The 57,553-nt window shown below is 64.3% G+C and carries 54 protein-coding genes (2 of these 54 running past the window's edge); 32 read left to right on the plus strand and 22 right to left on the minus strand.

Annotated features, from left to right (window positions below):
- Window positions 1–1,127, plus strand: the 3' portion of a protein-coding gene (gene coaE / locus B0G38_RS10670) for a dephospho-CoA kinase (RefSeq protein WP_264669432.1). Its footprint begins 85 nt before the window's first position; 1,127 of the gene's 1,212 nt are visible here — the last part of the coding sequence; the start codon falls outside the window, past its left edge; its stop codon occupies window positions 1,125–1,127.
- A 32-nt stretch (window positions 1,128–1,159) separates the two neighbouring features.
- Here the strand turns inward: coaE and B0G38_RS10675 are convergent, their stop codons facing one another.
- The gene (locus B0G38_RS10675; protein WP_264669501.1) at window positions 1,160–2,518 is read right to left on the minus strand and encodes an MFS transporter; all 1,359 of its coding nucleotides are present in this window, start codon (window positions 2,516–2,518) and stop codon (window positions 1,160–1,162) included.
- A gap of 325 nt (window positions 2,519–2,843) precedes the next feature.
- Between B0G38_RS10675 and uvrB the strand changes: the two genes are divergently transcribed.
- The 3 genes from uvrB to B0G38_RS10690 all read left to right on the plus strand — a co-directional run bounded on the left by uvrB (window position 2,844) and on the right by B0G38_RS10690 (window position 7,594).
- Window positions 2,844–4,940, plus strand: a complete 2,097-nt coding sequence (gene uvrB, locus B0G38_RS10680; RefSeq protein ID WP_264669433.1) for an excinuclease ABC subunit UvrB — start codon at window positions 2,844–2,846, stop codon at window positions 4,938–4,940.
- A 167-nt stretch (window positions 4,941–5,107) separates the two neighbouring features.
- Window positions 5,108–6,163 (plus strand): TerC family protein, encoded by a 1,056-nt coding sequence (locus B0G38_RS10685; RefSeq protein WP_264669434.1) that lies wholly within the window; start codon window positions 5,108–5,110, stop codon window positions 6,161–6,163.
- Between the two features lie 51 nt (window positions 6,164–6,214).
- Entirely contained in the window at window positions 6,215–7,594 is a 1,380-nt protein-coding gene (locus B0G38_RS10690; RefSeq protein ID WP_264669435.1) for an MFS transporter, read from the plus strand.
- A gap of 43 nt (window positions 7,595–7,637) precedes the next feature.
- Here B0G38_RS10690 and B0G38_RS10695 read toward each other — a convergent pair whose 3' ends face one another.
- From B0G38_RS10695 to B0G38_RS10705, 3 genes are read right to left on the minus strand one after another with little or no spacing between them, the layout of a single operon-like run.
- Window positions 7,638–8,963, minus strand: a complete 1,326-nt coding sequence (locus tag B0G38_RS10695; RefSeq protein WP_264669436.1) for an alpha/beta hydrolase — start codon at window positions 8,961–8,963, stop codon at window positions 7,638–7,640.
- Entirely contained in the window at window positions 8,963–9,457 is a 495-nt protein-coding gene (locus B0G38_RS10700; RefSeq protein WP_264669437.1) for a GNAT family N-acetyltransferase, read from the minus strand. Before B0G38_RS10700 ends, B0G38_RS10695 begins: the two co-directional genes overlap by 1 nt.
- A gap of 14 nt (window positions 9,458–9,471) precedes the next feature.
- A complete protein-coding gene (locus tag B0G38_RS10705; protein ID WP_264669438.1) occupies window positions 9,472–12,012 on the minus strand; it encodes a DEAD/DEAH box helicase in 2,541 nt (846 codons plus the stop codon).
- A gap of 68 nt (window positions 12,013–12,080) precedes the next feature.
- Between B0G38_RS10705 and B0G38_RS10710 the strand changes: the two genes are divergently transcribed.
- Window positions 12,081–12,854 (plus strand): trans-aconitate 2-methyltransferase, encoded by a 774-nt coding sequence (locus B0G38_RS10710; protein ID WP_264669439.1) that lies wholly within the window; start codon window positions 12,081–12,083, stop codon window positions 12,852–12,854.
- On the opposite strand, the gene B0G38_RS10715 is transcribed toward B0G38_RS10710, so the two are convergent.
- Complete coding sequence (locus B0G38_RS10715) at window positions 12,855–13,493, minus strand: MBL fold metallo-hydrolase (protein ID WP_264669440.1); 639 nt, start codon at window positions 13,491–13,493, stop codon at window positions 12,855–12,857. It abuts the gene before it with no gap.
- A 140-nt stretch (window positions 13,494–13,633) separates the two neighbouring features.
- Here B0G38_RS10715 and B0G38_RS10720 point away from each other — a divergent pair, with 140 nt between their 5' ends.
- The 14 genes from B0G38_RS10720 (at window position 13,634) to B0G38_RS10785 (ending at window position 28,405) form a co-directional block, all read left to right on the plus strand.
- Window positions 13,634–14,005 (plus strand): GntR family transcriptional regulator, encoded by a 372-nt coding sequence (locus tag B0G38_RS10720; RefSeq protein ID WP_264669441.1) that lies wholly within the window; start codon window positions 13,634–13,636, stop codon window positions 14,003–14,005.
- A gap of 133 nt (window positions 14,006–14,138) precedes the next feature.
- Window positions 14,139–17,042 (plus strand): excinuclease ABC subunit UvrA, encoded by a 2,904-nt coding sequence (gene uvrA / locus B0G38_RS10725; protein ID WP_264669502.1) that lies wholly within the window; start codon window positions 14,139–14,141, stop codon window positions 17,040–17,042.
- Window positions 17,043–17,114: 72 nt separating this feature from the next.
- Window positions 17,115–17,819, plus strand: a complete 705-nt coding sequence (locus B0G38_RS10730; protein WP_264669442.1) for an HAD hydrolase-like protein — start codon at window positions 17,115–17,117, stop codon at window positions 17,817–17,819.
- Window positions 17,820–17,823: 4 nt separating this feature from the next.
- Window positions 17,824–18,492 carry a lysophospholipid acyltransferase family protein gene (locus B0G38_RS10735; RefSeq protein WP_264669443.1) on the plus strand — a complete coding sequence of 223 codons (669 nt, stop codon included), beginning with the start codon at window positions 17,824–17,826 and terminating at the stop codon, window positions 18,490–18,492.
- Entirely contained in the window at window positions 18,492–20,534 is a 2,043-nt protein-coding gene (gene uvrC / locus B0G38_RS10740) for an excinuclease ABC subunit UvrC (RefSeq protein WP_264669444.1), read from the plus strand. The genes B0G38_RS10735 and uvrC overlap by 1 nt, the downstream gene beginning before the upstream one ends.
- 56 nt (window positions 20,535–20,590) lie before the next feature.
- Window positions 20,591–21,490 carry an RNase adapter RapZ gene (rapZ, locus tag B0G38_RS10745; protein WP_074702466.1) on the plus strand — a complete coding sequence of 300 codons (900 nt, stop codon included), beginning with the start codon at window positions 20,591–20,593 and terminating at the stop codon, window positions 21,488–21,490.
- Complete coding sequence (locus tag B0G38_RS10750) at window positions 21,490–22,524, plus strand: gluconeogenesis factor YvcK family protein (RefSeq protein ID WP_264669445.1); 1,035 nt, start codon at window positions 21,490–21,492, stop codon at window positions 22,522–22,524. The genes rapZ and B0G38_RS10750 overlap by 1 nt, the downstream gene beginning before the upstream one ends.
- A 22-nt stretch (window positions 22,525–22,546) precedes the next feature.
- Window positions 22,547–23,527: a DNA-binding protein WhiA gene (gene whiA / locus B0G38_RS10755; protein ID WP_074702464.1), complete on the plus strand. Its 981-nt coding sequence runs from the start codon at window positions 22,547–22,549 to the stop codon at window positions 23,525–23,527.
- A gap of 141 nt (window positions 23,528–23,668) precedes the next feature.
- Window positions 23,669–24,298 (plus strand): superoxide dismutase, encoded by a 630-nt coding sequence (locus B0G38_RS10760; protein ID WP_264669446.1) that lies wholly within the window; start codon window positions 23,669–23,671, stop codon window positions 24,296–24,298.
- A 205-nt stretch (window positions 24,299–24,503) separates the two neighbouring features.
- Entirely contained in the window at window positions 24,504–25,514 is a 1,011-nt protein-coding gene (gap, locus tag B0G38_RS10765; protein ID WP_264669447.1) for a type I glyceraldehyde-3-phosphate dehydrogenase, read from the plus strand.
- 24 nt (window positions 25,515–25,538) lie between these two features.
- Entirely contained in the window at window positions 25,539–26,777 is a 1,239-nt protein-coding gene (locus B0G38_RS10770; RefSeq protein WP_264669448.1) for a phosphoglycerate kinase, read from the plus strand.
- 92 nt (window positions 26,778–26,869) lie between these two features.
- The gene (tpiA, locus tag B0G38_RS10775) at window positions 26,870–27,685 is read left to right on the plus strand and encodes a triose-phosphate isomerase (protein ID WP_264669449.1); all 816 of its coding nucleotides are present in this window, start codon (window positions 26,870–26,872) and stop codon (window positions 27,683–27,685) included.
- Window positions 27,686–27,699: 14 nt separating this feature from the next.
- A complete protein-coding gene (gene secG, locus B0G38_RS10780; RefSeq protein WP_074702459.1) occupies window positions 27,700–27,951 on the plus strand; it encodes a preprotein translocase subunit SecG in 252 nt (83 codons plus the stop codon).
- A 76-nt stretch (window positions 27,952–28,027) separates the two neighbouring features.
- Complete coding sequence (locus B0G38_RS10785) at window positions 28,028–28,405, plus strand: RNA polymerase-binding protein RbpA (protein ID WP_264669450.1); 378 nt, start codon at window positions 28,028–28,030, stop codon at window positions 28,403–28,405.
- Window positions 28,406–28,457: 52 nt separating this feature from the next.
- Here the strand turns inward: B0G38_RS10785 and pgl are convergent, their stop codons facing one another.
- From pgl to tkt, 6 genes are read right to left on the minus strand one after another with little or no spacing between them, the layout of a single operon-like run.
- Window positions 28,458–29,252, minus strand: a complete 795-nt coding sequence (gene pgl, locus B0G38_RS10790) for a 6-phosphogluconolactonase (protein ID WP_264669451.1) — start codon at window positions 29,250–29,252, stop codon at window positions 28,458–28,460.
- Window positions 29,242–30,183, minus strand: coding sequence for a glucose-6-phosphate dehydrogenase assembly protein OpcA (locus tag B0G38_RS10795; RefSeq protein ID WP_264669452.1), 942 nt, complete (start codon window positions 30,181–30,183; stop codon window positions 29,242–29,244). Before B0G38_RS10795 ends, pgl begins: the two co-directional genes overlap by 11 nt.
- A complete protein-coding gene (gene zwf, locus B0G38_RS10800) occupies window positions 30,180–31,724 on the minus strand; it encodes a glucose-6-phosphate dehydrogenase (protein ID WP_264669453.1) in 1,545 nt (514 codons plus the stop codon). Before zwf ends, B0G38_RS10795 begins: the two co-directional genes overlap by 4 nt.
- The gene (locus tag B0G38_RS10805) at window positions 31,724–33,346 is read right to left on the minus strand and encodes a glucose-6-phosphate isomerase (RefSeq protein WP_264669454.1); all 1,623 of its coding nucleotides are present in this window, start codon (window positions 33,344–33,346) and stop codon (window positions 31,724–31,726) included. Before B0G38_RS10805 ends, zwf begins: the two co-directional genes overlap by 1 nt.
- Window positions 33,347–33,350: 4 nt before the next feature.
- Window positions 33,351–34,466, minus strand: a complete 1,116-nt coding sequence (gene tal, locus B0G38_RS10810) for a transaldolase (protein WP_264669455.1) — start codon at window positions 34,464–34,466, stop codon at window positions 33,351–33,353.
- Window positions 34,467–34,475: 9 nt separating this feature from the next.
- Window positions 34,476–36,584, minus strand: coding sequence for a transketolase (gene tkt, locus B0G38_RS10815; RefSeq protein WP_264669456.1), 2,109 nt, complete (start codon window positions 36,582–36,584; stop codon window positions 34,476–34,478).
- A gap of 418 nt (window positions 36,585–37,002) precedes the next feature.
- Between tkt and B0G38_RS10820 the strand changes: the two genes are divergently transcribed.
- Both B0G38_RS10820 and B0G38_RS10825 read left to right on the plus strand, forming a co-directional pair.
- Window positions 37,003–37,968: a heme o synthase gene (locus tag B0G38_RS10820; protein ID WP_169994832.1), complete on the plus strand. Its 966-nt coding sequence runs from the start codon at window positions 37,003–37,005 to the stop codon at window positions 37,966–37,968.
- Window positions 37,969–38,007: 39 nt separating this feature from the next.
- Window positions 38,008–38,916, plus strand: coding sequence for a dihydrodipicolinate synthase family protein (locus tag B0G38_RS10825; RefSeq protein ID WP_264669457.1), 909 nt, complete (start codon window positions 38,008–38,010; stop codon window positions 38,914–38,916).
- On the opposite strand, the gene B0G38_RS10830 is transcribed toward B0G38_RS10825, so the two are convergent.
- The 3 genes from B0G38_RS10830 to B0G38_RS10840 are packed head-to-tail and all read right to left on the minus strand — an operon-like array spanning window position 38,913 to window position 41,574.
- Window positions 38,913–39,878 (minus strand): COX15/CtaA family protein, encoded by a 966-nt coding sequence (locus tag B0G38_RS10830; protein WP_264669458.1) that lies wholly within the window; start codon window positions 39,876–39,878, stop codon window positions 38,913–38,915. The two genes, B0G38_RS10825 and B0G38_RS10830, sit on opposite strands and share 4 nt — an antisense overlap.
- Before the next feature lie 5 nt (window positions 39,879–39,883).
- Window positions 39,884–40,627 carry an ABC transporter permease gene (locus B0G38_RS10835; protein WP_264669459.1) on the minus strand — a complete coding sequence of 248 codons (744 nt, stop codon included), beginning with the start codon at window positions 40,625–40,627 and terminating at the stop codon, window positions 39,884–39,886.
- Window positions 40,624–41,574: an ABC transporter ATP-binding protein gene (locus B0G38_RS10840; RefSeq protein ID WP_264669460.1), complete on the minus strand. Its 951-nt coding sequence runs from the start codon at window positions 41,572–41,574 to the stop codon at window positions 40,624–40,626. The genes B0G38_RS10835 and B0G38_RS10840 overlap by 4 nt, the downstream gene beginning before the upstream one ends.
- A 132-nt stretch (window positions 41,575–41,706) precedes the next feature.
- On the opposite strand from B0G38_RS10840, the gene B0G38_RS10845 reads away from it, so the two are divergent.
- The 7 genes from B0G38_RS10845 to B0G38_RS10875 all read left to right on the plus strand — a co-directional run bounded on the left by B0G38_RS10845 (window position 41,707) and on the right by B0G38_RS10875 (window position 47,676).
- Entirely contained in the window at window positions 41,707–42,477 is a 771-nt protein-coding gene (locus B0G38_RS10845) for a helix-turn-helix transcriptional regulator (protein ID WP_264669461.1), read from the plus strand.
- Window positions 42,477–43,961: a Fe-S cluster assembly protein SufB gene (sufB, locus tag B0G38_RS10850; RefSeq protein WP_169994900.1), complete on the plus strand. Its 1,485-nt coding sequence runs from the start codon at window positions 42,477–42,479 to the stop codon at window positions 43,959–43,961. Before B0G38_RS10845 ends, sufB begins: the two co-directional genes overlap by 1 nt.
- Window positions 43,961–45,244, plus strand: coding sequence for a Fe-S cluster assembly protein SufD (gene sufD, locus B0G38_RS10855; RefSeq protein ID WP_264669462.1), 1,284 nt, complete (start codon window positions 43,961–43,963; stop codon window positions 45,242–45,244). Before sufB ends, sufD begins: the two co-directional genes overlap by 1 nt.
- Window positions 45,244–45,603, plus strand: a complete 360-nt coding sequence (locus B0G38_RS10860) for a non-heme iron oxygenase ferredoxin subunit (RefSeq protein ID WP_169994840.1) — start codon at window positions 45,244–45,246, stop codon at window positions 45,601–45,603. The genes sufD and B0G38_RS10860 overlap by 1 nt, the downstream gene beginning before the upstream one ends.
- 61 nt (window positions 45,604–45,664) lie before the next feature.
- Window positions 45,665–46,429: a Fe-S cluster assembly ATPase SufC gene (gene sufC / locus B0G38_RS10865; protein WP_264669463.1), complete on the plus strand. Its 765-nt coding sequence runs from the start codon at window positions 45,665–45,667 to the stop codon at window positions 46,427–46,429.
- A gap of 2 nt (window positions 46,430–46,431) precedes the next feature.
- Entirely contained in the window at window positions 46,432–46,761 is a 330-nt protein-coding gene (locus B0G38_RS10870; protein WP_074702443.1) for a metal-sulfur cluster assembly factor, read from the plus strand.
- Window positions 46,762–46,893: 132 nt separating this feature from the next.
- Entirely contained in the window at window positions 46,894–47,676 is a 783-nt protein-coding gene (locus B0G38_RS10875) for a Pr6Pr family membrane protein (RefSeq protein WP_264669464.1), read from the plus strand.
- A gap of 5 nt (window positions 47,677–47,681) precedes the next feature.
- On the opposite strand, the gene ypfJ is transcribed toward B0G38_RS10875, so the two are convergent.
- From ypfJ to B0G38_RS10895, 4 genes are read right to left on the minus strand one after another with little or no spacing between them, the layout of a single operon-like run.
- Window positions 47,682–48,587: a KPN_02809 family neutral zinc metallopeptidase gene (gene ypfJ / locus B0G38_RS10880; protein WP_264669465.1), complete on the minus strand. Its 906-nt coding sequence runs from the start codon at window positions 48,585–48,587 to the stop codon at window positions 47,682–47,684.
- 37 nt (window positions 48,588–48,624) lie between these two features.
- Complete coding sequence (locus tag B0G38_RS10885) at window positions 48,625–49,248, minus strand: CbiQ family ECF transporter T component (RefSeq protein ID WP_264669466.1); 624 nt, start codon at window positions 49,246–49,248, stop codon at window positions 48,625–48,627.
- Window positions 49,245–49,952 (minus strand): energy-coupling factor ABC transporter ATP-binding protein, encoded by a 708-nt coding sequence (locus B0G38_RS10890; protein ID WP_264669467.1) that lies wholly within the window; start codon window positions 49,950–49,952, stop codon window positions 49,245–49,247. Before B0G38_RS10890 ends, B0G38_RS10885 begins: the two co-directional genes overlap by 4 nt.
- A gap of 1 nt (window position 49,953) precedes the next feature.
- Window positions 49,954–50,616 (minus strand): biotin transporter BioY, encoded by a 663-nt coding sequence (locus B0G38_RS10895; RefSeq protein ID WP_264669468.1) that lies wholly within the window; start codon window positions 50,614–50,616, stop codon window positions 49,954–49,956.
- Between the two features lie 183 nt (window positions 50,617–50,799).
- Between B0G38_RS10895 and B0G38_RS10900 the strand changes: the two genes are divergently transcribed.
- The gene (locus B0G38_RS10900; RefSeq protein ID WP_264669469.1) at window positions 50,800–52,398 is read left to right on the plus strand and encodes an ABC-F family ATP-binding cassette domain-containing protein; all 1,599 of its coding nucleotides are present in this window, start codon (window positions 50,800–50,802) and stop codon (window positions 52,396–52,398) included.
- Between the two features lie 27 nt (window positions 52,399–52,425).
- Here the strand turns inward: B0G38_RS10900 and B0G38_RS10905 are convergent, their stop codons facing one another.
- Genes B0G38_RS10905 through B0G38_RS10915 form a run of 3 tightly spaced genes read right to left on the minus strand, consistent with a single transcriptional unit; the run spans window position 52,426 to window position 54,104 of the window.
- Window positions 52,426–53,319, minus strand: coding sequence for an SURF1 family cytochrome oxidase biogenesis protein (locus B0G38_RS10905; RefSeq protein ID WP_264669470.1), 894 nt, complete (start codon window positions 53,317–53,319; stop codon window positions 52,426–52,428).
- Window positions 53,320–53,322: 3 nt separating this feature from the next.
- On the minus strand, window positions 53,323–53,571 hold the full coding sequence (locus B0G38_RS10910) for a hypothetical protein (protein WP_264669471.1): 249 nt from the start codon (window positions 53,569–53,571) through the stop codon (window positions 53,323–53,325).
- A complete protein-coding gene (locus tag B0G38_RS10915) occupies window positions 53,568–54,104 on the minus strand; it encodes a DUF3099 domain-containing protein (RefSeq protein ID WP_264669472.1) in 537 nt (178 codons plus the stop codon). The genes B0G38_RS10910 and B0G38_RS10915 overlap by 4 nt, the downstream gene beginning before the upstream one ends.
- A gap of 154 nt (window positions 54,105–54,258) precedes the next feature.
- Between B0G38_RS10915 and fabG the strand changes: the two genes are divergently transcribed.
- Complete coding sequence (gene fabG, locus B0G38_RS10920; RefSeq protein WP_139003589.1) at window positions 54,259–54,981, plus strand: beta-ketoacyl-ACP reductase; 723 nt, start codon at window positions 54,259–54,261, stop codon at window positions 54,979–54,981.
- A 152-nt stretch (window positions 54,982–55,133) separates the two neighbouring features.
- Entirely contained in the window at window positions 55,134–55,886 is a 753-nt protein-coding gene (locus B0G38_RS10925) for an SDR family oxidoreductase (RefSeq protein WP_264669473.1), read from the plus strand.
- Between the two features lie 119 nt (window positions 55,887–56,005).
- Here B0G38_RS10925 and serB read toward each other — a convergent pair whose 3' ends face one another.
- On the minus strand, window positions 56,006–56,899 hold the full coding sequence (gene serB, locus B0G38_RS10930; protein ID WP_264669474.1) for a phosphoserine phosphatase SerB: 894 nt from the start codon (window positions 56,897–56,899) through the stop codon (window positions 56,006–56,008).
- A gap of 129 nt (window positions 56,900–57,028) precedes the next feature.
- On the opposite strand from serB, the gene B0G38_RS10935 reads away from it, so the two are divergent.
- Window positions 57,029–57,553 carry the 5' portion of an ABC transporter ATP-binding protein gene (locus tag B0G38_RS10935; RefSeq protein WP_264669475.1) on the plus strand. The gene runs 264 nt beyond the window's last position, so 525 of the gene's 789 nt are visible here — the first part of the coding sequence; its start codon is at window positions 57,029–57,031; its stop codon lies beyond the right edge, outside the window.

Below are 57,553 nucleotides of genomic sequence, written 5' to 3' on the forward strand. Positions count from 1 at the left end.
TCGATGCCGACGTGCTCGCTCGCGAAGTCGTCGAACCGGGGACTCCCGGACTGCAGGCTGTGGTGGCGGCGTTCGGGGAAAAGATTCTGACCGACGACGGCGGACTGGACCGTCCGGCGCTCGGCGCTGCGGTTTTCGGTGATCATGCGAAACGGGAACAGCTCAACGCCATCATCCACCCGCTGGTCCGCGCACGTTCGGCTCAGCTGGTTGCAGAGGCCGAGCCGGAGCGGATCATCGCTCAGGACATCCCGCTGCTGGTGGAAACCGGGCAAGGGTCGCGGTTCCATCTGGTCGTTGTGGTGGATGCCCCCGAGGAAGTCCGGATCCGGCGCATGGTCTCTGACCGCGGCATGGCTGAGGCCGACGCCCGGGCACGCATTGCCGTGCAGGCGACACATGCCGAACGGCTGGCAGCGGCTGACGTCGTCCTGGAAAACGTGGAATCCCCGGAAGCCCTCCTGGCACGGGTAGACCGCTTGTGGGATGAGCGGCTCGAACCTTTCGCGGCGAACCTTGCGGCGGCGCGGGTGGCCGCCCATAGCGGCGGGCCTGTCCTGGCCGAACCGCGGCGGGACTGGCCGCAGCAGGCGAAGCGGTTGGCGGACCGGATCCAGGCGGCGGATGAGCGGATTCTGGCGGTGGACCACATCGGCTCGACGGCTGTGCCAGGGCTGCCGGCGAAGGACGTCATCGATCTGCAGGTCAGCGTGCGTTCGTTGGCTGAAGCCGACGCGGTTGCAGACAGCCTGGCATCGGCTGGCTTCCCCCGTCGTCGGGGATTGTGGCGGGATATCCCCAAGCCATCGCACCCGGACCCCGCCGACTGGGAGAAGCGGCTGCACGGGAATGCAGACCCGGGGCGGAGCGCAAACGTCCATGTCCGGGTGGCCGGATCCCCTGGCTGGCGGTTTGCGCTGGGCTTCCGGGACTGGCTGCGCGCCAACCCGCTGATGGTGCAGGAGTACTTGGCGGAAAAGAAACGGCTTGCCGACCTGCACGCAACGGACAGCTCAATCGGCCGCTACGCGAAAGATAAGGAACGCTGGTTCACGGAGGTAGCCGAACCCGGGATGCAGGACTGGATGCGCCGTGTCGGATGGCGGCCGGACAGCGCGGTGGGGTAGTGGCGGCCGGCGCGCTACCCCACCGTGGCCCGTCAGCGGGCCGCTTCTGCCCGGTCCCGTTCGATGCTGGGGATTTCCGTCCCGCGGATGGAGCAACCAGCGGTTTCCGGGATGAACTTCAGCGCAATGGCGCCGACGACACACGCCACCATCATGTAGTAGGCGGGAACCAGCGTGTCACCGGTAACTTGAATCAGCAGATCGTTCACCAGCGGCGCCGTCCCGCCGAAGAGCGCCGTTGACACGTTGTAGGTGATGGCGAAACCGGCATACCGCACCTGCGTGGGGAACATGGCCGGGAACGTCGCGGAGATTGTCGCCAGCTGAAGCACGTACAACAGGCCCAGCACCGCGAAGCCGATCAGGGCCGTGCCGAAGTTAATCCGCATGAGCAGGTACATGGGTATGGCGGCCACAAAGAGGCCCAGCAACGAGGCCCACCACATGGGTTTTCGGCCGATCCTGTCCGAGAGCTTGCCGGCAAACGGGATGACAATCATCATGGCCAGCTGGCCCAGCAGCAGCAGCGTCAGAGCATTGTTGGCGGGCAGATTGATTTCCGTCTGCAGGTAGGTGGGCATGTAGCTCAGCAGGGTGTAGTTCGTGACATTCAGCGCTACGACCAGTCCGCCCATGGTCAGCAGCGGCTTCCAATATTTCACCACCAGATCGCGCAGCTCGGTCTTCGCGTTGGGCTCTTCCAGATGGTGGTCCTCGAGATCGCGGAAGACCGGCGTATCTTCGAGCTTGGTACGCAGATAGAGACCGATCAGACCCATGGGACCCGCCACCAGGAACGGCAGGCGCCAGCCCCACTCGGTCATTGCCTGCTCACCCAGCACGATCTGGAAGAACAGCACCAGCGCCGTGCCGAGGATGAAACCGAACAGGGTGCCGAATTCCAGGAAGCTGCCGAAGAAACCGCGCTTCTTATCCGGCGAGTACTCGGCCATGAAGGTCGCCGCGCCGCCGTATTCGCCGCCGGTGGAGAACCCCTGCACCATGCGGAGCAGAATCAGCAGGATGGGGGCCCAAACGCCGATCATTTCATAAGTGGGCAGCAGGCCGATGGCAAAAGTAGCGCCCGCCATCAAGATGATGGTCAAAGCCAGAATGGCCTTGCGGCCAAGCCGGTCGCCGAGCGGACCCCAGACCAGCCCGCCCAACGGACGGACGAGGAATGAGATGGCGAAGGTGGCCAGCGCGAGGGCGGTGCCAAGGCCGCCTTCCGTGGGGAAGAAGTTGGCGGTGATGTACGTGATGGCTACCGCATAAATGCCGTAGTCGAACCACTCCGTGGCGTTGCCCATCGCCGACGCGCCGATGGCGTTCCGGATGGTTTTCCTGCCTTCAGGGGTATCGGTGGTCGGGGCCGCGTATTTTTCCTCCACGGGCTCAGACGCCGCGTTCTGCTGGGGGTTTGCGTCGTCCTGGCCGGGCCTCTGACCCGGCTCCGGCTCAGACGGCCGTTCATCGGTTGGCACTGTCTCTCCATCCAGATCAGTGATCTTTGCAGATCCTCATCTTCTGTTCGGTTCGATTGGCGTCGCTATAGCTCACAGTATCCACCGGCAGAGCGCCGAGGCCAACCGTTTTCGGCAAATTCTCCTCGCCGGATCAGCGGTCGCGGCTGAGATAACGCAGGTTCTGGCCCGATGTTCAGCCGGGAGCAATCGCGGACGAGCGCTGGCCGCAATTGGGGCTACCGTTAATGCCATGAGTCTTGCGCAGGACATTAACCGAGTTGTAGCTCCATTCGAAGTAATCAGTGATTACAAACCAGCAGGTGACCAGCCGGGCGCCATTAAGGAACTCACCGGCCGGATCCAGGCAGGGGAGAAGGACATCGTCCTGCTGGGTGCAACGGGCACCGGCAAAAGCGCCACGACAGCGTGGCTGATCGAACAGGTGCAGCGGCCCACGCTGGTTATGGTCCAGAACAAGACACTGGCAGCCCAGTTGGCGAACGAGTTCCGGGAACTGTTGCCGAACAATGCAGTGGAGTACTTCGTCTCCTACTACGACTACTACCAGCCGGAAGCTTACGTGCCACAGACGGACACGTTCATCGAAAAAGACTCCTCCGTCAACGAGGAAGTCGAACGGCTCCGGCATTCGGCGACGAACGCTTTGCTGACCCGCCGTGACGTCGTCGTCGTTGCTACGGTCTCCTGCATCTACGGTCTGGGCACGCCCGAGGAATACGTGGCTGGCATGGTCACTCTCCGTCAGGGCGAGGAGATGAACCGTGATGAGCTGCTGCGCAGATTCGTATCCATGCAGTACGCGCGTAATGACATGGACTTCCACCGGGGCACCTTCCGGGTGCGCGGGGATACGGTGGAGATCATTCCGATGTATGAGGAACAGGCCCTACGCATCGAGTTTTTCGGGGACGAAATCGAGAAGATCTACACTTTGCATCCCCTGACCGGCGAGATTATCCGCGAGGAAACCGAGATGTATGTTTTTCCGGCCTCGCACTACGTGGCGGGGCCGGAGCGGATGAGCCGGGCGATTAAGGAGATCGAGGATGAGCTGGCCGGCCGGCTGCAGGTCCTGGAATCCCAGAACAAACTGGTGGAGGCCCAGCGGCTGCGGATGCGCACGACGTACGACCTCGAAATGATGCAGCAGATGGGCTTCTGCAACGGCATTGAAAACTACTCCCGGCACATCGACGGCCGTGGTGCCGGAACCGCGCCGCACTGCCTGCTGGACTACTTCCCCGACGACTTCATGCTGGTGATCGACGAGTCCCACGTGACCGTCCCGCAGATCGGCGCCATGTACGAAGGCGATATGTCACGCAAGCGCACGCTGGTGGACCACGGATTCCGGTTGCCCTCGGCAATGGACAACCGGCCGCTGAAATGGGATGAATTCCTCGAGCGGATCGGCCAGACCGTGTACCTCTCGGCGACGCCGGGCAAATACGAGCTGGGCAAGGCCGACGGGTACGTCCAGCAGATCATCCGCCCGACCGGCCTGATCGACCCGGAAGTCGTGGTGAAGCCGACCAAGGGCCAGATCGACGACCTGCTGGGCGAGATCAACACCCGGGTGGAGAAAAACGAGCGCGTCCTGGTCACCACGCTGACCAAACGGATGGCCGAGGACCTGACCGCATACCTCATGGAGCACGGCGTCAAAGTCCAGTACCTGCACTCGGACGTCGATACCCTGCGCCGGGTGGAACTCCTGCGCGAACTGCGGATGGGTACCTTCGACGTCCTGGTCGGGATCAACCTGCTGCGTGAAGGCCTGGACCTGCCCGAAGTCTCCCTGGTCAGCATCCTCGATGCAGACAAGGAGGGATTCCTGCGCAGCAGCACGTCGCTGATCCAGACCATCGGCCGCGCGGCCCGTAACGTGTCGGGCGAGGTCCACATGTATGCGGACCGGATCACCGATTCCATGGCGCACGCCATCGAGGAGACCAACCGGCGCCGCGAAATCCAGCAGGCCTACAACAAGAAACACGGGGTGGACCCGCAGCCGCTGCGCAAACGGATCGCGGACATTACCGACCAGCTGGCCCGCGAGGACGCCGACACCGCGGAGCTGCTAGGTGAGTTTGATTACGGCAAGGGCAAGCGCGGATACTCGGCCGCGAAGCCGAAGGAAAAGATCCGTAAGGACGGTCTTGCCGCGGTGCCCGCCGAGGACCTTGCCTCCCTGATCGAAGAGATGACCGCGCAAATGCATGCGGCAGCGGCGGAACTGCAGTTCGAGTTGGCCGGGCGGTTGCGGGACGAAATAGCAGATCTCAAGAAGGACCTCCGGCAGATGCGTGCAGCCGGTCACGCCTGACCCCGGAGCGGCCGATCGGGTACACTCGTTGAGGCGTAGGGGAGTATCCCAAGTGCTGTGAACGTCAACACGCCCGGCGAAGTAGCCGGGCCGGGCACAGCGGCCGGCCTCTGGTTGCCGGCGGAGAGACTTGCGGCAACCACTCGTACCCTCGAAAGGCCTTTTTCGTGCTCGAATTACCCGTTTGGTTTGAAGTCGGCACCTTTGTGGTGCTCGGACTTGTCCTGTTGTTCGACCTTCTCTATGTGGTAAAACGCCCGCATGAGCCCTCCATGAAGGAAGCCGGGCTTTGGGTTGCGTTCTACGTGACGCTTGCCCTGATCTTCGGCGCCATGATGTTCGCGTTTACCGGGCCTGAATTCGGCGGGCAGTTCCTGGCCGGTTGGGTGACGGAATACAGCCTCAGTATCGACAACCTGTTCGTCTTCATCATCATCATGGCGCGCTTCTCCGTGCCGCGTAAGTACCAGCAGGAAGTGCTGATGGTGGGCATCATCATCGCACTGGTCCTGCGCGGAATCTTCATTCTGCTGGGCGCAGAGTTGGTGGAGAACTTCAGCTGGATCTTCTACATCTTCGGTGCCTTCCTGCTCTGGACCGGCTACAAGCAGGCCAAGGACGACGGCGAAGACGAAGAAGAGGGCGCGGAGAACCCGCTGATCGCCAAGCTGCGCACCGTGGTGCCGATGAGCGACAAGTACGACGGCAACAAGCTCCGCACCGTGGTGAACGGGAAAAAGGTCTTCACCCCGATGCTGGTCGTGTTCGTGACCATCGGCCTGACCGACCTGCTCTTCGCCGTCGACTCCATCCCGGCAATCTTCGGTCTGACCCAGAGCGCGTTCATTGTTTTCACCGCCAACATCTTTGCGCTGATGGGCCTTCGCCAGCTGTACTTCCTGCTGGGCGGCCTCATGACGCGCCTGGTTTACCTCAAGCACGGCCTGGCCTTCATCCTCGTGTTCATTGGCGTCAAGCTGATCTTCCACGCCATGCATGTGAATGAACTGCCGTTCCTCAACGGCGGCCAGCCCATCGAATGGGCACCGGAGATTCCGACCTTCGTCTCCTTGGCGGTCATCGTTGGAACGATTGTCATCGCCACCGTGGCGAGCCTGCTGAGCCCTGCGGCCAAGGCCGCAAAGCTCGACGCCGAACTCGCTGCGGACCTGGAGGCCAGCCGTCGCGACGACCGCGAGGAAGACAAGCTCAACGAACAGTAGCTAGTTGAACGACAGGAAGCGCACGGCGCCCTGCGGCGTTATGCTCGCAGTGTGAGTTCTCCTGTGAACGCGGCGCTGGATGTCCAAGCACGGCTTGGACGCATCCAGCGCCGCACCGTTTTAACCCTCGCCCTCGCCCAGTTGTTCAGCGGCGTGGGCAATGGTGCCGCACTCGCGATCGGCTCCCTTCTTGCCGTGGAGCTTTCCGGCAATGAAGAGCTTGCCGGTACGTCCACCATGGCCCTGTCCCTGGCCGGTGCCCTGGTCGCGCTGCCGCTGGCCGGCCTGGCGGCTCGGAGAGGCCGGCGGCAGGCGCTGATCTCCGGCCTGCTGCTGGCTATGCTGGGCGCCGCACTCATGGTGCTGGCGCCGATTCTGCGTTCCTACCTGCTGGTGCTGGCTGGATCCGCCTTGCTCGGCGTCGGCGCTGCAGTCAATCTGCAGGCCCGGTTCGCAGCCGTCGATCTGGCCCGCCCGGAGCACCGTGGGCGCGACCTGTCCTTCGTCGTCTGGTCCATCACCATCGGAGCGGTGGCAGGACCAAACCTGATCAAGCCCGGAGCCGAACTGGCCCTAGCGCTGTCCCTGCCGGAGACGTCCGGCCCGTTCCTGTTTTCCATGGCAGGGCTGGCGATCGGAGCGGTTCTGCTGTTCGTCGGGCTGCGTCCGGATCCGCTGCTGGTGGCCCGGAGCGTGGCCGCCGGCCCTGTACCGTCCCCCGCATCTCCCGCCGCACATAGTCCCGCACCGGCGACGGCGGCTGCAGCGGACTCCGCCTTGCCCCGAAGGCTTCGCGGCGGTTCGCTGGGCGCCGGCCTGGCGGCGGTCGGCCGGTCACCGATGGCTCAGCTGGGTCTGGTCACGGTCGTCGGGGCGCACTTGGTCATGGTCGCCGTGATGTCCATGACTCCCGTCCATCTGCAGGCGCTCGATCATGCGTCCGGCCTGCACCACAGCGAGGCCGATACACTCGCGTTCATCGGATTCACCATCTCCCTGCACATCGCCGGCATGTACGCGCTGTCGCCGGTGATCGGTCTGCTCACCGACAGGCTGGGCAGACCTCGGATGATCATGGCCGCCCAACTGGTGCTGCTGGCCGCCGTCGGGCTGGCCGGGATCGGGCACGGGGACCAGCTGTGGGTGGGAGTCGGACTGGCCGTCCTTGGCGTGGGCTGGTCGGCTGCCACCATCGCCGGCTCCACCTTGCTGACCGAATCAGTCTCCGACGAGGACCGGGTGCTGGTGCAGGGAGTCTCCGATACCTGCATGGGTGCCGCGGGTGCGTTGGGTGCGGCACTCTCCGGCGTAGCACTGGCGTTCTTTGGCTTCGCCGGACTGAACCTGGCAGCGGCGCTGGCGGCCGGCGTCGTCCTGGTCTTCGCTGTGGTGGAGGCCGCCCGGAACCGCGGGAGCCAGCGAAAGACGTAGGACGCGCCGCTGTTGTTTCCGGCAGCGGAGTTCGTAGCGTCAACTACTCGACGGCGCCATCCTGGCTGCGGCACATGGCGAGCAGGCGGCGGAAGATGCCCTCGCCGTCGTCAGAAATGCCGTCATGATGGAAATCGGCGGTCTCCCAGACCTGCAGTCCCTTGACCCGGTCGGCAGTTTCCAGCGACAGGTCGCGGTCCACGTAGATGTCCTCGGCATACACCGCAGCTGCGGCCGGCACGGTGTTGGCGGCCAGCCGTTCGAGATCATAAAGCGCGGGCCAGTCGTCCTTGGCGGCCAGCAGCCCGGCCACCTCCTGCAGCGGCACCAGCGCCGGGTCCTCCTCGAAGTACCACGGGTAGACCATTTCGCCGGTGAGCAAAGGGTGCTCCGCTTTCGGGCTGAACTGCGGATACTGCTCAAGGATCCGCCAGGCGGACCAGTCGGTAGCTTCCTGCTGGGCGTAGATCGCTTCGTGCAGCAACGCGTAAAGGGGATTGGCAGCCCGGCTGACTTGGTGGCTGACCTGTTCGAGGAAGGTATCGGACAGCCGCGGGCCCTCCGGCGTGGCCGTGAATGCATCCTCCAGCAGGTAGTGCAGAGCGTCCACCCGGGTATTGCCGCCCAGGAAGGAACCGAGCATCTGGAAGCGGCGCACGCTCAGTTGCTCGCCGGTAGGCAGGTATTCCGGCACCTGTTCCAGATGCCGCGCTATCCGGGTCACCTGCTGGCGGTCCTCCGGGTAGCGGGCGAAATATTCGGCGTTACGTGCCTCGACCCGCTTGAAGGTGGCCTGGTACACCCGGTCCGGGTGGCCGGTCAGCGGTGCCAGTCCGCCGGTGATGAGGACCTCGCGGAGTCCCACCGGTGCAAACGACAGGTAACTCAGGGCGCAGAAGCCGCCATAGCTCTGGCCGAAGATGCTCCAAGGCGCGGCGGCCAGCTCCTGCCGGATCAGTTCGGCGTCCGCCACGATGGAGTCTGCCCGAAAGTGGGTCAAGTAGTCCGCCTGTGCCACCGCGCCGCCCTGCAGCGGAAGGCTCTGGCGGGAGAGGGGAGTGGACAGCCCGGTTCCGCGCTGGTCCAGCATCAGGATGCGGAAGTGCCGCGCGGCTTCCTTCATCCAGCCGCCCAGGGACGTCACCCGGTTGCCGCGGCCGCCCGGACCGCCCTGCAGGAACAGCAGCCAGGGCAGGGACTTCACTGCCTCGGGGCTGTGCTCCAGGGACGTGTATTCCCGGGCGAAGACCTCGATGCTGCCACCGTCCACGTCCCCGTGGACCAGCGGAACGGTGAACCAGTGTTCCACCGTCCTGGCCCCGTGCATGACGTGCGAGGCGGCAATTCGGTGGGCTGCGCCGTCGTGCATTATGCCGTCCGGGCAGGAACGGTGGAGCCGAATTCACGCAGCGCGGTGCCGGTCAGGCGGAAGGTGGACCACTCCTCCTGCGGCAGCGCGCCCAGGCTGCGGTAGAAGTTGATGGACGGTTCGTTCCAGTTCAGCACCGCCCATTCCACCCGGGCATAACCGTTCTCGACGGCGTGCTGTGCCAAGGTGCGCAGCAGTGCCTTTCCGTGCCCCGCGCCGCGTGACTCCGGGCGCACGTACAGGTCCTCCAGATAGATGCCGTGGACGCCCTCCCAGGTGGAGAAATTGCGGAACCACAGCGCAAAACCCTGCACGCCGCCGTCGTCCTCGGCGATATGGGCGAACACGGACGGGTTGCCGCCGAAGAGTGCCTGCTTCAGCTGCTCCTCGGTAGTTTTGACCGCGTCCGGTTCCTTTTCGTAGACGGCGAGCTCGCGGATGAGCTCAAGGATGACGGGAACATCGGATTCGCGGGCACGCCGGATACTGGTCATAACTGGCATCTTATTCAGAGCGGGCCCACAGCGGTAATCCGCACGGCGGCCGTGCCCAGTTCGTTGGCTTCGGCAAGATTAACGACGGCGTTAATGCCCCAGTCATGGTCCCTGGCCGGGTCGTCGAAGATCTGCCGGACCTTCCACTCCGCGGGGCCTTCGTCAATGATCAGGTACTTGGGACCACGGGCGTCCGGCCCGATGCCGAGGTCATCGTGTGCGTCGAAATAGGCGTCCATGGCGTCCGCCCACCGGTCCGCATCCCAGCCGCTGTCCGCGTCCAGTTCGCCAAGTGCCGCTTCGTTTTCCGCTTCGAAGAGCTCCACCCGGCGGAAGAGTTCGTTCCGGACCATGACGCGGAACGCGCGCACGTTGTCCGTGAGCTTCGGCGGCGCCTTGGTCAGCACGGATTCTGCGGCGTGTTCCGCTGCCAGATCCGCGGCTCCGGCGCCGGAAGTCAGCTCTTCCCATTCGTCCAGCAGGCTCGAGTCCACCTGGCGTACCAGTTCGCCGAGCCAGGCGATGATGTCCTCCAGGTCTTCCCGCAGTGCCTCGGTCGGCACCGTCTGGCGCAGGGCCTTGTACCCGTCGGTGAGGTAGCGCAGCAGGATGCCTTCGGAGCGCGCCAGCGAGTAGAACTGCACATACTCGCTGAAGTTCATCGCCCTTTCATACATGTCCCGGATAATCGACTTCGGCGCGAGTTCGAAGTCGCCCAGCCAGGGGGCACTCTTGCGGTACACGTCGAAGGACTGGAACAGCAGCTCGGCCAGCGGCTGCGGATAAGTGACCTCCTCCAGCATGGCCATGCGCTGGTCGTACTCGATGCCGTCCGCCTTCATGGCGGCAACAGCTTCGCCTCGGGCCTTCTTTTCCTGGGCGGAGAGCACCTGCCGGGGCTGCTCCAGGATCGCTTCGATGGCGGAAACGACGTCGAGTGCATAGCTGCCGCTCTCCGGATCCAGCAGTTCCAGACTGGCTACCGCGAACGGGGACAGCGGCTGGTTCAGGGCGAAGTTCGCCTGCAGGTGGATCTTCAGCCGCACCAGGCGGCCGTCTTCGTCCGGCTCGGGCAGGCGCTCTACCAGGCCGGAGGCGACGAGTTCGCGGTAGATGCCCAAGGCGCGCTTGATCAGCTTGAGCTGCGAGGCACGGGTTTCGTGGTTCTCGGTCAGCAGCCGCTTCGCGGCGGCAAAGGGATCCCCGGGCCGCTCCAGCAGGTTCAGCAGCATCGAGTGGCTGACCGTGAAGCTGGACGTCAGTGGCTCTGGTTGGCCGTCCACCAGTTTCTGGTAAGTGGGCTCGCCCCAGCTGACAAAGCCTGCCGGCGGCTTCTTCTTGACCACCTGGCGCAGCTTCTTCTGGTCATCACCGAACTTCGCTACCGCCTTGGCCATCGCCTTGGTGTTTTCCACCACGTGCTCCGGCGCCTGGACGACGACGGTGCCGGCCGTGTCATACCCGGCCCGTCCTGCCCGGCCGGCGATCTGATGGAATTCCCGCGCGTTGAGCAGCCGGGTGCGGACGCCGTCGTACTTGCTCAACGCCGTCATCAGGACGGTACGGATGGGGACATTGATGCCCACGCCGAGAGTGTCCGTGCCACAGATGACCTTCAGCAGGCCGGCCTGGGCCAGCTGCTCGACAAGCCGCCGGTACTTGGGCAGCATGCCGGCGTGATGGACGCCGATGCCGTGGCGGACCAGCCGGTTCAAGGTCTTGCCGAAGCCCGGGGCGAACCGGAAGCCGGCGATCAGTTCGCCGATCCGGTCCTTCTCCTCGCGCGTGCAGACGTTGATGCTCATCAGGTTCTGGGCCCGTTCGATCGCCTCCAGCTGGCTGAAGTGCACCACGTACACCGGCACCTGGCGGGTGCTCAGGAGCTCCTCCAGCGACTCCTGAACCGGTGTCTGGACGTAGTAGTAATGCAGCGGAATGGGACGCTCGGCCGAGCTGACCGTGGTGGTTTGCCGCTCGGTACGCTGGGTCAGCTCCTTCTCGAACCGGGTGACGTCGCCGAGGGTGGCGGACATCAGCAGGAACTGCGCCTGCGGCAGCTCCAGCAGCGGGACCTGCCAGGCCCAGCCGCGCTGCGGGTCCGAGTAGTAGTGGAATTCGTCCATAACTACGGTTCCCAGCTGGGCCTCCGAGCCCTCGCGCAGGGCGATGTTGGCGAGGATTTCCGCAGTGCAGCAGATGATGGGAGCGTCCTGGTTCACCGACGAATCGCCGGTCACCATGCCGACGTTGTCCGGACCGAAGATGTCGCACAAGGCGAAGAACTTTTCCGAGACGAGGGCCTTGATCGGGGCGGTGTAGTAACTTCGCCGCCCGTGGGCCATCGCATGGAAATGTGAGGCGATGGCCACCATGGACTTACCCGAGCCGGTCGGCGTAGCCAGAATGACGTTGTTGCCCGTGACCAGCTCCATCACGGCCTCGTCCTGGGCCGGATACAGCGCCATGCCACGGCCCTCCACCCAGTCGATGAAGGCGGTGTAGATTTCGTCCGGGCTGGCGGTGGCGGCTGCGGGGAGCTGTTCAAGTAGGTTCATGTCCCCTCCAGCCTATCGGTCGGTGCGCCGCCGGGGGACGGACGCAGCGGCAACCGTAGGGTGGGGACATGAAATGGGATCCGTCCAAGTACGCCGAGTTCGCCGATTACCGCAGCCGCCCCTTCTTTGACCTGACCGGCAGGATCGCAGCGGACGAGCCGCGCCGGGTGGTGGACCTGGGTTGCGGTCCGGGCAGCCTGACCGCGGCGCTTGCAGACCGTTGGCCCGGGGCGCGGGTCACGGGGCTGGATTCGTCCGCCGCCATGATCGCCGCAGCCAGTGCCGCTTCACAACCGCAGAACCTGGATTTTGAAGTCGGCGACATCGCGGCCTGGACCCCGCCGGAGGACTTGGACGTGCTCGTCTCGAACGCCGCCCTCCAGTGGCTCCCGGGGCACGAGGACCTGCTCCGTGTGTGGGCGGCAGCGCTGAGCTCCGGCGGGTGGCTGGCGTTTCAGGTTCCCGGCAACTTCTCGGCTCCGTCGCATACGCTGATGCGCCGGCAGGCCGCCTCGAGCAGGTGGCGGGCCCGGCTCGATGGCGTACTCCGACACGAAGATGCCGTCAGCGAGCCCGCGGATTACCTCGCGCTGCTGCTGGAGGCGGGATTCGACGCCGATGCTTGGGAGACGACGTACCTCCATGTCTTGCAGGGGCCCGATCCGGTGCTGGGGTGGGTCCGGGGGACGGGCTTACGCCCGGTGCTGGCCGCCCTGGAACCTCAGGAGGCCTCCGAGTTCGAGACGGAATATGCCGAGGCGCTGCGCCATGCCTATCCGGCCGGCCCGCATGGAACGGTCTTCCCCTTCAGGCGGATCTTCTGCGTTGCGCGCAAGCGCTGACTACCAGCCCCGCTCGCGCCATTCGGCCAGGTGCGGCCGTTCGGCGCCGAGCGTAGTGCCCTTGCCATGGCCCGGGTGGACCACCGTGTCGTCCGGCAGGTAGTCGAAAATGCGGCGTTCGACGTCGTCAATCAGCGAGGCGAAGCGCTGCGGGTCCTGCTGGGTATTGCCAACGCCTCCCGGGAACAGCGAGTCCCCGGTAAACAGGTGCGAGGGTCCGTGCGCGTTGCGGTACAGGAGAGCCACCGAGCCCGGGGTGTGGCCGCGCAGTTTGATGGTCTCCAGCGAGAACCCGTCGAATTCGGCGATGTCCCCGTGATCGAGTGCGACGGCGGTGGGAACCTCGATCTGCGCGATGTCTTCGGTTCCGGCCGCGGTGCGGGCGCCGGTGAGTTTCACTGTCTCGGCGAGGGCGCGCACATGGTCCCAATGGCTGTGCGTGGTGATTATCATTGCCACTTTGGCGGGCGCCGGACTGTCCTGCGCCCCTTCGGCCAGCAGCTTTTCGATGGCGGGCAGATCGTCGGCGGCGTCGATGAGCACCTGCGTGCCGGTGTCCTTGGCCGTGATCAGGTAGACGTTGTTGTCCATCTCGCTGACGGACGCGGACCGAATGGTGATGTCATCAAGTTCCCACATGCGCCCCAGTCTAATCACAGGCCGGATGCTGCCCGGGCCGGGTCTGCGCCCAGAGTGAAAGTCCTTGTCGGACCTCAGGAAATTGGCGTAAATTCGATTGGTCCGGGAACGGACAATTGCAGAAGGGCAGGCACCGGTACATGGAAGCTGACCAATTCGACTGGCGGCTGGATAAGCAGAGCTCGGTGCCGCTGTTCGAGCAGCTGCGCCTGCGCATCATCGAGGCGTCCGACGGCGGAGAGCTGGTCATCGGAACCAAGCTGCCGCCGGTGCGGCGGCTGGCCGACCATCTGGGCATTGTGCCTAACACCGTGGCCCGCGCCTACCGGGAACTGGAGACGGCCGGCCGGGTGACCACCGGAGGCCGGGCAGGCACCGTGATCAGCGCCGGCGGGAACGAGTCCTCGCGACTGCTGGCCGAGGCCGCCACCAGCTTCGCCGAGACGGCCCGGGCACAGGGCGCCACGGTGAAGACAGCACTAGCCGCGGTCAAGGCGGCCTTGGAACGCTGATCTTTAGGACCGGCCAGGCCAGAGGAAGAACCCCCGTCACCATTGACGGAACGCGGACAAGTATCGTCCGTGTGCGCACCGATGTGCCCAACGCAATACATTTTCGAACGGACTTTCGATTAGAGTGGAAACCGTGCTAAAAGCGAGTGAATCAACTGGACCCGGATCCCACGAGTATGCCCGGACGGACCTATCCCGGCTGGTCGTGAAGGGCGCGCGGGAGCACAACCTGCGCAATGTCGACCTGGACCTGCCCCGGGATTCCATGATCGTATTCACCGGGCTCTCCGGTTCCGGCAAGTCCTCCCTGGCCTTCGACACGATCTTCGCCGAGGGGCAGCGCCGCTACGTCGAGTCGTTGTCCGCCTATGCGCGCATGTTCCTGGGCCAGGTGGACAAGCCGGATGTCGACTTCATTGAAGGCCTGTCCCCGGCAGTTTCCATCGACCAGAAATCGACAAGCAAAAACCCCCGTTCAACGGTGGGAACGATTACCGAGATCTACGACTACATGCGCCTGCTCTGGGCCCGCGTCGGCCGGCCGCACTGCCCGGTTTGCGGCGAGCCGGTGACACGTCAGACTCCGCAGCAGATTGTGGATCAGCTGCTGGAGCTTGAGAGCGGCACCCGGTTCCAGATCCTGGCCCCGGTAGTCCGCGGGCGCAAGGGCGAGTTCGTAGACCTGTTCAAAGAACTTTCCGCCAAGGGCTATTCCCGCGCCAAGGTGGACGGCAAACTGGTCCAGCTGTCGGAGCCGCCCAAGCTCGGCAAGCAGTTCAAGCACACCATCGAAGTGGTCGTCGACCGGCTGGTGGTCAAGGACGGCATCCAGCAGCGGTTGACTGACTCGATTGAGACCGGGCTGGGCCTGGCCGAGGGCCGTGTGCTGGCGGATTTTGTGGACCTGGATGAAAGCGATCCGGGACGCACCCGGGCCTTTTCGGAGCACCTTGCCTGCCCCAATGAGCACCCATTGGCCATTGATGAAGTCGAGCCGCGGTCCTTCTCGTTCAACAATCCGTTCGGTGCCTGCCCGGTCTGTACCGGCATCGGCAGCAAGCTCGAAGTGGACGAAGACCTGGTTGTTCCGGACCCGGAGCTCAGCCTCGGCGACGGCGCGATCGCACCTTGGGCCCTGGGCACCGCAACACAGCAGTACTGGAACCGGCTGCTTGAAGGCCTGTCCCACGAACTCGGATTCTCCATGGACGTTCCGTTCAATGAGCTGTCCAAGGATGCGCGCAAGGCCGTGCTCTACGGCAAGGACCACAAGGTGGTGGTCCAGTACCGCAACCGCTTTGGCCGCGAACGCAAGTACAGCACCGGCTTCGAAGGCGCGGTGCAGTACATCCACCGCAAACATCTGGAAACCGAGTCCGACAATGCGCGGGACCGCTACGAGCAGTACATGCGGGAGATCCCCTGCCCCGAGTGCAAGGGCGCGCGGCTGAACCCTGCATCCCTGTCGGTGCTCATCAATGGCAGGTCCATTGCCGAAGTATCCGCGATGCCGCTGCAGGAATGCCGCGACTTCCTGAATTCGCTGGAGCTGACGTCGCGCGAGGCGCAAATCGCCCAGCAGGTTCTCATCGAGATCCAGGCGAGGCTCCGCTTCCTGCTGGACGTAGGCCTCTCCTACCTGAACCTCGAACGTGCTGCCGGAACCCTCTCGGGCGGTGAAGCCCAGCGCATCCGGCTGGCAACACAGATCGGTTCCGGCCTGGTCGGCGTGCTCTACGTCCTGGACGAGCCGTCCATCGGACTGCACCAGCGGGACAACCGCCGGCTGATCGAAACGCTGACCCGCCTGCGCGACCTGGGCAACACGTTGATCGTGGTCGAGCACGACGAAGACACCATCAGCGAAGCCGACTGGATTGTGGACGTCGGTCCAGGTGCGGGCGAACACGGAGGCCAGATAGTCCATTCCGGTTCGCTCAAGGAACTGCTGGACAATGAGCAGTCCATTACCGGTGATTACCTCGCCGGTAGGCGCCGTATCGACGTTCCCGCCAAACGCCGCAAGATCGACAAGAAGCGGCAGCTCAAGGTGGTCGCTGCGCGGGAAAACAACCTGCAGGGCATCGACGCAGTCTTCCCGCTTGGCGTCTTCACCGCCGTCACCGGCGTGAGTGGTTCCGGAAAGTCCACCCTCGTCAACGACATCCTGTACAAGGTACTGGCCAACAAGCTCAACCGGGCCAAGCAGGTCGCGGGCCGGCATACACGGGTCGAGGGACTTGAGCACTTGGACAAGGTCATCCACGTCGACCAGAGCCCGATCGGTCGCACGCCGCGGTCCAATGCGGCTACCTACACCGGTGTCTTTGACAATATCCGCAAACTCTTTGCCGAAACCAACGAAGCCAAGGTGCGCGGCTACCAGCCGGGACGGTTCTCGTTCAACGTCAAGGGCGGACGCTGTGAAGCATGCAGTGGTGACGGCACACTGAAGATCGAGATGAACTTCCTGCCGGACGTCTATGTGCCGTGCGAAGTCTGCCACGGGGCCCGCTACAACCGCGAAACGCTTGAAGTCCATTACAAGGGCAAGACCATTGCGGATGTGCTGGACATGCCGATCGAGGAAGGTGCCGAATTCTTCGCGGCTTTCACCCCGATTGCCCGCCACCTGAATACCTTGGTGGACGTCGGCTTGGGGTATGTCCGGCTCGGCCAGCCCGCTACTACCCTCTCCGGCGGCGAAGCCCAGCGGGTCAAACTCGCCAGCGAACTGCAGAAGCGTAGCAACGGCCGAAGCATCTACGTGCTGGACGAACCCACCACCGGGCTGCACTTCGAGGACATCCGCAAGCTGTTGCTGGTGCTCCAGTCATTGGTGGACAAGGGCAACACCGTCATCACCATCGAACACAACCTGGACGTCATCAAGAGTGCCGACTGGGTAGTGGATCTTGGACCGGACGGAGGTTCCGGCGGTGGCCGGATTATTGCAACCGGCACGCCTGAACAGGTGGCGAAGGCGGAGGTCAGCCACACCGGACGGTACCTCGCGGAGGTACTCGAAACGGCCTGATTGGCACTGCGGTATATACCTCGGGCGGAATGCGTGTAACGCATAACGTTCAAGGTATGGAAAAATGCCTAGGTGACTTCTTTGCCGGCGCTGGTTCTCTTTGACCTTGATGGGACTCTGGTGGATCCCGCGGGGGCCATCACCGGGGGTATCAGCCGAGCCCTGCAGCTAGCCGGCCTGCCGGTCCCGCAGCAGGATGTCCTCGACTCCATGGTCGGTCCGCCGCTGGGGCAGTCGCTGCGGGAGAAGGCCGCTGTTCCGGAGAGCGACCTGGCTGAAGTCATTCGGCTCTACCGGACCGAGTACCGCGTCTCCGGAATGGCAGCCAGCCATGTTTATCCCGGAGTGGAAGGGCTGCTGCAGCAGTTGAAGACCGAAGGCACAATCCTGGCCGTGGCTACGCAGAAGCCCACTCCGATCGCCGACGAACTACTGCGTGTACAGGGATTGACCACCTATTTCGAGAGTGTCCACGGCGCTGGCTTTGACGATCCGGGCAGCAGTGCCGCAGCCGACGCAGGCAAAATCCCCATTCTGGAGGAGGCTTTGCGGCGGTACGCCGGGGCCTACGGCAGCGTCGTGATGGTGGGGGACCGGCACTACGACATCACCGCCGCCGTCCACCACGGGATTCCGGCGATCGGTGTCGGCTGGGGATTTGCGGCCGACGGTGAGCTGGAAGCCGCCGGTGCCGCCGCCGTCGTCGTCAATACCCAGGAACTAGCGGAGGAACTGGCACTGCAGCTAGCGGCCGCCACACAAGGAAAGGAGAGGTAAGGGAATGGAATTTTTTGAAGGCACCCGTGCTGCATTCCGTTCCGTGATCTCCGGAACCTGCCGGCCCACGATTGAGGGGCTGGAAAACTTCCCGCCGGAGGGCCCGGTTATCGTCGCCCCGAACCACCAGTCGTTTTTCGACAGCATCATCGTCCAAGCCCTGATGCCGCGCAAGGTGGCGTTCTTTGCCAAGGCCGAGTACTTCACCGCGAAGGGACCGAAGGGCGCCGCGATGCGATGGTTCTTCAACAGCGTGGGTTCCGTTCCGGTGGAACGCGGGGAACAGGCTGCCAGCGTGGCGGCGCTGCAGGCAGCGGTGGAAATTCTTGAGCGGAAAGAGGCGTTCGGTATCTATCCCGAAGGCACGCGTTCCCGCGACGGTCTGTTGTACCGTGGAAGAACAGGCGTTGGCTGGCTTGCGCTGACCACCGGCGCTCCCGTGGTGCCGGTGGGACTGATCGGAACCGACAGGCTCCAGCCAGCGGACAAGAAGATGATCAAACCGCAGCATTTCACCCTGAAGGTCGGCGCGCCACTGTATTTCGACAGGACGGGCCCGGGGCACTCCCTGCCTGCCCGCCGTGCCGCCACGGACAAGATCATGGACGCCATTGCCGAACTGAGCGGGCAGGAACGGGCCGGCACCTACAACCAATCCAAACAGGCACAGTAATGGCGCTGCCCTCGTCTTACCGGCCGAAGCCGGGGGAGATCCCTACCCAGCCCGGAGTGTACAGGTTCCGGGACGACAACAAGCGCGTCATCTATGTGGGTAAGGCCAAGAACCTCCGGTCCCGGCTCAACAGCTATTTCGCAAATCCTGACGGACTCATGCCGCGCACCCGGGCAATGGTGCATACCGCTGCGTCGGTGGAATGGACCGTGGTGGGCAGTGAACTGGAGGCCATCCAGCTCGAGTACACCTGGATCAAAGAGTTCACGCCCCGGTTCAACATCATGTTCCGGGACGATAAGTCCTACCCCTACCTGGCTGTCACCATGTCGGAGAAGTTCCCGCGCGTGCAGGTCATGCGCGGCGACCGGCGGAAGGGCACAAAGTACTTCGGCCCCTTCTACCCGGCTAAGGCGATCAGGGAAACGGTCGACACCCTGCTGCGCGTCTTCCCGGTCCGCACCTGCAGTGTTGGTGTCTTCAACCGTGCCCAGCGGACAGGCCGGCCGTGCCTGCTCGGCTACATCGATAAGTGCTCCGCACCGTGTGTCGGACGGATTTCCCCTGAAGACCACAAGGCCCTCGCCGCCGAGTTCTGCGCTTTCATGGGTGGCGAAGCCGACCGTTTCATCCGTGCGCTGGAACAGAAGATGAACGCCGCCGTTGCCGAGCTCGACTACGAAGCGGCGGCACGGTACCGGGACGACATCGCTGCCCTTAGGCGCGTCTTCGAACGTAATGCGGTGGTGCTCAGCGAGGACACGGACGCGGATATATTCGCCCTGGCCGAAGACGAGCTTGAGGCGGCGGTCCAGGTTTTCCACGTCCGCGGCGGGCGGATCCGGGGCCAGCGCGGCTGGGTCGTCGAAAAGGTCGAGGATGCCTCCCCGGCGGACCTGACCGAGCACCTGCTGCAGCAGGTCTACGGCGACGGCGAAGGGCCCGACAGGATCCCCAAGCAGGTGCTGCTGCCCGTCGAGCCGGAAAACAGGCCCGAGCTGGAGGAATGGCTGCGCGGTTTGCGCGGCAGCAAGGTCGAACTGCGGGTGCCCCAGCGCGGCGACAAGGCCGCGTTGCTCGGCACAGTGCAGGAGAACGCAACCCAGGCGCTGGCGCTGCACAAGAGCCGCCGCGCCGGAGATCTGACCACCCGCTCCGCCGCGCTGCAGGAGCTGCAGGAGGCGCTCGACCTGCCTGTGGCCCTGCTGCGCATCGAGTGCTATGACATTTCGCATGTCCAGGGAACCAACGTCGTGGCTTCCATGGTGGTCGTTGAGGACGGCCTGCCCAAGAAGTCTGACTACCGGCGGTTTTCCATTACCGGCGATGCCGCGCGGGACGACACCTCCGCGATGTATGACGTGATTAGCCGCCGGTTCCGGAACTATCTGGCAGACAAGACGGCGGTCCCCGAACCCGAGGCAGCTTTGGCGGCGGGCGGCACGAAAGCGCCCCTGGCGGCCGACGTCATCGACACCAACGGCGTGCCCGCCGGGGACCGTGTATTGACGGATACGACGACGCCGGCGCCGCGCACCAAGTTCGCCTATCCGCCGAACCTCGTTGTGGTCGACGGCGGGCCGCCGCAGGTGTCGGCCGCCTCCCGCGCCCTGGCCGATCTGGGGATCACCGATGTCTTCGTGGTCGGACTGGCCAAAAGGCTGGAAGAAGTCTGGCTTCCGGACGACGACTTCCCGGTCATCCTGCCCCGTGCATCGCTCGGCCTGTATCTGCTCCAGCGGATCCGGGACGAAGCACACCGCTTCGCGATTAACTACCACCGCCAGAAGCGCGGAAAGTCGATGACCGTGTCGGTACTGGACGGGATCCAGGGGCTGGGGCCGGCCAAGCGCAAGGCGTTGCTCAAGCACTTCGGCTCGGCCAAGAGGCTCAAGGCCGCAAGCACCGAGGAACTCCAGTCGGTACCGGGCGTGGGTCCCGCCCTGGCCGCGTCCATCAAACGGCAGCTCGATCCGGCGGCGGAAACTGCCTCTGAGGCACCGGCGGTCAATATGGCGACCGGCGAAATCATCGAATCTTAGCTAGGCTAGGAAACCCGTGCAAGGCCGCGGGACAAACCTAAGAACAGGACGGCTCAATGTCAGACGAAGAGGATTTCACGCCGATCAAACCGGTGGAATCCGAGCTGCTGGTGGTCACGGGTATGTCGGGCGCAGGCCGTACCACCGCCGCGCACGCGCTCGAAGACCACGGCTGGTATGTCGTGGACAACCTCCCGCCGCAAATGCTCGGCACGCTGGCCGAGCTTGTCTCCCGCATGCCCGAATCGATGCCGCGGCTCGCCGTCGTTGTTGATGTCCGCAGCCAAAACCTGTTCCGCGACATCCGGGAATCGCTCAACGGGCTGAAATCCAGCGGCATCAATTACCGGGTTATCTTCCTGGATGCCGCGGACAACGTGCTGGTCCGCCGTTTCGAACAAGGCCGGCGCCCGCATCCGCTGCAGGGTGACGGCCGGATTTCGGACGGCATCACCGCAGAACGCGAGCTCCTGGCCCGGCTCAAGGACGCCTCCGACCTGGTCCTGGACACGACCGACATGAACGTCCACGCCCTGGCCACCAACATCACCGAACTCTTCTCCGACTCCGGCCCGATCGTACTGCGGCTGAACGTGATGAGCTTTGGCTTCAAGTACGGCCTTCCGGTGGACGCGAACTTTGTGGCGGACGCGCGCTTCATCCCCAATCCGCACTGGATTCCCGAGCTCCGCCCGCACACGGGGTTGGAACGGCAGGTCAGCGAATTCGTGCTGCAGGAATCCGGGGCGGAGGAATTCATCAAGCGTTATGTTGATGCGCTCGAACCGGTGCTCGAAGGCTACCGCCGCGAGAACAAGCACTACGCGACGATCGCCGTCGGCTGCACCGGAGGCAAACACCGCTCCGTCGCCGTGGCCGTAGAGCTGGCAAAGCGGCTCGCCCAACTGCCGCGCGTAAAAGTTGCGGTGCAGCATCGGGATTTGGGGCGCGAATAGTGGCCCTTATGACGGGACCACTTCCGCGCGTACCGCTGCCGCAGACGGACCGGCCGGGAAGCGTCCGCGGACAAAATCCGCCGGCCGTAGTGGCACTGGGCGGCGGGCACGGACTGTCGGCGTCGCTGGCTGCCCTGCGGCTGCTGACCACGGAACTGACGGCAGTGGTGACCGTGGCGGACGACGGCGGGTCCTCCGGCCGTCTTAGACGCGAGCTGGGTGTCCTCCCGCCCGGCGACCTGCGGATGGCGCTTGCCTCGTTGTGTGACGACACCGAATGGGGGCAGACATGGCGGGACGTGATGCAGCACCGCTTCAAATCCCTGGACAACGTTGAAGGCAGCCTGGACAACCACGCGGTCGGCAACCTGCTGATCGTCACCCTGTGGGAACTGCTGGGGGATCCGGTTGCCGGCCTGCAGTGGGCCGGAGCACTGCTGGGGGCACGCGGCCAAGTGCTGCCGATGGCGACTGTTCCGCTGACCATCGAAGGCGACGTGCTGACGGAGGAACCCGGCGGGCGCCTGCGCAACGTAACGATTTCAGGCCAGTCCCGGCTTGCGGAAGCCGGCCGGAATACGCATGTCAACGATGTGCGGCTGATACCGGACGATGCGCCGGCCTGCACCGAAGCCCTCCAGGCCATTGAAGCTGCTGATTGGGTGATCCTCGGTCCGGGCTCCTGGTACACCTCGGTGCTGCCGCATTTGATGCTCCCGCAGCTGCGGGATGCCTTGTGCCGGACCAGCGCACGGCGGGTTCTGACCATGAATCTTGCCATGGATACCAAGGAAACGTCCGGGATGACCGCAGTGGACCATCTGTCCGTGGTGCAGCGGTACGCGCCGGGGCTGAAGTTCGACGTTGTGCTCGCAGATCCGGACACCATTGGGGACCGCGCAAGGTTCGAGGCGGCAGCCGCCGGGCTCGGAGCGCGCGTGGTCTTGGGTAGAGTGGGAACTCCCGGCGGTCATGCCGTACATGACCCGTTAAGGCTCGCAACGGCCTACCATGACATTTTCGCGGGACAGTAAGACATAAGTTAGGACAGGGTGCATGGCGCTGACTGCAGCAGTCAAGGATGAACTTTCACGCCTTGACATCAAGAAGTCCCAGGTGCGGAAGGCCGAAGTCTCGACAATGCTTCGCTTTGCGGGCGGGCTTCACATCATCTCCGGCCGGATAGTGATTGAGGCCGAAGTTGATCTTGCCTCCACGGCTCGGCGTTTGCGCGCTGCCATTGCCGAGGTTTACGGCCACGGCAGCGAAATCATTGTCGTCTCCGGCGGCGGGTTGCGCCGCGGCAACCGCTACGTGGTCCGTGTCGTACGGGATGGGGAATCGCTGGCCCGCCAAACTGGGCTGCTCGATGCCCGCGGACGTCCGGTCCGCGGACTGCCTTCGGTAGTGGTCAATGGCTCCGCAGCCGATGCCGAGGCGGTTTGGCGCGGAGCGTTCCTGGCACACGGATCACTCACCGAACCGGGCCGTTCATCCTCCCTCGAAGTGACCTGCCCTGGTCCCGAGGCCGCCTTGGCCTTGGTCGGCGCCGCCCGCCGCATCGATATCACCGCCAAGGCGCGGGAGGTGCGGGGTGTGGACCGGGTGGTTATCCGGGACGGGGACACCATTGCCGCCCTGCTGACCCGCATGGGAGCCCACGATGCACTCATGGTCTGGGAAGAACGGCGGATGCGCAAAGAGGTGCGGGCTACGGCCAACCGGTTGGCAAATTTTGATGATGCCAACCTTCGCCGTTCGGCCCAGGCCGCTGTCGCCGCTGGGGCACGGGTGGACCGTGCGCTCGAGATTCTTGGTGACGATGTTCCCGAGCATCTCAGGTATGCCGGCGAGCTGCGCGTGGCCCACAAGCAGGCCAGCCTGGATGAGCTTGGCCGCCTGGCAGATCCGCCCATGACCAAGGACGCCATCGCCGGGCGCATCCGGCGCCTGCTGGCGATGGCAGACAAGCGCGCTTCGGACATGGGCATTCCGGGGACGGATGCGAATGTGACTCCGGAGATGTTCGATGAGTAGGACGTGTGCTTAGGATGGGATTGTCCGGGCGTTGGCCCGGGAGGCTTTGGGAACAAGATAATTTTCCGGGCGGGTCCGCTGCCCGGATGATCAATCCGATCACGGCCGCATGCCGGCCGCCGAACTAAACGGAGGATATTCGTGAGCAAGTACGTACTGCCCGAACTCAACTACGACTACGCAGCGCTGGAGCCGCATATCTCCGCCCGCATCATGGAGCTGCACCACAGCAAGCACCATGCCACCTACGTTGCCGGCGCCAACACCGCACTGGAGCAGCTGGCCGAGGCCCGTGACAAGGGCGAGTTCGGCAACATCCCGAAGCTCTCCAAGGACCTCGCCTTCCACCTGGGCGGCCACACCAACCACTCCATCTTCTGGAACAACCTGTCGCCGGAAGGCGGCGACAAGCCCGAGGGCGAGCTGGCCGCAGCGCTGGACGACGCTTTCGGTTCCTTCGACGCGTTCCGCGGCCACTTCAACGCTGCGGCGCTGAGCCTGCAGGGATCCGGCTGGGCCGTGCTGGCCTACGAGCCGCTGGGCGGCAACATCATCATCGAGCAGCTCTACGATCAGCAGGGCAACGTCCCGGTCGGCACCATTCCGCTGCTGATGCTGGACATGTGGGAGCACGCGTTCTACCTGGACTACGTCAACGTCAAGGCCGACTACGTCAAGGCTTTCTGGAACATCGTGAACTGGGCGGACGTGGCACAACGCCTGGAAGCCGCCCGCAAGGGAGCTTCGTCCCTGGTGACCCTCGGAAAGTAGCGGGGAACGCTTCTCACGCGGTCCGAACTGCGTAAGATGAAGTCCGGGAGGCCCGTCACGGTGTTAGGCATCGGGACGGCTGCCTTCCGGACTTTTCCGTACCCTGAGAGGAAAGGGAGGCCAGCGGCACGTCAAGGACCAGCAAAGGGTCCCGAGGAAGGGCCGGCGCACAAATCCGGCTACCGCCTATTAAGGAGCTAGAACTGTGACAACTCGTGTTGGAATCAATGGTTTCGGACGTATCGGCCGCAATTTTTTCCGGGCAGCGCTCGCTCAGGGCGCCGATTTGGAAATCGCGGCAGTCAATGATCTGACGGACGCCAAGACCCTGGCCCATTTGCTCAAGTACGACAGTGTCATGGGACGCCTGTCCGAAAGCATTGAACTCAAAAACAGTGATCTGGTCGTGGCCGGACAAATAGTCAAGGTGCTGGGGGAAAAGGACCCCGCCCAGCTGCCGTGGAAAGACCTCGGCGTGGACATCGTGATCGAGTCCACCGGCTTCTTCACCAAAGCCGAGGACGCCAAGAAGCACATCGATGCCGGCGCCAAGAAGGTCATCGTTTCCGCCCCGGCCTCCGGCGCCGATTTCACCGTGGTGCTGGGCGTCAACGAGAAGGATTACGACGCCGGATCGCACCACATCATCTCCAACGCATCCTGTACCACCAATTGCCTTGGTCCGCTCGCGATGGTCCTGCATGAAGCGTTCGGCATTGAGCGTGGCCTGATGACCACCATCCACGCCTACACGGCGGATCAGAATCTCCAAGATGGCCCGCACCGCGACCTCCGCCGTGCCCGCGCCGCGGCGATTAACGTTGTTCCCACGTCCACCGGAGCCGCGAAGGCCATCGGACTGGTCCTGCCCGAGCTCAAGGGCAAACTGGACGGCTACGCAATCCGCGTTCCGGTACCTACCGGCTCGGCGACGGACCTGACCGCCACCGTGTCCAGGGAAGTCACCGCCGAGGAGGTTAATGCGGCTTACAAGGCGGCCGCGGGCCAGGAACGGCTGGCCGGTATCCTGACCTATTCGGAGGATCCGCTGGTGTCGTCCGATATCGTCACAGACCCGGCATCTTCGATCTTCGACTCCGGACTGACTAAGGTTATTGGTAATCAGGTCAAAGTAGTCGCTTGGTACGACAACGAATGGGGCTACTCCAACCGCCTGGTGGATTTGACCGAACTGGTCGCTTCCAAACTCAGCTGACTTTGCTAACCGCTAAGGGTAGGTATGACTGCACGCGCTCTTGATGAATTGCTCGCCGAAGGCGTCCGTGGACGCCGCGTCCTGGTCCGCTCGGATCTGAACGTTCCGCTGGAAGGCGAAGGGGATTCCCTTGCTGTCGCCGATGATGGACGGATCCGCGCATCGCTGCCCGTCCTGCAGAAGCTGGCCGAAGCAGGGGCACGTGTCATCGTGATGGCCCATCTGGGCCGTCCCAAGGGTGAGCCGGAGGAGCGGTACTCGCTGCGCCCCGCCGTCGTACGATTGAAAGAGCTTGCCCCGTTCACCGTCAAGTTTGCCGAAGATACTGTGGGCGACAGCGCGAAGTCGCTGGCAGCGGACCTGCAGGACGGAGAGGTGCTGGTGTTGCAGAACCTCCGTTTCGATGCGCGGGAAACCAGCAAGGACGACGCGCAGCGGCAGGCGTTTGCCGCAGAGCTCGCTGCCCTGACCGGCGGTAACGGCGCCTACGTAGATGATGCCTTCGGCGCGGTGCACCGCAAGCATGCAAGCGTCTTCGACATCGCCGCCAAACTGCCCGCCTTCCAGGGCGATCTGGTCCGGACCGAACTCGAGGTCCTCACGCGTCTGACAGACGCGCCGCAGCGGCCCTACGTCGTCGTCCTGGGCGGTTCCAAAGTTTCGGACAAGCTGGCCGTGATCGAGAACCTCCTGCGCCGGGCAGACAATATCCTGGTCGGCGGCGGCATGGTGTTCACCTTCCTCGCGGCGCAGGGGTACAAGGTCGGCGCGAGCCTGCTGGAGGAAGACCAGCTGGACACCGTGCGCGGCTACCTGGCCAAGGCCAAGGAGACCGGCTGCAACTTCATCTTGCCGACGGATATCGTCGTGGCCGAGAAGTTCGCCGCCGACGCGGCACACGAAGTGGTCCGGGCCGACGAGATGGAGGCATCGCGGTTCGGCGCCAGCGGCATCGGCTTGGACATCGGCCCCGATTCGGCCGAGGCCTTCGCCCAGCAAATCCACTCAGCCAACACTGTGTTCTGGAACGGGCCGATGGGTGTCTTCGAATTCGACGCCTTCGCCCACGGCACCCGGACCGTGGCCAAGGCGCTGACCGGCAGCGACGGATTCACCGTTGTCGGCGGCGGAGACTCGGCGTCGGCAGTGCGGAGCCTGGGCTTCGACGACGACGCTTTCGGCCATATCTCCACCGGCGGCGGGGCCAGCCTGGAGTACCTCGAGGGCAAGGCGCTGCCCGGCCTCACCGCACTGGACCGCTAGGCGCGCACCGCACCAACGACCTGCACCTGTGCAGCGTGGGAACCGCCTGCGTGGCCCCACGCTGCACTGAATCGAAATGACTGGAGACCCTTGTGACCACCTCGACCAACGGCAAGTTTGACCGCACACCGCTGATCGCCGGCAACTGGAAGATGAACATGGACCACGTCCAAGGCATCACCCTGCTGCAGAAACTGGCGTGGACGCTCAGCGACGCCCGGCACGATTACAGCCGGACGGAAGTGGCGGTCTTTCCTCCCTTCACCGATTTGCGCGGCACCCAGACCCTGGTCCGTGGCGATGATCTCAAGATCGTTTATGGCGGCCAGGATCTTTCCCAGTTCGACTCCGGCGCCTACACCGGTGACATTTCCGGACAGTTCCTCGCCAAGCTGGGCTGCAGCTACGTGCTGGTGGGCCACTCCGAGCGGCGCACCATCCATGGCGAATCCGATGAGCTGCTCAACGCCAAGGTGAAGGCCGCCTACCGCCATTCGCTGGTGCCGGTGCTCTGCGTCGGTGAGGGCCTCGAGGTGCGTCAGGCCGGCAACCACGTAGACCACACCCTGGAGCAGGTGCGCGCGGATCTGTCCGGGCTTGCCGCGGACGATGTGGCCCGGCTTGTCATTGCCTACGAACCTGTATGGGCGATCGGAACCGGCGAGGTCGCCGGGCCGCAGGACGCCCAGGAAATGTGCGCCGCGATCCGCACCGAAATCGCCAAGTTGTACGACGACGCTACGGCCGCCGGTGTTCGGTTGCTGTACGGTGGCTCGGTCAAGGCTGCCAATGCCGCCTCGATCCTGAAGGAACGGGACGTCGACGGCCTGCTCGTGGGCGGCGCCAGCTTGGACGCCGCCGAATTTGCTAATATTGTCAGGTTCGAACACCACTTGGTGACGGACTAACTCGAAAGGCGACTGTGGACGCTCTTAAGATCACGTTGCAAATCCTGCTGGGCATCACCAGTCTGTTGCTTACCCTGCTGATTCTGCTGCATAAAGGCCGCGGCGGCGGCATGTCCGACATGTTTGGTGGCGGAATGACCACGTCCCTGGGTTCTTCTGGTGTCGCCGAGAAGAACCTGAACCGGTTCACCGTTATTCTCGGCCTTACTTGGGGCGCCGTCATTGTTGCCCTCGGGCTGATCATGCGTTTCGGCGCCGAGGCATAAGGAACTTTTCCCCCGTTTGTCTCCGGCCGGTCGTAGACTGGTTCCAGATCTACCCAATCGACCGGAGATGAACGTCATGCACCCCTCGCATGGGCTGCGGGCAGTCCGGGTCGGCTCAGTCACAGGCGCAGGGCTCGCCGGATGGCAGGCCAACTCCGGACGCTCGCTCAATCTCGTCCGTAAAGTACCCGTCCGTTACTGGTGTCCCCGGGGACACGAGACCGTCCCCGTTTTTGCCGACCTGACCGAGGCGGAGATTCCCCAATCCTGGGACTGTCCCAAATGCGGGCAGACAGCAGGGCGCGAACGCGGACTCTTGGTTCAACGCAGCGGCGAAGAACCTTTTAAAAGCCACCTCGACTATGTCAAGGAACGCCGCACACCGGCGGAGGCGGCTGAGGCCTTGGATCGCGCATTGACGGAACTGCGGCGGCACCGGACCGCACCGAGCTAGCCATGCTGGCCAAAGCCCGGTCCGGTAGCCGCCAACATCACCGCAACCGCGGCTAGAAGGTCTCCCCGTCGGCCAGCAGCGAGTCCGGGAGCTGGCTCGCGGCGGCCTGGTCCAGCATCCACAAAGTCTCTTGGCGACCCTTTGGTCCGGCCGCGGGAACCTGCACTGGGCCGGCTCCGGCAAGTGCCAGTCCAACGGCTCCGGCCTTATCGTCACCGGCCACCACTAGCCAGATCTCCGAAGCGGAGTTAATGGCGGGCAGGGTCAGGGATACCCGCTCCGGCGGCGGTTTGGGAGAGTTCTCTACGCCGACCACCGTGCGCTCTTCCTCGCGGATGCCCGCCATTTCGGGAAACAGTGATGCAATGTGGGCGTCGGGGCCGACGCCCAGCAACAAGACGTCGAACGTGGGGACTGCTGCCTGCGTGCTATCGCCGCCTTCCGACCGGGCGGCTTCGCGGAGCTCTTCAGCGTAGGCATCGGCTGCTTCGAAGGGTGTGGCGTGCTCGTCGGTGGAGCCGAAGGGGTGGACCCGGGATTCGTCTATCTCAATCAGATCCAGCAGTGCCTGCCGTGCCTGCAGTTCGTTGCGGTCCGGGCTGTTCTTGGCCACAAAGCGTTCATCGCCCCACCAGAAGTTCACCCGGCTCCAGTCCACGTCCGTACGGGATGGTTCGGCCGCGACCGCCTTGAGGGTATTAATGCCCAGGCTACCGCCCGTGAGGACAACGGTGGCTTCACCGCGTTCGCGCTGGGCAATCGCCAGCCGGCCGACCAGCCTGCGCGCTGCGGCAGCAGCAAGGATTTCCTGATCGGGATGGACGTGGAGAACTGGTTCAGCGTTCACTGCGGCGTACACTCCTTAGATTCGTGCGGGGCAGACCTTCGGTAATGACCTCCCCGAAGACTTCGTCCGGGTCGAGTCTGCGCAGTTCCTCTGCCAGACACTCTTCCACGGTTCGGCGGGGGAGGGTAATGCGCTGGACAGGCTGGCCCGGCTGGATCAGTTCCGCAACGCTAAGGCCCGGCCGGAGGATGCGGATGTCGCCCTTGGGCCGGCAGAGCCGCACGCCCCGGATACCGGTGCCGACGGGGTCTTCGATGATAGTCACCGGAGCATCCAAGGCCAGAGTCAGCCAGGCTGCCAGCAGCACCGTGCTGGGGGAGTCGGAGGCGCCTTCCACGGCAACGGATGTCACGGGGGAGTGATCCACCTGGTCGAGTACCGCTGCCAGTTGGATGCGCCAGTTCGTCAGGCGCGTCCAGGCCAGGTCGGTATCGCCGGCTGCGTAGGTGCGCCGCAGCGAGTCAAGCGCGGTCTTGGGATCCGGTTCGTTCGCCGAGTCCGTGATCCTGCGGTGCGCAATCCTGCCGATCGAAGTGGCGGACGCAGCCTTGGGCATACCGTGCGGCCACCAGGCGACGATGGGGGCATCGGGCAGCAGCAAGGCCGACACCAGGGATTCGCTCTCTGTAGCCAGCTGGCCGTGCCCGTACAGAACGACGACTTCGGAGGCTCCCGCATCGCCGCCTACCCGAATTTGTGCGTCAAGCCTGGTCGCTTCGGCCGCTCCGGCATCGACCAGGACGATGATCCGGCAGGGGTGTTCACGGCTGGCCACGTTGGCGGCCTGAATGGCGGTTTCCTCGTGGCCGGCAGTAGTCAGCACCACCAGGGTCAGAACGCGGCCGAGCGCGACAACGCCACCGCGTTCGCGCATGGCGACGATTTCCTTCGAGACCTTCGAGGAGGTCGTATCGAGCAGGTCTACAATCACGGCCTTCTCCAGGTGCGTCCGTCGCGGGCAAGGAGTTCATCGGCCGAGGCCGGGCCCCAGCTTCCGGGCGAGTAAGTCTCGGGCTTGGTTCCGCTGCGTGCCCAGTATTCCTCGAAGGGATCGAGGATCTTCCAGGAGAGTTCCACCTCCTGGTGCCGGGGGAACAGTGGTGGTTCTCCCAGCAGTACGTCCAGAATCAGGCGTTCGTAGGCCTCGGGGCTGGATTCGGTAAAGGCATGTCCGTAGCCGAAGTCCATCGTGACGTCGCGGACTTCCATCTGTGTGCCGGGTACTTTGGAACCGAACCGGATGGTTGCACCTTCGTCCGGCTGGACCCGGATAACCACCGCATTCTGGCCGAAATCCTCGTCGTTGTGGTCCCGAAAGAGTAAGTTGGGCGCGCGTTTGAGCACGACGGCGATTTCCGTCACCCGCCGTCCGAGGCGCTTGCCCGCCCGGAGGTAGAACGGCACGCCGGCCCACCGACGGGTATGGATATCCAATCGCAGGGCAGCATACGTTTCCGTAGTGGAATCCGGGTTGAACCCTTCCTCTTCCAGGTAGCCCTTGACCTTTTCGCCGCCCTGCCAGCCGCCGGCGTATTGTCCCCGAGCCGAGTGCGTGGAGAGGTCCTCTGGCAGCCTGACCGCAGCCAGGACCTTTTCCTTTTCGGTACGCAGGTCCTCGGCATTGAAGGAGATCGGCTCTTCCATGGCGGTCAGGGCCAGCAACTGAAGCAGGTGGTTCTGGATGACGTCGCGGGCCGCGCCCACGCCGTCGTAATAACCCGCACGGCCGCCAATTCCGATGTCCTCGGCCATGGTGATCTGGACATGGTCCACGAAGTTGGCATTCCACAGCGGCTCGAACATCTGGTTGGCAAAGCGCAATGCCAGGATATTCTGGACCGTCTCCTTGCCCAGATAATGGTCAATGCGGAAGACCGAGTCCGGTGGGAAGACCGACTCGACAATATTGTTCAGTTCACGCGCGGACTCGAGGTCGTGGCCGAACGGCTTTTCGATGACGACGCGGCGCCAGGTCCCCGGCTCCGCCTGCGCCAGCCCGTTGGCGGACAACTGCTGGCACACTTGCTCGAAGTCCTTCGGCGGGATGGACAGGTAAAAGGCATGGTTACCCTGGGTACCGCGCTGCTCATCGAGTTCCTCCACGGTCTGCTTCAACTGGGCGAACGCTTCGGAATCGCCGAATTCGCCCTGCACGAAGCGGATACCCCCGGACAGCTGGGTCCACACGTCCTCGTTGAAGGGAGTGCGGGCGTACTGCTGCACGGAGGCCTTGACCTCCGCGACGAAGTCCTCGTCCGTCCACGGACGCCGGGCAAAACCGACCAGCGCAAAGCTGGGCGGCAGCAGCCCCCGGTTCGCAAGATCATATACCGCGGGCATGAGCTTCTTCCGCGACAGGTCCCCGGTCACGCCAAAGAGCACCAGCGAGGAGGGACCCGCGATCCGGTTCAGTCGTCTGTCCCGCGGGTCCCGAAGAGGGTTGACGCGCCGCGCACTTTCAGTTCCTGGCATTAGGACTTTCCGTCGAAGAGGGAGGCTACGGCCTCCTGCAGCTGTTTCGTTCCCGCCTGGCGGTCCGTGAAATGGAGCCTGAGGACCGGCCGGTCATGGTCGGTAAGGACCTGTGCATCGCCTGCCGCCTGTGCGGAAATCAGCTCCCCGAAGGTGAACGGACGGTCCGGAATCCGGACGTCTTCTTCGCTTGCCCCGGTGATCTGCAGGTACACGCCCACGGCCGGGCCACCCTTGTGGAATTGCCCGGTTGAATGCAGGAAACGAGGACCCCAGCCAAAGGTGACAGGACGTTGGGTCAGCGATGCGAGACGCGGTCTCAGTTGCGCCAGTTCCGCCTGGCCAAACCGGTCCAGATACGCCTGCACGCTCAGGTAGCTGTCCGTGTCGAGAGTTCCCAGCAGCGCCTCGAGGGCTTCGGCCACCGTGTCGGCTCCCTTGAGCCAGCTGCCGTTGGCGCGGATTTCCACGGCCCGGTCCACAGCCGCCGGTTGCGGCGTTTCCGGACGCTCGTCCAGCATCCCTCGGGCAGCAGTCTTGGCCGCTTCCACATCCGGTTGGTCGAAGGGGTTGATGCCGAGCAGCAGCCCGGCGACCACAGTGGCGTATTCCCACAGCAGGAGCTGGCTGCCGAGGCTGCCTGCAACGGCTACTTCGTTGGCGCCCAGCTCGATTTCTGCCTCGGTGTCCACCAGCCGGATGACCAGCACATCTGCCGCGTCCATCGAGAGCTCCGGAGCTTCGGGTTCGACAACCACCGGCAGGATTCCGGTCCCTTGCTTGCCGGTCGATTCGGCTATCAGCTGCTCGGCCCAGTCGGCGAAGCCAACGATGCCGGAACCTTCATCCGTTATGACGATCTTGTTGCGGAGCGGATCGGTGCCGCCGAGGGCAGCACCCAAGGCTAACGCCATGTTTTCCGTCGCGTCCTCGGACAGAATTTCGGCTGCCTCTTCCGCGTCGGCGAGGAGTGCGTCGATATCCACACCGGCAAGACCGGACGGAACCAGGCCGAAGGCGGTGAGCGCAGAGTAGCGTCCGCCGACGTTCGGGTCCGCATTGAAGACGGCACGGTACCCGGCTTCCCTGGATGCGGAGTCCATGGGGGAGCCGGGATCCGTCACCACGATGATCCGCTCTGCCGCGTTGATGCCGGCCTGCTCGAACGCGTGTTCAAAAACGCGCCGCTGCGAGTCTGTTTCCACCGTGGAACCGGACTTGGAGGACACCACGATCGCGGTTTCGCTCAAACGTTCGGCCAACGCGGCGGCGACCTGCTGGGGGTCGGTGCTGTCCAGGACGGTCAGCTCGACGCCGGCCGTATTGCTGATGACCTCGGGCGCGAGCGAAGAACCGCCCATGCCTGCCAGCACAATACGGCTCACGCCTTCTGTACGCAGTTCGTCACGCAGCTTCAGGATCCGGGGGACCAGCGGCCGGGAAACTTCCACCGCCTCGACCCAGCCCAGACGGACGGATGCCTCCGATTCCGCCTCGGAACCCCAAAGCGTGTGGTCCTTGGCAGCTATCCGCGAGGCGACTTTATCCTCGGCCAGCCTGGCCACATGCTGATCGACGGCTGCCAGCGCGGCCCCCGACGCCTGAAATGACAACGACCCCATCCGCCTAGTCCTGTCCCGCGTCGTCCAGGGCGGTGCGGACGGTTCCCAGCAGCTCGTTCCAGCTGACTACGAACTTGTCCAGGCCCTCTTCCTCGAGCTGCTCAACAACTTCCTTATAGGAGATGCCCTGGGCATCCACAGCATCGAGGACCTTGTTGGCATCGGCGTAGGATCCGGTCACCGTGTCGCCGGTGACTTCGCCGTGGTCCACCATCGCTTCCAAGGTTTTCTTCGGCATGGTATTGACAACACCCGGGGCTACGAGGTCCGTCACATACATTGTGTCCGGGTAGGCAGGGTCCTTGACACCTGTGGATGCCCAGAGGGGGCGCTGCGGCCTCGCCCCGGCGTCGGCCAGGACCTGCCAGCGTTCGCTGCTGAACTGCTCTTCGTAGATCTGGTAGGCCAGCCGCGCATTCGCAATGCCGGCCTTGCCCTTGAGCGCCTTCGCCTCGTCCGTGCCGATCGCATTCAGGCGCTTGTCGATCTCGGTGTCCACGCGGGACACGAAGAAGGAAGCAACCGAGTGTATATGGGAGAGCTTGTGCCCGTTTTCCTTTGCCTGCTCCAGCCCGAGCATGAACGCGTTGATGACTTCGCGGTAGCGCTCCAGGGAGAAGATCAACGTGACGTTGACGCTGATGCCTTCCGCGAGCGTGGCGGTGATGGCTTCAAGACCTTCCACGGTAGCGGGAATCTTGATGTGCACATTGCTGCGGTTCACCTTGGTGTGGAGCTTCTTGGCCTCCGCAATAGTTCCTGCGGTATCGCGGGACAGGCGCGGATCCACTTCGATGGACACACGACCATCAACGCCTCCGGTGGCCCGCGAGAGCCCGGAGAAAACGTCACAGGCTTCCGAGACGTCGTCCGTTGTGATGGCGAAGACCGCCGCGTCGACGTCCGTACCCTCAATAGCAAGTTCCTCTACCTGCGAAGCATAGGACTCACCGTCCTTAAGCGCCGCGGCGAAGATGGACGGATTGGTCGTCACGCCGACGACATTCTTCTCGGCGATCAGAGACTTGAGCGAGCCCGAGGTGATCAGTTCGCGGGACAGGTCATCAAGCCAGATCGAAACTCCGGCGTCTGAGAGGGCCTGGGTGTTCTTGTTTGACATGGGAACTCCTTAAGAAGCAGTGGCTTGGGCGAGCGATTCACGGGCAGAGGCGACAACAGCCTCGGCCGTGATACCGAATTCGCGGAACAGCGTCTTGTAGTCGGCGGAAGCGCCGTAGTGTTCAAGGCTGACCGAACGGCCGGCGTCACCCACTAGGCGGTGCCAGCTCTGGGCTATACCCGCCTCAACGGAAACGCGTGCCTTGACCTCGGCGGGCAGCACCGACTCGCGATACGCCTGATCCTGCTTGTCGAACCATTCCACACAGGGAACAGAGACAACCCGGGTGGCAACGCCGTCGGCCTGCAGCGCCTCGCGCGCCTCAACCGCCAGCTGGACCTCGGAACCGGTGGCCAGCAGGATGACCTGCGGCTGCACGTCGGATCCTTCGGCCTGGGCTTCGGCCAGGACGTAGGCGCCCTTGGCAACATTGTCGGCAGTAGCGAATCCACCCTCGCCGCGGTCGAAGACCGGCAGATTCTGGCGGGTCAGCACGATGCCGGCCGGGTGCTCATGGTTTTCCAGAATCGTCTTCCAGGCCTGCGCTACTTCGTTGGCGTCAGCAGGGCGGACGACGTCGAGACCCGGGATCGCGCGAAGGCTCGCCAACTGCTCAACCGGCTGGTGCGTGGGCCCATCCTCGCCCAGGCCGATGGAGTCGTGGGTCCAGACATAGATCGACGGCACGCCCATCAGCGCGCCAAGCCGGATGGCCGGACGCTGGTAGTCGCTAAAGATCAGGAAGGTGCCCGAGAAGGCACGCGTCTTGGAACTGAGCACGATCCCATTGACGATGGCAGCTGCCGCGTGTTCGCGGATTCCGAAGTGCAGGACGCGGCCGTACGGGGTGCCCGACCACATGTCGGTCTGCTTGCCGGTCGGCACGAACGACGGGGAACCCTCGATGGTGGTGTTGTTGGACTCGGCCAGGTCGGCAGATCCTCCCCACAGTTCCGGCAGCACCGGGCCGATCGCGTTCAGGACCTTGCCCGAGGCGGCCCGGGTGGAAACGTCCTTGCCCGCTTCGAACTCCGGGAGTGCTTCTTCCCAGCCCTGCGGGAGTTCATACTTCTGGACACGGTCCAGCAGCGCGGCGGCGTCCGCGTTGGCCTGGCGCCAGTCCTGGTAGCCCTTCTCCCATTCGGCGCGGGCTTCCTTGCCGCGGGCAGCAACCTGCCGCGCGTGGTCCAGCACCTCGGAGGCAATCTCGAAACGCTGCTCCGGGTCGAAGCCGAGGATTTCCTTCAACGCGGCAACTTCTTCCGCGCCGAGGGCCGAGCCGTGGATCTTTCCGGTGTTCTGCTTCTTCGGTGCCGGCCAGCCGATGATGGTCCGCAGCGAAATGATGGAAGGCTTGGTGGTTTCGGCCTTCGCGGTCTTGAGGGCGTTGTACAGTTCCTCGATGTCTTCTTTGTAATCGCCCGTCTTGGTCCAGTCCACACGCTGGGTGTGCCAGCCATAGGCCTCGTAGCGCTTGAGTACGTCTTCCGTGAACGAAATGTCGGTGTCGTCCTCGATGGAGATGTGGTTCTCGTCGTAGACCACCACGAGGTTGCCCAGTTCCTGGTGCCCTGCCAGCGAAGAAGCTTCCGCCGTCACGCCTTCCTGCAGGTCGCCGTCGGAGGCGATGACCCAGATGGTGTGGTCGAACGGGCTTTCGCCGGCGGCAGCATCGGCGTCGTAAAGACCGCGGGTGCGGCGCTGCGCGTAGGCGAAGCCCACCGCGGACGCGAGGCCCTGGCCCAGCGGGCCGGTGGTGATTTCCACGCCGGCAGTATGGCCGTGCTCGGGGTGACCCGGAGTCAGCGAGTTCCACGTCCGGAGCCGGCGCAGGTCCTCGATTTCCAGGCCGTAGCCCGAGAGGAAAAGCTGGATGTAGAGCGTCAGCGAGGTGTGCCCGGGGGAGAGGATGAAGCGGTCGCGGCCAACCCAGGCCGGATCGGCCGGATCATGGCGCATCATCTTCTGGAAGATCAGATATGCGGCCGGGGCCAGACTCATTGCGGTACCGGGGTGGCCGTTGCCGACCTTTTCCACGGCGTCTGCCGCAAGTACGCGTACGGTATCTACCGCACGCTGGTCCAGGTCTGTCCAGGACAGTTCTTCCGTATGTGGCACCGTTGCGGGCCCCTCTCTAATCGTTCGGCCAGCAGGAACCCGGATGAAGGTCCCATGCAGTTCCAGTCATGAGACTGCTACGTGACCATCGCACGGACAACGTGCGCTTCACCGGGGTTTGCCCGGTATGGCGCCCGCCACAGTCCGCGTGGCCATCAAGTCCCACCTTAGCGTCTCAGCGGGCCGCGTACAGAGGATGTGCAAGGGTGGGATGAGTAACAGTCGGACACACAGCATGGCCCGCGAGCATCCGGTTCAGCGGCCGGTCTGGATGCCGGGAGATTTCTACAAGCGATAGAGCGTATAATGAAGATGCACTTTGGCCCTTGCCTGCCCTGATGGGCGGCACCCGGTGCCGTGGCCGCGCTGGCTACGCTGATAGCCAGATCATCTCCAGCAGAACTGAGTGGTTTTTTCCTTGAAGATCCAGAGCGCTCCGGAACAGGTAGCTGACGCACCCGTAAAGACCGGTTTCGGACGCAAGGCCAAGGCCTATATATCGCTTACCAAGCCTCGCGTCATGGAGCTGCTGCTGGTGACGACGCTGCCGACGATGATCTTCGCGCAGGGCGGCTTCCCGGATGTCTGGCTGATGGCTGCCACAATGATCGGCGGAGCCCTGGCAGCCGGATCGGCCGGTTCGTTCAACTGCTATATCGACCGGGACATGGACAAGCTCATGCACCGGACCGAGAACCGGCCACTGGTGACCGGCGAACTGACTCCGCGCGAGGCGCTGGTATTCTCCTGGATTCTTGGGATCGTGGCAGTGGTGCTGCTGTGGTTCGGGGCCAATCCGCTGGCAGGCATGCTCGGTGTCGGCGCCATCTTCTTTTACGTGGTCATCTACACGCTGATCCTTAAGCGCCGTACCGCGCAGAACATAGTCTGGGGCGGCGCGGCAGGCTGCTTCCCGGTACTGATTGCCTGGGCCGCCGTGACCAATACCCTTGCCTGGCCCGCCGTAATCCTGTTTATGGTGATCTTCCTCTGGACCCCGCCGCACTACTGGCCGCTGTCGATGAAGTACAGCGATGACTACAACGCGGCCAACGTCCCGATGCTCGGCGCCATTGCCAGCGCACGCCAGGTATCAGTCCAGGTGGTTCTCTACGCCTGGGCCACGCTGGCCTGTTCGCTGCTGCTGGCTCCGGTGGGCGGCGCCGGTTGGGTGTACACCATCGCCGCGCTGCTCGGCGGCGGCTGGTTTGTCTACGAATCCCACCGGCTTTACAGCCTGGCCAAGCGCGGAACCGAGACGGTGGAGACAACCAACAAGTCCGCCATGCGGGTCTTCCACGGCTCCATCAGCTACCTGACGGTACTGTTCCTGGCCCTCGCCGTGGATCCGTTTGTGGGCGGCCCGGTCTTCGCCGCCTTCTAACCCCGCTGGATTGGGCCGTCGGTGTTCTAGGATGGCCCAATGACAGTCTTCCGCGGCCTCATTGCGTATCCCGTCACTCCGTTCTTGCCGGACGGAGCGATCAACTTCGACGAACTCGAACGCCACCTGGCGGACCTGGCCGTTTCCGGGGTGGATTCCATAGCCATCCTGGGCAGCTCCGGCAGCTTCGCCTACCTGGACCGTGAAGAGCGGCAGCAGGTCCTGGAGACCGGCGTCAAAGCGATTAAGGCAGCCAATCCCGACCTGGCCGTGATTGGCGGGGTCAGTGCCGTGGGAACGCGTGAGCTGCTGCTGAATATTGAGGATGCGCAAGCCGCCGGCGTGGACGGGCTCCTGGTTTCTACGGTGTCCTACGTGCCGCTCAATGAGGATGAGGTGCACACCCAATCCATAGCGGCGGCAGCATCCACCACCTTGCCCATCTGTCTCTATAGCAATCCCGGGACCACGCAGTTCTCGTTCAGTTTGGAACTCATCGCCGAGCTGGCCCGGGTGCGCAATATCGTCGCGGTGAAGGAATCCGCCGCCGATGCCGAGACATTCCTGCACCGGGATGAACAATTGCGGAGGATGGTTCCGGCGGGCTTCAGCCACGGGATGAGCGGTGATGTCCTCATCGGCGAAGCCGGTGCAGCTGCCGATGCCTGGCACAGCGGGCCTGCTTCGGTGCTGCCGTACCATTACCGGCTGCTGCGCGACGCGGCAGCCAACGCGGATACGGACAAACTGGCCGAGGCCCGGCAGGTGCTGGCGCCGCTGCTGAACTACTTCAACAGTCTGCGCAAACTGAGCAATCTCTACGCCCTGGCCCGCGCCGCGGGCGTAGACGCCGGCGATCCGCGGCGGCCCTTGCTTCCGCTGCCCGGCAGCAGCCAGCGTGAGCTGGCCCGGCTGCTGGACGCCCTCCCGGACCCCGCCTCCGTCTAGCTGCTGTGAACCTGCTTCTGCCCGCCTGAGTGCGCGCCTTCAGAGAGGGGCTGCCGGGTGACGCCCACGTAGACGGCATGGGTACAGGCGGCAGCAAGCAGCGCGGCGCCAAGCATGTGCAAGCCGACCAGCACGATGGGCAGCCCCGTGAAGTGCTGGACGTAGCCAATGGCACCCTGCAGCAGAATAACGACGGCGAAAAGCACCATCGGCCGGCGCAACTCGGCCAACTGCGCGTGCCGGTGCACCATGACCAGAAGTACGACGGCGGTGGCAACCAGCAGGTAGACAGGCGCCACATGGATGCGGGTCATCAGGTCAGGATCCAGGTCGTTCCGCGGAGCCTCCGCGTCGCCTGCATGCGGGCCGGAGCCGGTAACGATGACTCCCAGCACGATCGCTACCAGGGTCAGGACAGCGCTGGCCCAGAGCAGTTGGCGGACGGTCGCCGTCGAACGCTGTTGCTGGGCCGTGCCCGCCTGGTCATTGTCCAGCCAGACCCGATGGACCAGGACAGTGGCTGCGGCAACCATCGTTATGGACACGACGAAATGGCACCCGACCACCCAGGGGTTGAGCTGCGTCCAGACCGTGATTCCGCCGATGATGGCCTGGGCAGGGATACCGGCCAGCAGTGCAACGGAAAGGTAAAACAGGTCTTTGCGGCGCTGCGCCATCTTCCACACGGACACCAGCATGGCGAAGGCGATGGCCGCCAGCAGGAAAGTCAGCAGCCGGTTGCCGAATTCGATGGCGCCGTTGATGCCCATCTCGGGCGTGGCGACCAGGGATTCCGCAGTGCATTTGGGCCAGGTGGGGCAGCCCAGGCCGGAGGAGGTCAACCGCACCGCGCCTCCGGTCACGATGATGAGGATCTCGGAGGCGAGCGAGGCAACGGCCAGACCGCGGACGGTCTTGTTGGGGGAGCCCGGCAGCCGGCGCGTCAGTTGCTCAATAGTCACTTAGGTCAGCTCCATTTAAACCAGCGGATAGCGGCAAGGCCGGCGAGCACCGTCCAGGCCAGCAGGACGATCGATGCCGTGAGGTTGAACTCGGCGTCCATCAGGGCGCTGCGCAGCGCATCTCCTAAGGCACTCGAGGGCAGCAGTTGGGCCGCTGGCTCGTAAACATCGGGCCAGCTCGCCGCGGGAAACAGGAGTCCGCCGGCAGCGGCCAGCAGGACCCAAAGCAGGTTCGTGATCGCCAACGTTGCCTCCGGCCGTGCGGTGCCGGCGATCAGGAGTCCCAGCGACGTGAAAGCTCCGGCACCGAGGATAAGCTGCACGGCCGCGGGCAGGATCCCGCCGGGTTCCGGGCTCCAGCCAAGCAGCAGGGCGGCCGCGCCGATGACGACCACCTGGATGGCTAGCACGGACAGGACCGCGATGACTTTGCCCAGGATCAGCCCGCTTTGCCCCAGCGGAGTGGTGGAGAGAAACCGGAGCACTCCGTACCGCCGGTCGAAACCGGTGGCGATGCCTTGGCCTGTCAGCCCGGTCGAGACCGCGCACAGGGCCAGCACACCCGGAGCGGCCATGTCGATCCGGCTATCGGTGAACTCGTCCAGCAACGGCGTGATCGTCAGGCCGACCAGGGCCATGAGCGGCAGGATAACGGCGATCAGCAACTGTTCGCCGTTACGCAGCATGGTCATGGTTTCGTAACGGCCCTGCAGGAGAACCCGGCGGGCAAGGGAGGCAGGCGCGTTCACCGCAGCCCCTTCCCGGAGATGTCCAGAAACACGTCCTCAAGTGAGCGGGGCGCCATGTGGATGGCAGTAGGCATGATGTCCTGTTCTTCCCAGAACTTTGCCAGTGCGGCAAGATCGGCCGGGATCAGATTGCCCGCTAAGGTGTACCGGCCGGGCACGGTCTCGTGGACGGACAGGCCCGGCAGGCCGGCGAGATCCAGTCCGGGGCGGGCGTCGAAGGTCAACAGCCGCTCGACGCCGCTGCTTTCGTCAGTGGCCTTCGTCAGTTCGGCGACGGTGCCGTGCGCGACTGTTTTGCCGGCGTCGATAATAAAAACGTAGTCCGCCAGCCGCTGGGCATCGTCCATCAGGTGGGTAGTGAGGATAATGCCCAGACCCTCTGTCCGCAGTTCCTGGATGAGATCGAAAACAACCGCACGGGACTGCGGATCGAGTCCCGCGCTGGGCTCGTCGAGGAAGAGGACCTCGGGGTCTCCGACCAGTGCCGCGGCGAGGGCAACGCGCTGTTTCTGGCCACCGGAAAGCCGCCGCACGGGAGTGTTCCCGAAGTTGTCGATACCCAGGCGGTTGATCAGCGCATCCACATCGCGGGGGCTGCGGTACATGCCGGCCACGTGCCTGAGCAACGGGATGGGCCGGATGGCCTGGGGCAAGCCGCCTTCCTGGAGCATGACTCCCACGCGGCTGCGGAGCCCTGCGCCGGCTTCGTACGGGTCCTGGCCGAGCAGGCGCACGGTTCCGCCGTTGGGCCGGGTCAGGCCCTGGGCGCATTCAAGGGTTGTGGTCTTGCCGGCCCCGTTGGCGCCGAGCAGGGCGGTTACCTGGCCGGGAAAGGCGCGCAGGTGCACGCCGTCGATAACCCTGACCATCTTGCCGTCCAGAGCTGCTACCGGCCCAAGATCTTTAACGAGCCCCTGGATATCGAGGCACGGTTCGGTGTTAGGCACCAGATCATTCTACGTGATGTAGAGGTGGCCGCTGGGCGGTCCTGCCAACTAATCCGAACAGCGGCCGGGAGGCTAAGGCCAGCCTTACTGGAGGGCGGGAACATATTAAGTCATGATTGTGTTGTGTATTCCATGAACAACTCTGCTGTTCCGCGCGCCCAGGCCGCGGACTCCGAGGAGCGTACCCGGGACCGGGTGCTGAGCGCAGTCCTGGAACACGGTCCCGTCAGTGCCGCTGAGCTCGGCGATCGCCTCGGCTTCACGCCGGCTGCCGTCCGCCGCCACCTCGATGCCCTGTCCCGTAGCGGCCTCATCGAGGTCAAGATGGTGGCCAATTCCGCCACCGGCGCCGGCCGTCCGGCCCGCAAGTACGTCCTCAGCCGACAGGGCCAGTCGAAGCTGGGCAATGACTATCTTGACATAGCACGCGGAGCGCTCAGTACGCTGGGCAGCATTGCCGGCCCGGACGCCGTAGCGGAGTTTGCGCGCCAGCGCTACGAAGACATGGAACGGCGGTACCGTCCCGTTGTCGAGGCCGCCGGGGAGTCCGTGGAGGCGCGGGCCGAAGCACTGGCCAAGGCCCTGAATGAGGACGGCTTTGTCGGGTCCACCACGGTGGTGGGCGCCAAGGCCGCACACAGCACCATGCTGGCAGTCCAGCTGTGCCAGGGGCACTGCCCCGTACAGCAACTGGCTGCCGATTTCCCTGTCTTTTGCGACAGTGAAACCGAAGTTTTCTCCCGCCTGCTGGGGGTAGACGTCAGGCGTCTGTCCACGCTGGCCAGCGGGGGACATGTTTGTACGACCCATATACCAGTGGGCCGAACAAAGTCTGCGGTCCGGGAGTCCGGACCGACGGCAGGCACCAGAAGAGTATCCATCAATCTGCAAGAGAGGCCGTGATGACGGACCAAGTGGATCAGCGAGTCCAGGATGCCGTCGGTAGCACCGACGTGCCGGACACCACCATTTCCGAAATTCTTGAGAAGAACCCCGAGCTGCACGGCATCGGCAACTACGAGTATGGCTGGGCCGATAAGAACGACGCCGGCGCCAACGCACGCCGCGGGCTGAATGAAGAAGTTGTCCGCGACATCTCGGCCAAGAAGAGCGAGCCGCAGTGGATGCTCGATCTGCGGCTGAAGGGCCTGAAGTACTTCGACCGCAAGCCCATGCCGACCTGGGGTGCGGACCTTTCCGGAATCGACTTCGACAACATCAAGTACTTTGTCCGGTCCACCGAAAAGCAGGCCCAGACCTGGGAAGACCTTCCCGAGGACATCCGCAACACTTACGAAAAACTCGGCATTCCCGAGGCCGAGCGTGAGCGCCTGGTCTCCGGCGTCGCCGCCCAGTACGAGTCCGAGGTTGTCTACCACCAGCTCCGCGAGGACCTCGAAGCCCAGGGCGTCATCTTCCTGGACACGGACACCGCCCTTAAGGAACACCCGGAGATTTTCGAAGAGTACTTCGGCTCCGTCATCCCGGTCGGCGACAACAAGTTCGCGTCGCTGAACACCGCCGTCTGGTCCGGCGGATCCTTCGTCTACGTCCCCAAGGGCGTGCACGTGGAAATCCCGCTGCAGGCCTACTTCCGCATCAACACGGAAAACATGGGGCAGTTCGAGCGCACGCTGATCATCGCGGACGAGGACTCCTACGTCCACTACATCGAAGGCTGCACCGCCCCGATCTACACGTCGGACTCGCTGCACTCCGCCGTCGTCGAAATCATCGTGAAGAAGGGCGCACGCGTCCGCTACACGACCATCCAGAACTGGTCCAACAACGTGTACAACCTGGTCACCAAGCGTGCCATTGCACACGAGGGCGCCACGATGGAATGGATCGACGGCAACATCGGCTCCAAGGTCACCATGAAGTACCCGGCCGTGTACATGGTCGGCGAACACGCCAAGGGCGAGACCTTGTCGATCGCCTTCGCCGGCGAGGGTCAGCACCAGGACACCGGTTCCAAAATGGTCCACCTCGCGCCGAACACCTCCAGCGCGATCGTGGCCAAGTCCGTGGCCCGGGGCGGCGGCCGTTCGGCTTACCGCGGCCTGGTCCAGGTGCGCGAAGGTGCCAAGAACTCGAAGAACAGTGTCGTCTGCGATGCGCTGCTGGTAGACACCATCTCGCGCTCGGATACGTACCCGTACATCGACGTCCGTGAGGACGACGTGACCATGGGCCACGAGGCAACCGTTTCCCGCGTCAGCGAAGAGCAGCTGTTCTACCTGATGTCGCGCGGCCTGGCCGAAGACGAAGCCATGGCCATGATCGTGCGCGGCTTTATCGAGCCGATCGCCCGCGAACTGCCGATGGAATACGCGCTTGAGCTGAACCGCTTGATCGAACTGCAAATGGAAGGATCCGTAGGTTAATGACTGAGATCACTGAAAAAGCAAGGATCGGTGCTCCGGCCATTGATGGCTTCACCGAAGAGGGCGAAAACCTCTCGCCGGCGAACCCGGACAACTCCCCGCTGGCAGGCGCCAGCGCCAAGAGCCACAGCCACGGCGGCGGCGTAGGCGTTCCGGACAGCTCCCGAGCCGGCCGGCTGACTTCGTACAAGGTCGAGGATTTCCCTGTCCTGACCGGACGCGAAGAAGACTGGCGTTTCACCCCGCTCAAGCGGCTGCGTGGACTGCACACCCAGGCGCTGACCGGCGCTGCGCCCTCCGTTGCCGTCACCGGTCCCGAAGGTGCTGAGCGCCCGGCCGGCATCACGGTGGAAACCGTGGGCCGCGACGACTCCCGCATCGGCAGCGCCGGCATCCCGGAGGACCGCGTATCCGCGGCCGCTTGGGAAGCCTTCAGCGAAGCCACCGTGGTAACCATCCCGGCCGAGTCCAGCATCGAGACCGCCGTAGGCATCTCGGTGACTGGCAGCAGCAAGGACCCGTCCGCGCAGCACATCGTGATTGTCGCGGAGAAATTCTCCAAGGCTGTTGTCGTGCTGGACCACAAGGGCAGTGCCACCGTTTCCCAGAACGTCGAGATCGACGTGCAGGACGGTGCAGACCTGACCGTGGTGTCCGTCCAGGAATGGGACGACGACGCCGTCCATGCCTCCTCCCAGCAGGCCAAGGTGGGCCGTGACGCGAAGTTCAAGCACGTCGTGGTCAGCCTTGGCGGCGACCTGGTCCGTGTCACGCCGTCCGCACGGCTGAAGCAGACCGGTTCCGAGGTGGAGATGTTCGGCCTGTACTTCGCCGACGCCGGCCAGCACCTGGAGCAGCGCCTGTTCGTCGACCACGCAGTGCCGAACTGCAAGTCGCGTGTGCTGTACAAGGGTGCCCTGCAGGGCGAGAACGCGCACACCGTGTGGGTTGGCGACGTTCTGATCCGCAAGGAAGCCGAAGGAACCGACAGCTACGAGGCCAACCGCAACCTGATCCTCAGCGACGGCGCCCGGGCGGACTCGGTGCCGAACCTCGAGATTGAGACGGGCCTGATCGAGGGCGCCGGCCATGCCAGCACCACCGGCCGTTTCGACGACGAGCACCTTTTCTACCTGATGGCCCGCGGCATCGACGAAAAGACCGCCCGCCGCCTGGTGGTACGCGGCTTCCTGAACGAAATCATCCAGCAGATCAAGGTTCCGGCACTCGAAGAGCGCCTCACCGACGCTGTTGAGCGGGAACTGGCGGCAGGGAACTTCTGATGTCCGAAGCTCCACGCGGCAAACTGGTGTGCAGGGCGTCCGACATCCAGGTGAAGGCGGCTCTGCGCATCCTGGTCGACGACTATCCGGTCGCCATCGTCCGGGACTCCGAGGGCGGCCTCCATGCGCTGGGGGACACGTGCTCGCACGAGGATTATTCCCTGTCCGAGGGCGATGTCGAAGACGGCGCGATCGAATGCTGGGGCCACGGCTCGCAGTTCGACCTGCGCAGCGGCGAACCGCTGAGCCTGCCGGCCTTCGAACCGGTGCCGGTCTTTGCGCTGGAGCTGGATGGCGACGATGTGTACGTCGACGTCACCACGGTCACCAACGGAGCTCCCGCTCCGGATTTGCACTAAAAAACTTTACTAACTTCACACAGCGGCCGGGCAGAACGGCTGCAGAGGAGAAAGCAGACAGATGTCTACTCTGGAAATCAAGGACCTGCACGTCAGCATTGAGACTGAGCAGGGCAACAAGGAAATCCTCAAGGGCGTGTCCCTGACGATCAAGACCGGCGAGATCCACGCCATCATGGGCCCCAACGGTTCGGGCAAGTCCACGCTGGCCTCCACCATCGCCGGCCACCCGCGCTACATCGTGGACTCCGGTTCCATCACTATGGACGGCGAAAACGTGCTGGAGATGAGCGTGGACGAGCGCGCCCGCGCCGGTCTCTTCCTGGCCATGCAGTACCCGGTCGAGGTGCCCGGCGTGACCATGACCAACTTCCTGCGCACGGCCAAGACTGCCCTGGACGGCGAAGCTCCGAAGCTGCGCACCTGGACCAAGGACGTCAAGGAAGCCATGAGCCAGCTGCGCATCGATGCGGACTTCGCCCAGCGTAACGTCAACGAAGGCTTCTCCGGCGGCGAGAAGAAGCGCGTGGAGATCCTGCAGCTCGAACTCTTCAAGCCGAAGTTCGCCGTCATGGACGAAACCGACTCGGGCCTGGACGTCGACGCGCTGAAGGTTGTCTCCGAAGGCCACAACCGTGTGCACGAAACCGGCGAGATGGGCACCCTGCTCATCACCCACTACACGCGCATCCTTCGCTACATCAAGCCTGACTTCGTCCACGTGTTCGTTGACGGACGCATCGCCGAGGAAGGCGGCCCCGAGCTGGCCGACCGCCTGGAAGAAGAAGGCTACGACCGTTTCCTGCCGACTGCAGCAAAGGCCTGATCATGACCGAAGCCAACATTTCGCAGACCTCTCTCGAGGATGTTGAAGAGGCCCTGAAAGACGTCATTGACCCGGAACTCGGCGTCAATATCGTCGACCTGGGCCTGCTCTACGGACTGAAGTACGCCGAGGACGGCGCCCTGCTGATCGATATGACACTGACCACGGCTGCCTGCCCGCTGACAGATGTCATCGAAGAGCAGACTGCCCAGGCGCTGGACGGTGTTGTCGATGACTGGCGCTTGAACTGGGTATGGATGCCGCCGTGGGGTCCGGAAAAGATTACCGACGACGGCCGCGACCAGATGCGCGCGCTCGGCTTCAACATCTAACCAGCCTCATTCCTGATGGGCGGACTTCCCTGCAGAAGTGCGCACCGACAGTGGGCCGGGAACCGGAAACGGGACCCGGCCCTGGCCGTTTAATCCCCCCGCTGGCGAAGCTTCGGCGCTAGCATCAACCTTATGGGTGAAGTCGCCGTGACCAGGTCCGCCAGCGGGCGGTACGACGAAGTTTTCGTGGCACGCATTTACCACGGGGTGGTGGCGCTGGCCGCCGTCCTTGGCCTGGTGCTTCAGGTCATCGCCATGCTCGAATCGCCCGCCTACGCCCTTGAACCGGCCCACTTGTGGTGGAACTATCTGGGCTACTTCAGTGTCCAGGCCAGTGTGCTGGTCTTCATTGTCTCCCTGAGCCTGCTGATGGACTCTGCCCGCGAGGCGGGTCCGGTCTGGCGAGCGGTGCGCGCGGTCTCTCTGATAGCCGTCCTGCTCGTATTCCTGTTCCAGTTCACGGCGTTCCGGGGACTGCCGGACTTCACCGCGCTCAGCAGCACGGCGGTAATGGCGGACCGGATGTTGAACTATGCGGTCCCGGTGCTGACGGTGACCGGCTGGCTCATCTTCGGGCCGCGCCCACGGATCAGCCTGCAGACCATCGTCTGGTCGTTGGTGTATCCCGCAGCCTGGCTCATTGGTAGCCTGATCCGCGGCGCCGCCACCGGCTGGTACCCCTATCCTCCGTTCGACGCCGGGGCCAACCCGCTTGCCGCCGTCGTTGTTAATAGCCTGTTGCTGCTGCTGATCTGGCTGGGGTCCGGGTTCCTCTTTCTGCTCCTCGACGTTCGGATGGGACGGGAGCCGGACGGCTACCTCCCGGGCTTTGGTCCCGACGATGGTTCGGGCCCTAACGATGACGGCGTTACCGACAGCAGGAAGAGTGGGCCAGGCGAGCCGTCGGCGGGCTGAAGCTGCTACGAGGGGTTGTCCAGATCGGTGGAGCCGAAGGTATCGCACTGCGCCGGATCGCCGGTCTCGTAGCCCTGGACAAACCACGCCTGCCGCTGCTCGCTCGAACCGTGCGTAAAGGTGTGGGGGTTGACCTGGCCGGTGCTGGCTTGTTGGATCCGGTCATCGCCGACGGCGGCAGCCGCCGAAAGCGCGTCCCGGAGGTCGTCCCGGCCGATGGGCTGCATGAAAGGCCGGCCGGTCGTCTCATCGATCTGCTCGGTGGCGTTACCGGCCCAGACACCGGCATAGCAGTCTGCCTGAAGCTCGACCCTGACGGCACCGGAGGCGGCTCCTTGCGGATCCTGCTGAGAGTAATTGATGGCTCCGGTCAGGTTCTGGATGTGGTGTCCGAACTCGTGCGCCACCACGTATTCTTCCGCCAGCGGGCCCTCGGTTGCGCCCAACCGGTCGGTCAGCTGGTCGAAGAAGCCCGTGTCGAAATAGGCAGTGGTATCGGCAGGGCAGTAAAACGGTCCGACGGCGCTGGAAGCCGTGCCGCAGCCGGTACTGACCTGACCGTCAAACAGCACTACGGACGGCCGTGGATACGTCATGTTGAACCGGGGAAGCTCCTCGCCCCAGAACCGGTTGAGGCTGTTGACCGTGCCCACTACCCGGCAATCGCGGCGCGTGTTGGCATCCTGACCGGTCTCACACTGGGCCGCGATACTGTCCGGCCCAGTGGCCTCCTGCTGCACTGAAGTTCCGGAGCCGAGTCCGAGCCCCTGCAGCAGCTCCGGCGGAACCCCCAGCAGCGAGGCGATGAGCACCACCAATCCGCCGCCTCCGATGGCGATCTTGCCACCCATGCCACCGCGCCGGTCCTGGACCTGGGACGTGTCCAGCCGGGAGCCCTGATCGAAACTCATGGGCTTAGAATAGCGCCGCCGGCCACCGGTGGAGGCGCTATTGCTCCTTTTCCCCGAGTCCGCGTGCGGCCAGGGCGTCTCCGGTCTGCCGGGCATACGCCACCGCGCCGATGATGACGGGCTGCACGATGGCGCGCGGGGAAGAGCCTAGCCCGCGGGCCTTGGCCGCATCCCGGACGTCGTGCAGTGACCCGAGCAGGTACGGGATGCTCCGCAGCATCAAGGAGATGGTCAGGGCGAAACGCTCGGGATCGGCGCCGAACCGTTGCAAGGGGGAGACGGCCGCAACCAGCCCGTCGAGCAGCCGCTGGGTCTCGGTGGTGGAGGTCAGCAGATTGGCCGCATAGATGCAGGTCAGCAGGGCCGCTACCACAGCCAGGGCCCCGGCCGGCGAGTCGACCCACCAGCGGTAGGCGACCACCACGAGCAGGAAGAGCCACATGGCGCGCAGCGGCGTCACCAGTTTCCGGACCGGAAGGCCCGCGGCTACATGAAGGACAACGACGACGGCCAGAACCGCCGTGCGGGGGAGGGCGCCGGGGAGGGACAGCACCGTGATGCCGGCCGCGGCCAGCAGCAGGAACTTCAGCAGCAGCGGCGCCCGGTGCAGCCAGCTGCGCCCCGGTACATAGGCGCTGATCAGGTGGGCACGCCCTCTCACGGCATCCGCTCCCGGATGCCGGCGCAGAGTTTGCGGTAGTAGTCCACGGCGGCGGGCGGATCGCCGTCGTAAATCACTGTGCCTGAGTCCACGACGAGGGTTCGTTCACTGTCCAGGGCCAGTTCCAGGTCGTGGGTGGCCAGGATGACCTGCTGCGGTAGCGAGGCAAGCCGGCCCCGCAGCAGCAGCGTGTTCTTCAGGTCAAGCAGGGTGGAGGGCTCGTCCAGCACCAGGACATCCGGATCCACCGCCAGCACGCTGGCCAGGGCGGCCAGCTGACGCTCCCCGCCGGAGAGCTGGTAGATGCTCTGGTCAGCCAGGGCGGCGAGGCCGAAGCCGGTCAGGATTTCCATTGCCGCGTTCCGGCGGTCGGTACGGTTGCGGTGGGTCCGCCGCAGCGACAGCTCGACGTCTTCGAGCGGCGTGGGCATGACCAGCTGGGACAGAGGGTCGGTGAAGACAAAAGCGACTTTCCGCCGTACCGCCGTCCCGTGCTTTGCTGTATCGCGGCCGTCCACGTCCACGGTTCCGGTGTCGGGGAGGACCAGGCCGTTGATCAATTTAAGCAGGGTTGATTTACCGGAGCCGTTGGCGCCGATGATGCTGATGCGCTGTTCCCCGAGCGCCAGCTGCGGCACGGACAGGATCGGTGCTGCGTCTTCGGCGAAGTCGGGACGGACCAGGACGTCGCGGAACTTGATCATCTCAGCGTGGCCGGCGAAGCAGATCAGGGAAGGCTTTGTGGATACCGACGGCGATCGCAGCAGCCGCGGCGTTCTTGACCAGATCCCCGGGGACGAACGGCAGGTCGGCAACCAGCGCAGCACCGAAGGCCAGTTGCCCGTTGAGCATCATGCCTGCAATCCCGCACAGATGCGTCAGGACGGTGCCGGCGGTCGCAGCCGCGAACAGCCAGAGCGTGGTCAGCGTGGTCAGCTTGCGGACCCGCCGGAGCGCCGGCCGCGCCAGCACCCCGATCAGTGCAGCGGCGAAGGGGAAGGAAAGCAGGTAGCCGGCGGAACCCATCGCCAGCACGCCCAGACCGCCCTGGTAGCCGGCGAAAATGGGCAGGCCGACAAGGCCAAGCAGCACATACAGTCCCACCGCGGCGAACGCGCGGGCAGCGCCGAGGACCAGTCCGGCCAAGGCAACCACCATGGTCTGGAGCGTTATGGGCACACCGAGGATATTGCCGGCCGGGATCGGGGGAACCGCGATCGATGCGGCGGTCAGCGCCGCAAAGACGCCGATGAGGGCCAGGTCGGTGCCGTTCCAGGAACGGCGCCGCGGCGCGTTTCCGGCGGCGGGGGAGCCGCCGACGACGTCGGAGGCAACAAGGTTCCGGTTGTGGGCGGACTGCTTCGGCATCGAAAGCTCCTTCTATGGCATGGGGACAACATGTCTACCCCAACTACCGAGAATAGCGCCTGCGGGGCAGCCTGCGTTTGTAGGTTTCCTTCGAAGTCATACGGGCCGGTAGACTGGAAAGGCTGATTTCTACAGCATCTTGTACTGCGTATTCCCTTATATTCCCTTGAAGAGGTCCTACCTGTGATTACCGTTAATGATCTTGAGCTGCGCGCTGGAGCCCGTCTGCTCATGGACGCGGTGTCATTCCGTGTGGACAAGGGCGACAAGATCGGGCTGGTGGGCCGCAACGGCGCCGGCAAAACCACGCTGACCCGGGTTCTCGCCGGCGAGGGCATTCCGGCAGCAGGCCAGGTTACCCGCAGCGGAGACATTGGCTACCTGCCGCAGGACCCGCGGACGCCGAACATGGACCAGCTGGCACGCGACCGTATTCTCTCCGCCCGCGGACTGGATGTCGTCTCCGGCAAACTCCGCGCCGCGCAGGCCGACATGGCCAGCGAGAATCCGGACGTCCAGGCCAAGGCCATGCGCAGTTACGACCGGCTTGAAGCCGAGTTCCTTGCGGGCGGCGGCTACGCTGCGGAGGCCGAAGCGGCCGCGATTTCCTCCAATCTGGCGCTGCCGGAGCGGATCCTGAACCAGCCGCTCAAAACTCTTTCCGGCGGCCAGCGCCGCCGTGTTGAACTGGCCCGAATCCTATACTCGGGCGCCGACACCATGCTGCTGGATGAGCCCACCAACCACCTGGACGCGGACTCCATCACCTGGCTTCGTGAGTTCCTGAAGAACCACCACGGCGGTCTGATCGTGATCAGCCACGACACCGAGCTGCTCGAAGCCACCGTCAACAAGGTCTTCCTGCTTGACGCCAACCGCGCCACCATCGACATCTACAACATGAACTGGAAGCGCTACCAGCTCCAGCGCGAAACCGATGAGCGTGCCCGCAAGCGTGAGCGCGCGAATGCGGAGAAGAAGGCCGGGGTGCTGATGGACCAGGCCAACAAGATGCGGGCCAAGGCCACCAAGGCCGTCGCAGCGCAGAACATGGCCAATCGGGCCGAGCGGTTGCTCAGCGGACTGGATGCCGTACGTGCCAGCGACAAGGTCGCAGCGCTGCGTTTCCCGGACCCGTCTCCCTGTGGCAAAACCCCGATGACGGCCGAGGGACTGAGCAAGTCCTATGGCTCATTGGAAATCTTCACCGATGTGGACCTGGCCATTGACCGCGGTTCAAGGGTAGTGATTCTAGGACTGAACGGTGCGGGCAAGACCACGCTGCTGCGGATGCTCGCCGGGGTGGATTCACCGGATACCGGCGAGGTCATTCCCGGGCACGGGCTGAAGATCGGCTACTACGCGCAGGAGCATGAAACGCTCGATACCGAACGCAGCGTTCTGGAAAACATGCGCACGGCCGCCCCGGATCTGCAGGACGCCGAAGTGCGCAATATCCTCGGCTCGTTCCTGTTCTCCGGCGACGACGTCAACAAGCCTGCAGGCGTACTCTCCGGCGGTGAGAAGACCCGCTTGGCGCTGGCCACCATTGTTGCGTCCTCGGCCAACGTGTTGCTGCTCGACGAGCCCACCAACAACCTCGATCCGGCCAGCCGTGCCGAGATCCTCGGCGCGCTGCGCAATTACAGCGGCGCAGTGGTCATGGTCAGCCACGACGAGGGGGCAGTGGAAGCGCTGAACCCGGAGCGCGTTGTCCTGCTGCCTGATGGCGTGGAGGACCTCTGGAACGAGAGCTACCTGGACCTGGTCACGCTCGCATAGCGTGCCTCACGGCCGCTGGCGGCGGGCTTAGCCCCGCTCGCTCAGCAGCGAACCATCCGTGCGGAATCCCTGGGCGTCCAACACGGCGTCTTCTTCTTCCTCGGCACTGGGGCGCTTGCGGGAACGCTTCTGCGCGGCTGGCCGCGGAGCGGGATTGGCTTCGTGGTAGCCGGCTTCTTCATCTTCCTCCTGCAGCCGGTCCATTCTTGCCTGCTGCCGGGCGGCATAGCCGTAGCCGACGAAGAACAGCACACCGAAGGCGTACCACTGCATGGAGTAGGACAGGTGCGGACCCTCATCGATCGCCGGCTTGGGCATGAGGGCGGGACGTTCAGCCGGGGCCGGATTCTCGGCCGCCATCAAGCCGTATCCTCCAGTAAAGACCGGGTACCCCAGCTCGGCTGCGTACTCGTCCAGTTGGATCGATGCCAGCTGCCCCTCCGGGGCCCCGCGGTCCACTGACGACTCGCCCGGCTTGACGCGTGCGACGACGGTGACGTCACCTTCCGGGGCTGCCGGGACCGTGTCCGGGTGGCCTGCCACGTCATTGCCGATCGGCAGCCAACCGCGGTTGATAATGACAGTCGGGCCCGAGTCCAGCTTCAGCGGGATCAGGACCTCGTACCCCGGACGGCCGTTGAGCGGCCGGTTGCGCACAACCCGCTGGCCGGCCTGGTCATACTCGCCGCGCAGCACCACAGGCGTCCATTCATCGGCGTCGTCGGCTTCGGCGAAGATATCCGGCACGGCCTCAAAATCGACAGGGTCGGCGTCGTAATTGGATTCAATCGCGGTAATCACGTCATGGGCCTGGTCCCTGCGGTCCATCTGCCAGTTGCCCAGCAGAACGCAGACAGAGGCGAGGACCGCGACCAGAAGGAGCCAACCCAGCCACTTCGCGCTGAACAGAAAACGGTACATCGGTTAGTTTCCCTCTGCCTGAGCGTCCAGAGGCTGGGTATCGCGCCACAGCCCGCGCAGCTTGAGATAGTCTTCCAGCCAGCCGCGGTGGTCCTCGCAGGCCAGCCAGACCTTCCGTCGTTCGGGCGTGTGGATTTTGGGGTTGTTCCACCGCACCTGCCAGACTGCAGCAGCGCGGCAGCCCTTTCTGGAACACACGGTCTCAGCCGGCGTTGGCTGCCCGCCTCCGGATAGCTGGTCAAAAATACTCACGCGGTGCTTTCGTCCTTCCGGCGCTTCGTCACCGGGCTCAGATTGCCCTCGAAGACCTCATAGCTGTCATGAACATGTGCGGCAGGACCCGCACGCCGGTGAATGGTTTCCGAACCGGTTGCCCGTCCCGCTCCTTCGCCGGGGGCGGACTGGCCGGCCGCCATACCGGGCTCCTGCTCCTCGTCGATGATCTCGCCGGGCACCACCACTGGCTCAGCGGCCTTCGCAGCGGCTTCCGCAGACTCCAGTTCGCCGACGGGTGCGTGGTCCAGCAACGCATCGCTGTGCTTGAGATTGCTCTGGTCGCTGCCGCCATTGGCAATGATGACAGCGATCCAAGGCAGGAAGACTGCTCCGGCAACAAAGAGCCATCTGGCCCAGCCGTCGATAAAAAAGAACAGCAGAAGGCACGCCAAGCGGATTCCCATCGCAAGGGAATACTTGACCATCCGACGGTGCATCTCGTCCGTGTGGCTTTCGGGGACATCCGTAATGCTGAGGACTTCCCGATCATCATCTGGCTGCTTATTCATCACGCTCCAAAGACCCACTTCAATTCTCCCACGTGCCGGAACCCAGACGAAGTCGATGGCCGGGACGGCCGTGATGGGTATGGTCACATGCGGGCCAGCAGCCGGCCGAGGGCTAGGATTCTTTAGAAATAAACCGCGTTCAACGGAGGTAAATGTGAGCAACGAACAGCAGACCGGGCGAAGCGTCCTGGTCACGGGCGGCAACCGCGGGATCGGCCTGGCCATCGCCAAGTCCTTTCTGGCCAACGGCGATAAGGTAGCCATCACCTACCGCAGCGGTGACGTTCCCGAGGGTCTGCTGGGCGTCAAGGCCGACGTCACCGATACCGCCTCCCTTGACGCAGCCTTCACCGAGGTTGAGGCCGCCCACGGTCCGGTGGAAGTAGTCGTGGCAAATGCCGGCATCACCCGCGATACGCTGCTGCTGCGGATGAGCGAAGACGATTTCACCGACGTCGTGGACACGAACCTTGGCGGCGCCTTCCGCGTCATCAAGCGGGCCTCGAAAGGCATGATCCGGCTGCGCAAGGGCCGCGTTGTCCTGATCTCCTCGGTTGTCGGCCTGTACGGTTCGCCCGGCCAGATCAACTACGCCGCGTCAAAGTCCGGCCTGGTCGGCATGGCACGGTCGCTGACCCGCGAGCTCGGTTCGCGCGGCATCACCGCCAACGTGGTGGCCCCCGGGTTCGTCAACACGGACATGACGGCCGAGCTGCCCGAGGATACCCAGAAGAGCTACCTTGCCAGCATTCCCGCCGGCCGCTTCGCCGAACCGGAGGAGGTGGCCAATGTGGTCCGCTGGATTGCCAGCGACGAGGCCGCCTACATCTCCGGCGCCGTCATCCCCGTTGACGGCGGCCTCGGCATGGGGCACTAGCGCCGATCAGGCTGCTTCGGCTGCGCTTTGTCGGTTTCCTACAATAGGTCCGGCTTCGCGGACTGGCAGTATGGAAGCAGACAACCATTACCGTTAAGCGTTTCCTACAAGGAGGCGCAGGGGAGTCCCCCCGCAAAAATTGAGGAGCAGCCATGGGCGCATTGGAAGGCAAATCGGCCATCGTGACGGGGTCGTCCCGCGGGATCGGTGCAGACGTAGCGAAGAACCTCGCCGCTGAGGGCGCGTCCGTGGTCATCAACTACCGCCAGAAGGCGCCCCGTGCCAACAAGGTAGTGACGCAGATCGAAGCAGCCGGCGGTCGCGCTGTGGCGGTCGGGGCGGACCTCACCGTGCCGGAAGGCGCGCAGGCGCTGGTCGACGCGGCCACGGAGAATTTCGGCGGACTGGACCTGCTGGTCCTCAACGCGTCCGGGGGCATGGAGGCCGGGCTGGGTGAGGACTACGCCATGCGCCTGAACCGTGACGCCCAGGTGAACATGCTCAAGGCCGCCGTGGACGTCATGCCCTCGGGTTCGCGCGTCGTCTTCGTCACCAGCCATCAGGCGCACTTCATCGACACTGTCCCCACGATGCCCGAATATGAGCCGGTGGCCCGGAGCAAGCGGGCCGGCGAGGACGCATTGCGGGCCGAACTGCCGGCGCTGGCGGAGAAGGGCATCTCGCTGGTGGTGGTCTCCGGCGACATGATCGAAGGCACGGTGACCGCCACGCTGTTGGACCGCGCGGCGCCCGGGGCCATCGAGGCCCGCCGTGAGGCGGCAGGAAAGCTTTATTCGGTCGAGGAGTTTGCCGTGGAGATTGCCAGGATGGCCACGGCGGACGTTCCTTCGGGACACACCGAGCTGGTCGGCGGAGCCGACTGGTTCCAGAACGCCCAGGCCTGAGTCCGTCAACGGGGACCTGAGCCGGCGGCTGCAGCGGAATACTTCCGCGGCAGCCGCCGGCCGTTTAAGCGGTTTGCCAGGCGGCGCCGCCGGAGAGACCCGGAACCTCTCGAAGTTGGTCAGACACCGGCGAAGAGCCTGGCGACGTCCAGATAAGGGATGTTGATCGCGGCGTCGGCGGCATCGCGCACGGCCGGTTTGGCGTTGAAGGCCACGCCAAGGCCGGCGGCGGCCAGCATGTCGAGGTCGTTGGCACCGTCACCGATCGCGATGGTCTGTGCCAGGTCTATGTTCTCGGCCTCGGCCCACTCGCGCAGCGAGGCTTCTTTGGCAGCCCGGTCGACGACGGCGCCATCCACCAGCCCGGTCAGCGCACCTTCCGCCGTGCCCAGCAGGTTGGCGCGCCAGTAATGGAGTTTCAGCTCCGCGGCCAGTGGGTCGAGGATTTGGCTGAAGCCGCCGGATACCACCCCCACCACATGGCCCGCGTCCAGGAATGCCTCCACAAGCTCGGCGGCCCCGTCAGAGAGCTGAACCGTCTCGCGGACCCGCTCGGTCACGTCCACGGGCAGATCCCGCAGCGTCTCCACCCGCGCATGGAGGCTCTGGGCAAAGTCCAGTTCGCCGCGCATGGCGGCTTCGGTCACGGCAGCGACCTCCACATGCGTGCCGGCGTGCTCCGCCAGCAGTTCGATCACTTCCTGCTTGATCAGCGTGGAGTCCACGTCCATGATCAGCATCTTCCGGTGCGGTCCCGCCAACTCGGCCGGCATGACCGCCGTTCCCAAGGTTTCGGTGATCACCGGTTTGACCGCCGCCCGCAGCGCCGAGAGGCCGGCGGCGGTATCGCCGTCGTACCCGACGGTCAGTATGGTGGCCTTGAAGCGGTCGTTCTGGAAGTTTTCCAGTTCCACAATGTCCCCGCCGGCTTCGGACACGGCGTGCTGGACGGCGGCAAGGTAGTCGTCGGGGAGTTCGACGCCGTAGGAAACAACGCGGAAAAGCGAGAGCATGCGGGATAGATCCTTGTCTTCACGGCGGGGCCGGACGGATAAACAACGGGGAAATGTGCCGGATCCCATCATCGGTAATCGGCGTAGCGTTTGGCGAATGCTACGGCTTTTAGCCTAATGTCTACTCCTATGAGCGATGTTCTTGAATTTGCCGGAGTCAGCGTTGTCCGCGGGCGCAAGACCCTGCTTGACAGCGTGGACTGGCAGGTCAAGGACGGTGAGCGCTGGGTTATTCTCGGTCCGAACGGTGCCGGCAAGACGACGCTGCTGCAGATCGCCGGCGCCCGTCTCCATCCTACCAAGGGCGAAGCCGGCATCCTGGAAGAGACGATGGGCTCGGTGGACGTTTTTGAGCTGCGGCCCCGGATCGGTTTGGCGTCGGCGGCGCTGGCCAGCCAGATACCCGAGCATGAAACGGTCCTCAACGTCGTGGTGACGGCCTCCTACGGTGTAACCGGACGCTGGCGCGAGCAGTACGAAAAGATGGACGAACGCCGCGCCTTCCGGCTGTTGAACCAGTGGGGCATGTCCACCTTCCTGAACCGCCCGTTCGCCACCCTAAGCGAAGGCGAACGCAAACGCGTGCAGATCGCCCGTGCACTGATGGCGGATCCTGAACTGCTGCTGCTGGATGAGCCGGGCGCCGGACTGGAT

This window comes from Crystallibacter permensis, from assembly GCF_025960875.1.
GTDB lineage: Bacteria > Actinomycetota > Actinomycetes > Actinomycetales > Micrococcaceae > Crystallibacter > Crystallibacter permensis.

What these genes read in the sequence shown, in the direction of transcription:
- B0G38_RS10770 (WP_264669448.1), top strand. Translation starts at nt 25,539, where the DNA reads ATGACTGCACGCGCTCTTGATGAATTGCTCGCCGAAGGCGTCCGTGGA.
- B0G38_RS10735 (WP_264669443.1), top strand. Translation starts at nt 17,824, where the DNA reads ATGGAATTTTTTGAAGGCACCCGTGCTGCATTCCGTTCCGTGATCTCC.
- whiA (WP_074702464.1), top strand. Translation starts at nt 22,547, where the DNA reads ATGGCGCTGACTGCAGCAGTCAAGGATGAACTTTCACGCCTTGACATC.
- B0G38_RS10875 (WP_264669464.1), top strand. Translation starts at nt 46,894, where the DNA reads ATGGGTGAAGTCGCCGTGACCAGGTCCGCCAGCGGGCGGTACGACGAA.
- sufB (WP_169994900.1), top strand. Translation starts at nt 42,477, where the DNA reads ATGACGGACCAAGTGGATCAGCGAGTCCAGGATGCCGTCGGTAGCACC.
- B0G38_RS10825 (WP_264669457.1), top strand. Translation starts at nt 38,008, where the DNA reads ATGACAGTCTTCCGCGGCCTCATTGCGTATCCCGTCACTCCGTTCTTG.
- uvrC (WP_264669444.1), top strand. Translation starts at nt 18,492, where the DNA reads ATGGCGCTGCCCTCGTCTTACCGGCCGAAGCCGGGGGAGATCCCTACC.
- sufC (WP_264669463.1), top strand. Translation starts at nt 45,665, where the DNA reads ATGTCTACTCTGGAAATCAAGGACCTGCACGTCAGCATTGAGACTGAG.
- B0G38_RS10720 (WP_264669441.1), top strand. Translation starts at nt 13,634, where the DNA reads ATGGAAGCTGACCAATTCGACTGGCGGCTGGATAAGCAGAGCTCGGTG.
- B0G38_RS10845 (WP_264669461.1), top strand. Translation starts at nt 41,707, where the DNA reads ATGAACAACTCTGCTGTTCCGCGCGCCCAGGCCGCGGACTCCGAGGAG.
- rapZ (WP_074702466.1), top strand. Translation starts at nt 20,591, where the DNA reads ATGTCAGACGAAGAGGATTTCACGCCGATCAAACCGGTGGAATCCGAG.
- serB (WP_264669474.1), bottom strand. Translation starts at nt 56,899, where the DNA reads ATGCTCTCGCTTTTCCGCGTTGTTTCCTACGGCGTCGAACTCCCCGAC.
- sufD (WP_264669462.1), top strand. Translation starts at nt 43,961, where the DNA reads ATGACTGAGATCACTGAAAAAGCAAGGATCGGTGCTCCGGCCATTGAT.
- B0G38_RS10715 (WP_264669440.1), bottom strand. Translation starts at nt 13,493, where the DNA reads ATGTGGGAACTTGATGACATCACCATTCGGTCCGCGTCCGTCAGCGAG.
- B0G38_RS10905 (WP_264669470.1), bottom strand. Translation starts at nt 53,319, where the DNA reads ATGTACCGTTTTCTGTTCAGCGCGAAGTGGCTGGGTTGGCTCCTTCTG.
- B0G38_RS10705 (WP_264669438.1), bottom strand. Translation starts at nt 12,012, where the DNA reads ATGAACCTACTTGAACAGCTCCCCGCAGCCGCCACCGCCAGCCCGGAC.
- B0G38_RS10895 (WP_264669468.1), bottom strand. Translation starts at nt 50,616, where the DNA reads ATGCCGAAGCAGTCCGCCCACAACCGGAACCTTGTTGCCTCCGACGTC.
- B0G38_RS10925 (WP_264669473.1), top strand. Translation starts at nt 55,134, where the DNA reads ATGGGCGCATTGGAAGGCAAATCGGCCATCGTGACGGGGTCGTCCCGC.
- B0G38_RS10805 (WP_264669454.1), bottom strand. Translation starts at nt 33,346, where the DNA reads ATGGGGTCGTTGTCATTTCAGGCGTCGGGGGCCGCGCTGGCAGCCGTC.
- zwf (WP_264669453.1), bottom strand. Translation starts at nt 31,724, where the DNA reads ATGCCAGGAACTGAAAGTGCGCGGCGCGTCAACCCTCTTCGGGACCCG.
- B0G38_RS10915 (WP_264669472.1), bottom strand. Translation starts at nt 54,104, where the DNA reads ATGAATAAGCAGCCAGATGATGATCGGGAAGTCCTCAGCATTACGGAT.
- B0G38_RS10710 (WP_264669439.1), top strand. Translation starts at nt 12,081, where the DNA reads ATGAAATGGGATCCGTCCAAGTACGCCGAGTTCGCCGATTACCGCAGC.
- B0G38_RS10860 (WP_169994840.1), top strand. Translation starts at nt 45,244, where the DNA reads ATGTCCGAAGCTCCACGCGGCAAACTGGTGTGCAGGGCGTCCGACATC.
- B0G38_RS10890 (WP_264669467.1), bottom strand. Translation starts at nt 49,952, where the DNA reads ATGATCAAGTTCCGCGACGTCCTGGTCCGTCCCGACTTCGCCGAAGAC.
- B0G38_RS10700 (WP_264669437.1), bottom strand. Translation starts at nt 9,457, where the DNA reads ATGACCAGTATCCGGCGTGCCCGCGAATCCGATGTTCCCGTCATCCTT.
- ypfJ (WP_264669465.1), bottom strand. Translation starts at nt 48,587, where the DNA reads ATGAGTTTCGATCAGGGCTCCCGGCTGGACACGTCCCAGGTCCAGGAC.
- B0G38_RS10870 (WP_074702443.1), top strand. Translation starts at nt 46,432, where the DNA reads ATGACCGAAGCCAACATTTCGCAGACCTCTCTCGAGGATGTTGAAGAG.
- tal (WP_264669455.1), bottom strand. Translation starts at nt 34,466, where the DNA reads ATGTCAAACAAGAACACCCAGGCCCTCTCAGACGCCGGAGTTTCGATC.
- uvrB (WP_264669433.1), top strand. Translation starts at nt 2,844, where the DNA reads ATGAGTCTTGCGCAGGACATTAACCGAGTTGTAGCTCCATTCGAAGTA.
- B0G38_RS10785 (WP_264669450.1), top strand. Translation starts at nt 28,028, where the DNA reads ATGCACCCCTCGCATGGGCTGCGGGCAGTCCGGGTCGGCTCAGTCACA.
- B0G38_RS10695 (WP_264669436.1), bottom strand. Translation starts at nt 8,963, where the DNA reads ATGCACGACGGCGCAGCCCACCGAATTGCCGCCTCGCACGTCATGCAC.